Source organism: Micromonospora sp. CNZ303 (assembly GCF_004345505.1).
On record NZ_SLVT01000003.1, the window covers coordinates 287,096 to 344,766 of the forward strand.

Here is a 57,671-nt window from a genome sequence, read left to right on the forward strand (position 1 = left end):
CGCCGACGTGCTCGGCGTACCCCCGGAGCGGCGCGCGAGCACCCCGGTCAGCGCGGTCGCCGGCCCCCCGCTCCTGGTGCCGGAGACGCTGCCGCTGCCGACGGTGCTGGACCGGCTGCGCTCCGGCCACCGTCAGCTCGCCTGCGTGGTCGACGAGTACGGCGGCTTCGCCGGCGTGATCACGCTGGAGGACATCGCCGAGGAACTCGTCGGCCCGATCCGGGACGAGGACGACCCGCCGGAGCGCGCTCCGGCCCGCCAGGAGGACGGCTCCTGGGTGGTGCCGGCCCGCTGGCGCATCGACGAGGTGGCCGACAGCACCGGCATCTCGCTGCCCGAGGCACCGGAGTACGACACGCTCTCCGGCCTGGTCATGCGGGAGCTGGGACGGGTCCCCGAGGTCGGTGACCGGCTGGAGATCAGCCTGCCGGCCGACGGCGAGGACGGCGCGGAGGAGCCGCGCGCCCTGGTCGAGGTGCTGGCCGTCGACCGGCACGTGGCCGACTCGGTCCGCCTGCGGATCGCCGAGCCCGGGGAGGTGTCCGCATGAGCCCCGGCATCGCACTCTTCACGTCGGTGATCCTGCTGGCGTTGAACGGCTTCTTCGTGGCCGCGGAGTTCGCCCTGGTGGCCAGCAAGCGTTACCGGCTGGAGCACGCGGCCGCCGGAGGCGGCCGGGCGGCCCGGGCCGCGCTCGACGGCGTACGCGAGCTGTCCCTGATGCTCGCCGGCGCGCAGCTCGGCATCACGCTCTGCACCCTGGGGCTCGGCGCGCTCGCCGAGCCGGCGATCGAGCACCTGCTGAGCCCGCTGCTGCACGCGGTCGGGCTGCCGGACGCCGCGAGCCACGTGATCGCGCTGATCTTCGCGCTGAGTCTCGTCACCTTCCTGCACCTGGTGGTCGGGGAGATGGCGCCGAAGTCCTGGGCGATCACCCACCCGGAGCGCTCGGCGGTGCTGCTGGCGCTGCCGTTCCGCGCCTTCGCGCGGGTCGCCCGCCCGGTGCTGTCGGTGATGAACGCCCTGGCCAACGCGATGCTGCGGCTGGTCAAGGTCAACCCGCAGGACCAGCTCGCCCAGGTGCACGGCCCGGACGAGCTGCGCATGCTGCTGGAGCAGTCGCGCGAGCACGGGCTGCTGGGCGCGGAGCAGCACCAGATGCTGACCAGCATGCTGGAGTTGCAGGGCACCACGGTGGCCCAGGTGATGGAGCCGTTCGACCAGATGGTGACGGTGCGCCGGGACGAGGGCGCCGACCGGATCGAGCAGGTCAGCCGGGACAGCGGCCGGTCGCGGCTGGCCGTGCTGGACGCCAACGACGACGTCTGCGGCCTGGTCCACGTCCGGGAGGCGGTGCGGGCCACCACCACGGGGCGCGCGGTCACCGCCGGCGACCTGATGACCAACGCCCTGACCCTGCCGGCCTCGGCGTCGGTGACCGACGCCGTGGCGGAGATGCGCGCCCGGCAGTCCCAGCTCGCGCTGGTGCGCAACGGTGGCGGGCCGACCCGGCCGGTCGGGTTCGTCGCGCTGGAGGACCTGCTGGAGGAGGTCATCGGCGAGTTCGACGACGAGACCGACCCGGTGCCGCGCGGTCGACGCATGAGATGAAGCCGGATGGGTGGCCGCTCTTCGCGGAAGTCGGGGCGGCCACCCGCCGGGTCCGCGACGATGGGGGTGGCCCCACCCGCCAGGTCCGCGACGACAGGGGTGACCCCACGCGCGGGGTCGACGGCCGTGGGTGGCCGGGCCGGCCCAGTCGTGGACGGGGGAGTGCCGTGCGGTTGACGGGGGTGTCGCCGGAGTCCGGCTGGACCGGACTATCGGTGCGGACCGCCCTGGCCAACGCGAGCACCCGTCCCGGGCTGCGGCTGCCGGGGCGGGTCACCGTCGTCGCCGGCTCCACCGACGTACCCGTCCTGCACGTCCGGCTCGGCCTGGTCACCACGGCCGAGCCGGACGACCCGGAGGCGCCCCGTCGCCTGGTGCAGTTCCACCAGGCGACGGTGGCCGACGCGTTCGTGCTGCGGGCCGGGCGGGGCCGGTCGATCCCGTTCGAGTTCCCGCTGCCGTGGGAGACCCCGGTCACCGTGTTCGGCGGAGTGCCCCTGCTCAGCCTGCGGATGGGGCTGCGTACGGAGGTGGCGGTCGACCCGGGGCTCGACCAGGGCGCGATGGTGCCGGTCTTCGTGCATCCGCTGCCCACCCAGGCGCACGTCCTGGCGGCCCTCGACACGCTCGGCTTCAGCATGCGCCAGGCCGGCCTGGTCGACGGGCGGCTGCCGGGGGTGGCGCAGACCCTGCCGCTGCACCAGCGGCTGGGCTACTGGGTGGCGCCGCTCTACGCCGGGCCGATCACCGAGCTGGAGCTGATCTTCATCGCCGAGCCGGCCGGACTGGAGGTGATCCTCTGGCTGGACCGGCGGCTGGCCCTGGCCGGGATCACCCACCAGAGCATCAGCCGGTTCCGGGTCTGGCACGTCGGCGCCGACCAGCGGGACTGGATCGCGACCGTGGACGCCTGGCTGCGTACGGCGATCAACCGGCACGCCGCGGCCGCCGCGCACGCCGACTGGTCCGCGACCCTCTCCGGGTCGGCGCACGTCAGCCGCCCGCCGGACGAGCCGATCCACCCCGGCTTCGGGCTGGGCGGCACGGCCGGCGGAGCCGGCGTCGGGGGCTCCGGCGGCGGCGACGGCACCTGACCCGGAGCGGCGGGGGCGAGGCACCGCTCCGGTCGGGCCAGGCGGCGCCGGGACCGCCCCGGCAGGGCCAGGCGGTGCCGGCGGGCCCGCCGGTCAGGCGGTGGCGGTGGCCAGCTTGAGGCTGAAGCCGAGGAAGAGCGCGGCGACGCCCGTGGTGGCGCCGACGGCCAGGCGGTGGCGCCGACGGAACTGGGCCGCCAGGAACGTGCCCGTGAAGATCAGCGCGGTCAGGTAGAGCGCGCTGGTGACCTGGGCGATCAGCCCGAGCAGCAGGAACGACAGCGCCGGCCAGGCGTAGCCCGGGTCCACGAACTGGATGAAGAACGAGACGAAGAAGAGGATCGCCTTCGGGTTGAGCAGGCTGATCACCAGCGCCTTGCGGAAGGGGCTGCGCAGCGCCGCCGGCTCCGCGGCGTCGATGAGGCGCGGGGTGGCCGGGTCGTTGCGCGTCCGCCAGCGCCGCCACGCGCCGCGCAGCATGGTCAACCCCACATAGCCGAGGTACGCGGCGCCGGCGTACTTGATCACGAGGAAGAGCGGCGGGTACGCCTGGACCAGCGACGCCACGCCGGCGGCGGAGAGGACCATGAGTATCCCGTCGCCGACGAAGACCCCGCCGGCCGCCCGGTAGCCGGTCGCCACGCCCCGCTGCGCGGCGGTGGAGAGCACGAAGAGGGAGTTGGGACCGGGCAGCAGAACGATCGCCACGGTGCCCAGCACGTACGTCCAGATGTCGGTGATGCCCAGCACGCCCGCCATCATGGGGCCACGGGTGCCGTCCGGCGAAGCCTTTCCCGGAGCGTGACCTGTGCGTTCGGCCACTCGTCGACGATCATCGAATACTGCACCGTGTCCCGCCAGGAGCCGTCCGGCCGGAGCCGGTGCCGCCGCAGCACCCCCTCGCGGGACGCGCCGAGGCGCTCGATGGCCCGCTGCGAGCGCTCGTTGCGGACGTCGGTGTGCCAGACCACCCGCTCCGCGCCCAGCTCCTCGAAGGCGCGGGTGAGCAGCAGCAGCTTCGCCTCGGTGTTGATCGCGGTGCGCCACCAGGGCCGGCCCAGGTAGGTGTAGCCGATCGCCACGGCCCGGCGCTCCGGGTCCACCTCGTAGAAGGAGGTGGTGCCGACCACCGCCCCGGTCACCGCGCAGCGCTGCGCCCAGGGCACCCGCTCGCCCCGCCGGTGGGCGGCCAGCGCGGTGGCGATCCCGTCGGCGGTGCCGGCGGCGTCGGCCGGCTGCGGGCTGCCCAGGTGCCGCCAGACCTCCGGGTCGGCGGTCGCGGCGTGCAGCTCGTCGGCGTGCGCGAGGTCGAGCGGTTCCAGCAGCACGTGCTCCCCGCGCAGCACCGCCGGGTCGAGCCACGGCGAGGTCCGTTCCCGCAGGTACGCCGGCACCGGCACGGTCATCCCGGCGTCGGGCTCGGGCAGCCCGGCGGTCAGCCGCAGCGGCACCACGCCGGCCCAGTGCGGCAGGGCGAGGTCGGTCTCCTCGTCGCGTACGCCGCCGGTGCGGGCGCGCACCGACACCTCGCGCAACGGCAGGGCCAACACGGCCGTCTCGGCCAGCTCCCGGCGCGACGGCGGGCGGCTGTCGGCGCTGCGTCCCGCGGCGGCCTTCTCCACCAGGGCGGTCAGCATCCGCAGCTTCTCCCGCTGGTCGGTGACCAGGCGGGCGGTGCCGTGGGCGACCACCGAGCGGTAGTTGGCGCTGTGGTGGAACTGCGAGCGGCCGTAGACGAGGCCGTCGAGCAGGGTGACGGCGACGCAGACCGGCAGCCCGTCGCCCCGGGCGGCGAGCAGCGGCCGGCTGCCGGTGGAGCCGTGCAGGTAGAGGGTGTCGCCGACGCGGACGTGCAGGGTGGGCAGCACCCGGGGCTCGCCGTCGACGGTGAACCCGAGCGCGCAGTCGTACGCCTCGTCGAGGATCGCGTGCGCGGCGGCCTCGTCGTAGCTCATCCGCTCCCGGGAGCGGCTGGCGGTGGTCCGGTCGGTGGGTGCGTACATGGCTCGACCTTTGTTCTAGTACAATCTCTGATTTGTGTCAGCACGCTATCAGGTCGTCGGTACGACGGCCGCCGAGATTTCGGCCAGCATCGAATCGGGCATCCGCTCCGCCGCCCTCGCCCCGGGCGACGCGCTGCCCCCGGTGCGGGAGCTCGCCGCCCGGCTCGCGGTGAGCCCGGCCACCGCGGCCCGTGCCTACCAGGAGCTGCGCCAGCGCGGGCTGGTGGTCACCGCCGGCCGGCACGGCACCCGGGTCCGGCCCCGGCCGCCGGTGGCGTCCCGCCGCTCCGCGCTGCGCCCGCCGACCGCCCCCGGCCTGCGCGACCTCTCCCGGGGCGAGCCGGACGTGCGGCTGCTGCCGCCCCTCGGGGCGCACCTCGCCGGCCTCGCCGCCGCCGCGGGCGAGCCGGTCGGCTACCCCGCGGCCGGGGTGCTGCCCGAACTGGCCGAGGCGGCCCGCGAGCGGCTGGCCGCCGACGGCGTACCGGCGACGGAGCTGACCGTCACCGGCGGCGCGCTGGACGGCATCGAGCGCCTGCTCGGCGCGCACCTGCGCCCCGGCGACGCGGTCGCCCTGGAGGACCCGGGCTGGGCCAACCTGCTCGACCTGGTCGCCGCGCTCGGGCTGCGGCCGATCGGCGTGCCGGTCGACGACGACGGTCCGCTGGTCGCCGGGGTCGCCGCCGCGCTCGCCGCCGGCGCGCGGGCGCTGATCGTGACGAGCCGGGCCCAGAACCCCACCGGCGCGGCGGTCTCCGCCGAGCGGGCCGGGGAACTGCGCGCCCTGCTCGCCGGCCGGTCCGACCTGCTGCTGATCGAGGACGACCACGCCGCCGAGCTGGCCCGCGTACCGCTGCACCCGCTCGCCGGGGCGACCCCGGCGTGGGCCTTCGTCCGCTCGGTGAGCAAGCCGTTCGGCCCCGACCTGCGGCTGGCCGTGCTGGTCGGCGACGAGACCACGGTGGCCCGGGTGGCCGGCCGGGCCCGGGTCGGCGCCGGCTGGGTCTCCACCGTGCTGCAACGGCTCGTCCTGGCGCTCTGGCGGGATCCCGCCGTGGCCGGGCTGGTGGACCGGGCCGCCGGCAGCTACGAGCGGCGACGCACGGCGCTGATCGACGCGCTCGCCGGCCACGGCCTGGTCGCCCACGGCCGCAGCGGCATCAACGTCTGGCTGCCGGTCGACGACGAGACCAGCGTGCTGACCGCGCTGCGCGACGCCGGCTGGGCGGTCGCGCCCGGCGCGCTGCACCGGATCGCCGGCCCGCCGGCGCTGCGGATCACCGTCAGCTCGCTGGACGAGGCGGAGATCCCGGACCTGGCCGAGGCGGTGGCCCGGGCGGTCCGGCCCGCCCCCGCCCCGGGCTTCACGGCGTGAGCCGGGAGCCTGCCGCGACCCCGACGGCCCGGGGCGGGCGACGCCGCGTCGGCACTCCGCCCACACCGTCCACTTTGTGCACACCGGCGTGTCCCTCCCGGCGGGTCCCCGCGCGTGTTCCCTCCCGCACCGGGTAGAACAGTCGCCATGGCCGAGCAGACCGGGACCGCGCCGGGCGCGCAGAAGTTCATCCCGCCGCGCGCCGACACCCTCGACGACCTGCGCGCCGCCGCCGCCGGCTGCCGGGGCTGCGAGCTTTACCGGGACGCGTCGCAGACGGTCTTCGGTCGCGGCGACGCCAGTGCCCGGGTGGTCTTCGTCGGCGAGCAGCCCGGCGACCTGGAGGACCAGAAGGGCCTGCCGTTCGTCGGCCCCGCCGGCCGGCTGCTGCGCAGGGCGGTCGACGACGCCCGGCTCGACCCCGGCCACATCTACCTCACCAACGCCGTGAAGCACTTCCGCTTCGAGCTGCGCGGCAAGCGACGCATCCACCAGACCCCGGACCGGGTGCACGTCACCGCCTGCCGGCCCTGGCTGGTGGCCGAGTTCGCCCAGCTCCGCCCGGAGATCGTGGTGGTGCTCGGCGCCACCGCCGCCAAGGCCCTGCTCGGCCCCACGTTCCGGGTCACCCGCCAGCGCGGCGAGCTGCTGCCCTGGCCGGAGTCGGCCCAGCACCCGGAGGACTTCCGGCGGGTGCCGGTGGACTCCGCGGGCGGCGTCGCCGACGCGCCGCCGGCCCGGCTGCTGGCCACCATCCACCCGTCCGCCGTGCTGCGCGCCGACGACCAGGACAAGGCGTACGAGGGGCTGGTCGCCGACCTCACCGTGGCGGCCCGCGCCCTCGGCGGCTGACCGGCCGGTGCCCGCCGTCGACGGTCAGTAGGGCGTCGTGATCTTGCCGTAGACGTCCTTGGCGACGATCCGCCCGTCGCGCACCCGGTAGACGTCCAGCCCGCGCGGCACCGTACCGGCCTCGGCCGGCGCCCACGCCCGCTCGCCGTCCGCCCCTACCGAGAGACTCGTCGATCTTGGACAGTTGCCGTTCGCCGCGAACGGCAACTGTCCAAGATTCGCCTGTGCCACCGACCGGCGGACGGGTGGGCGGTGCCACACTTGCCGCCATGGAGCAGCATCTCTACGAGCGCGACCACGAGGAGTTCCGCGAGCTGTGCCGCGAGTTCCTGACCCGCGAGGCGGTGCCCCACCACGAGCGCTGGGAGGCCGACGGCATCGTCGACCGCGAGGTGTGGCGCCGGGCCGGGGCGGCCGGCCTGCTGGGCATGGACGTCGACGCGGAGTACGGCGGCGGCGGGCAGCGGGACTTCCGGTTCAACGCCGTGCTGGACGAGGAGATCGTCGCCAGCGGCTGCACGGGGCTCGGCTTCGGCCTGCACAACGACGTGGTGGCGCCGTACCTGACCGAGCTGACCACCGACGAGCAGCGCAAGCGCTGGCTGCCCGGGTTCTGCTCCGGCGACCTGGTCACCGCGATCGCGATGAGCGAGCCCGGCGCCGGCTCCGACCTGGCCGGGATCCGCACGAGCGCGGTCCGCGACGGCGACGGCTGGGTGCTCAACGGCCAGAAGACCTTCATCACCAACGGGGAGATGGCCGACCTGGTGGTCGTGGTCGTGCGTACCGCGCCGGAGCAGGGCGCGCACGGCGTGAGCCTGATCGCGGTGGAGAGCGGCACCCCCGGCTTCTCCCGGGGCCGGCGGCTGGCCAAGGTCGGGCTTAAGGCCAACGACACCGCCGAGCTGTTCTTCGACGACTGCCGGGTGCCGGCGGAGAACCTGATCGGCACCGAGAACCACGGCTTCTACCACCTGATGGCCAACCTGCCCCGGGAGCGGCTCAGCATCGCGGTCGTCGCGGTGGCCGCCGCCGAGCGGCTGCTCGCCGTCACCCTCGACTACGCCCGCTCCCGGCAGGCGTTCGGCCGGCCGATCGGCGCCTTCCAGCACAACCGCTTCCTGCTGGCCGAGCTGGACACCGAGGTCACCATCGCCCGTACCTTCGTCAACCACTGCGTCGCGGAGTACGGCGCCGGGCGGCTCTCGGTCACCGACGCGGCGAAGGCGAAGTGGTGGACCACCGAGCTGCAGAACAGGGTCGCCGACCGCTGCGTGCAGCTGCACGGCGGCTACGGCTACATGCTGGAGTACCCGGTGGCGAAGGCGTGGCTGGACGGGCGGGTGCAGACGATCTACGGCGGCACCACCGAGATCATGAAGGAGATCATCGGCCGGGGCCTGGGGTTGTAACGCCGACGGGCTGCCGGGTGGCGGGGCGGGTGCGCAAGGATGAGATGGCACCTCGCCCCTTACCTCGAAGGAGCCGCCATGGCCACCGACCTCGTCGCGCCGCTCGTCGCCGCCGACGTCGCGCCCATCCAGCGGCGTACCCTGCGGCTGCTCTTCGTCACCCAGATCGTCGGCGGGATCGGGGTGACCATCGGCGTCGCCGTCGGGGCGCTGCTCGCCTCCGACGTCGCCGGCACCGCCGTCGCGGGCCTGGTCAGCAGCGCCGCCGTGGTGGGCGGGGCGTTGCTCGCCGTGCCGGTCACCCGGATCATGACCGCGCGTGGCCGGCGGCCCGGCCTGGTCGTCGCGTACCTCACCGGCGCGGCCGGCGGCGCCCTGGTGGTCCTCGCCGCGGTGACCCGCTGGGTCCCGCTGCTCTTCCTCGGCATGCTCCTGTTCGGCGGCGGCAGCGCGGCCAACCTCCAGGCCCGCTACACGGCGGTGGACCTGGCCGAGCCGGCGCGCCGGGGCCGCCAGCTCTCGTTGATCGTCTGGGCCACCACCATCGGCGCGGTCGCCGCGCCGAACTTCGCCTCGCTCGCCGACCGCACCACCAGCGGCTGGGGGCTGCCGCCGCTGGCCGGTCCGTTCGCGTTCAGCGCCGTCGCGCTCGCGCTGGCCGCCGGGGTGATCCTGGCGCTGCTGCGGCCGGACCCGCTGCTCACGGCGCGCCGGCTGGCGGCGGCCGGCACCCCGGCGCCCCCCGTCGTCGCGCCGGCGCCGACCGCCCGGCGCGGTGCGGGCATGCGGGCCGCCTGGGAGGTGGTACGCGCGCGGCCGGCCGCCCGGCTCGGCATCGTCGCGGTGGCGGTCGGCCACCTGGTCATGGTCGCGGTGATGGTGATGACCCCCGTGCGCCTGCACGAGTGGCACGACGACGCCGACGTGCTGCGGGTGGTCGGCCTCGTGCTGAGCCTGCACATCGCCGGCATGTACGCGCTCGCCCCGGTGGCGGGCTGGCTCACCGACCGGGTCGGCCGCCGGGCGGTGATCCTCGGCGGCGTCGGGCTGCTGCTCACGGCGTGCGCGGTCGCCGGCACGGCCGGGCACCACACGGCCTGGCTCTCGGTCGGGTTGTTCCTGCTCGGCCTGGGCTGGTCGGGGACCATGGTCGCGGGCTCGACGCTGCTGTCGGAGTCCGTGCCGGTGGGGATCCGGCCGAGCGTGCAGGGGCTCTCCGACCTGACCATGGGCCTGGCCGGCGCCGCCGCCGGGGCGGTCAGCGGGTTTGTCGTGGAGGCGGCCGGTTACCCGGTGCTCACCGGGCTCGCGGCGGTCGCGGTGGTGCCCCTGGTGACGCTAGCGTTGCGGCCGGTGCCGGTGGGGGCACCGGACGAGGAGGACTGATCACGTGCGGCTGACCGACTTCTGGTCCCGGCTGGAGGAGGCCTTCGGGCCCGGCTACGCGGGCAGCATCGCCCGCGACCAGGTGCTCTCGCAGCTCGGTGGGCGGACCATCGAGCAGGCCCTGGCGTCGGGTGAGCAGACCCACGTGGTGTGGCGGGCGGTCTGCGCCGCCTATCCCGACCGGGTGCCCGCGCGACTACGCTGAGCAGCCGTTTCGCGGCTTCCGCGTGTCGCTTGCCGCCTCGTACACCTGTTCGGCTATTGTCCACAGCGGGGTGCTCGTCCACAGCTCACGGCCGGTCGGCTGGTTTTCTGTCGGACCCAGCGCCTAGCGTGTCCGCGTGACGCGAAGCTCAGGAAAGACGCCGGCGAAGGCAGGGGTGGCAAACATGGCCGCAGGGCCCGACCGGGAGAAGGCACTCGACCTTGCTCTCGCTCAGATCGACAAGCAGTTCGGCAAGGGTTCGGTGATGCGGCTGGGAGAGCGGCCGGTCGTCCAGACGTCGGTGATTCCGACGGGTTCGATCGCGCTCGACGTGGCGCTCGGCGTGGGCGGTCTGCCCCGGGGCCGGGTCGTCGAGATCTACGGTCCGGAGTCCAGCGGTAAGACCACGGTGGCCCTGCACGCGGTGGCCAACGCCCAGCGGGCCGGCGGCATCGCCGCCTTCGTCGACGCCGAGCACGCGCTCGACCCGGAATACGCCAAGGCCCTCGGCGTCGACACCGACGCCCTGCTGGTCTCCCAGCCGGACACCGGCGAGCAGGCGCTGGAGATCACGGACATGCTGGTCCGCTCCGGCGCGATCGACATCATCGTCATCGACTCGGTGGCCGCGCTGGTGCCGCGCGCCGAGATCGAGGGCGAGATGGGCGACAGCCACGTGGGTCTCCAGGCCCGGCTGATGAGCCAGGCGCTGCGGAAGATCACCGGTGTGCTCAACAACACCGGCACCACGGCGATCTTCATCAACCAGCTCCGCGAGAAGATCGGCGTGATGTTCGGCAGCCCCGAGACCACCACGGGTGGTCGGGCGCTGAAGTTCTACGCCTCGGTCCGGCTCGACGTGCGCCGCATCGAGAGCCTCAAGGACGGCACCGACGTGGTCGGCAACCGCACCCGGGTCAAGGTCGTGAAGAACAAGGTCGCCGCGCCGTTCAAGCAGGCCGAGTTCGACATCATGTACGGCAAGGGCATCTCCCGCGAGGGCTCGCTGATCGACGTCGGCGTGGAGCAGGCGATCATCCGCAAGTCCGGCGCCTGGTACACCTACGACGGCGACCAGCTCGGCCAGGGCAAGGAGAAGGCCCGCGAGTTCCTCCGGGAGAACCCGGACGTCGCCGCCGAGATCGAGAAGAAGATCCTGGAGAAGCTCGGCGTCGGGGTCGGCGCGGGTGACGCCGCCGGCGGCCCGGAGCTGCCGCCGGTCGACTTCTGACCGGTCCCTGACCCGTGGCAGGACGACGCGCCCGCACCGGGCGGGGCTGGGATGCCAGCCCCGCCCGCGCGGGCGACGACAGCGCGCCCCGGCCCCGCCGGGGTCGGCGCGGCCGTACCGACGACACCGACCCCGAGACGCCCCCGGCCCCGCCGCGCGACGAGGCCGAGCTGGCGCGGGAGATCTGCCTGCGCCAGCTGGCCGTCCGGCCCCGCACCCGGGCCGAGCTGGCCGGGGCGCTGGCGAAGCGGGGCGTCTCCGACGAGGTCTCGGCGCAGGTGCTCGACCGCTACGACGAGGTCGGCATCATCGACGACGCCGCGTTCGCCCGGGCCTGGGTGGCCAGCCGGCACTCCGGCCGGGGCCTGGCCCGCCGGGCACTGGCCAACGAGCTGCGCCAGCGCGGGGTGGACGGCGAGGTCGCGAGCGAGGCCCTCGGCGAGCTGGACGAGGAGACCGAGGCCGAGACCGCCCGCGCCCTGGTCGAGCGGAAGCTGCGTACCGCCCGGGGCGAGCCGGACGCGGTCTTCCGGCGGCTGGTGGCCATGCTGGCCCGCAAGGGCTACCCGCCGGGCGTGGCGATCCGGGCGGTGAAGGACGCCCTCGCGGCGCAGAGCGCCGAGGCGGCCGAGTTCGCCGAGCAGATCGACGCGGACGCGCTCGCCGACGCCGAGGGCGAGCTGGAGCGGGACGGCCGCTCCCCGGGGTGAGCGAGCACCGGCCGGAAGGGCCCGCTGCTGAAGGCACGTGGCGACGAGCCGCTGAGCCCGGCGGTGGGGCGCCGTGCTGGGAGCGCGCCGCGACGGAGCGCTGAGACCGGGCGGTGGGACCGCGTGCTGGAGGCGTGTGGCGGCAGGGCCGCGGGCCCGGCGGTGGGCGGAGGGAGACGTCGTGTTGAAGGCGTGCCTCAACGGGGCCCGAGGGCGTGCCGAGCATCCGGCGGTGCCGGTCACCCCGGCCGAGTTGGCGGCCGACGCGGCCCGCTGCGCGGGGCTCGGCGCAGGGGCGGTGCACGTGCATCCCCGGGACGCCGCCGGCCGCGAGTCGCTGCATCCACTGGTGGTCGCCGCCGCGCTGGACGCGATCCGGGCCGCCCGGCCGGGGCTGCCGGTGGGGGTGAGCACCGGGGCCTGGATCGAGGCGCAGCCGGCCGCCCGGGTGGCCGCGGTCCGGGCCTGGACCGTCCTGCCCGATTTCGCCTCGGTCAACGCTCACGAGCCGGGCGCGGAGGCGGTGGCGACGGCGCTGCACGAGCGGGGCGTCATGGTCGAGGCGGGGCTGTGGACGGTCGACGCGGTCGGGGCGTACGCGCGGTGGCGGGTGCCGGCCGGGCGGATCCTCATCGAGTGCATGGCCGAGGACCGGGCGGTGGCGCTTGCGGACGCCGCCGCGATGCTGGCCGCGCTGCCGTCCCCCGCAGCCGGGAGCCCGCCGGTCCTGCTGCATGCCGAGGGGCCGGCGACCTGGCCGGTGCTGGCCGAGGCGGTGCGCCGGGGCCTGCACAGCCGCGTCGGGCTGGAGGACACGCTGTCACTGCCCGACGGCTCGCCCGCGCCCGACAACGCCGCACTGGTGGCGGCGGCACTGGCGGCGGGCGCCCGCTGACCCACCGATCGGGGGAGTGGTGCACTCGTGGGCTCCGGCGAGCGTCGTGGCGCAGAGGGTTGCGTCACAGCCGATCGGCCGTGCACCGACGGGCACGCGTACGGCCGCCGGATGGCGCGTCGGCGGGTGCGTACGGGCCGCCGCGCTGAGCAGGGCCGACGCGCCGCGCGACCGGGTCCGCAGCCGTTTTGTCCGCCGGTGTCCGGGCGCGCATCAGCGGTGCGTGACGCGACAACTTCTCTCCGTTCGGGGGGTTTGATCATGAGTTCTTGACCGGAGCCCCCCGGGAGACCTAGCCTCGCCATACAGGCTCACATTGCCCGACCAAGCGCAGGCTAAGCGCACAACATAGATCGCGTAACGGAACAGCATCACTTTGGCCGATCCGATCGGCCATTGGCGGCAGCTTCGGACTGGCCGGTCCGACGCTGGCGCGACAACTGCACCCGGCCGTCGGCGATGCTCCCGCGTGGGCACCGCCGACGGAAGCTACCCCACGGCCAGTCGCTCCGGTCGGGCGTCCACAGCCGCAGGGTGCGTGCCCATCGGCACGGTCGCTGCGGTCCCGACGTTCAGGGGAGGCGGCCATGGCGAGGCGGCGCAGTTCCACCAGGGTCCCGACATGAGCGGGCCGGTCGGGCCGGGCCCTGTGGCCATCGGGCGGAGCGGGGCGCCGGCATGAGCGGGTTCGACATCGTGATCCTCGCCGTGGTGCTGGTCCTGACCGTGGTCGTGCTCGGGGCGGTGCTGCTCGGCGTACGGGCGCTGCGCCGGTTCGGTGCGGCACCGGCGCCCGAGGACCCTGCCTTCATCGCCGAGAAGGACCGGCAGGAGCAGTCCCTCGCGGCCCTGCGTACCGCCGCCGACGAGGCCAACAGCACGATCGACGTGGCGAAGTCCGCCGCCGCGGCGGCCCGCACCGAGGCCGCCGCCGCGAAGGCCGAGGCGAAGGCGGCCCGGGCGGAGGCCCGCCGGGTGCTCGACGACGCCCGGGCGGAGGCCGACACCGTCCTGGAGCGGGCCCACAAGCAGGCCGAGGCCGACGCGGAGCAGTTGCGGGCCACCGCCCGGCGCAGCGGCGAGCGGGAGGTCGCGGTGCTCGCCGCCACCACCCGGGAGCAGGCCGCCGAGGTGGAGCGGCGGGCGGCCCGGATGGACGAGCGCGAGCGGCTGCACACCGAGGAGGTGGAGCGCCTCGCCGAGCGGGAACGGCAGCTCACCGCAGCCAGCGCGGCCCTGTCGGCCCGCGAGGCCGCCCTCGCCCAGCGCGAGGCCGAGCTGGCCGAGGCGGAGGAGCAGCGGCGCCGCGAGCTGGAGCGGGTCGCCGGCCTCACCGCCGACGCGGCCCGGGCGGAGCTGATCGAGGCGATCGAGGTCCAGGCCAAGCGGGAGGCCGCGCTGCTGGTACGCGACATCGAGTCCGACGCCCGCGGCACCGCCGAGCAGCGCGCCCGGCACATCGTCGTCGACGCCATCCAGCGGGTCGCCAGCGAGCAGACCGCAGAGAGCGTGGTCAGCGTCCTGCACCTGCCCGGCGACGAGATGAAGGGGCGGATCATCGGCCGGGAGGGCCGCAACATCCGCGCCTTCGAGTCCGTCACCGGCGTGAACCTGATCATCGACGACACCCCCGAGGCGGTGCTGCTCTCCTGCTTCGACCCGGTGCGCCGGGAGGTCGGGCGGCTGACCCTGGAGAAGCTGGTCCTGGACGGGCGGATCCACCCGCACCGCATCGAGGAGGTCTACGACCTCGCCCGGCACGAGGTGGAGGAGCTGTGCCAGCGGGCCGCCGAGGACGCCCTGGTCGAGGTCGGCATCACCGAGATCCACCCGGAGCTGGTCACCCTGCTCGGCCGGCTGCGCTACCGGACGTCGTACGGGCAGAACGTGCTCAAGCACCTGGTGGAGACCGCGCACATCGCCGGCATCATGGCCGCCGAGTTGCGCCTGGACGTGCCGATCATCAAGCGCTCGGCGTTCCTGCACGACATCGGCAAGGCGCTCACGCACGAGGTGGAGGGCAGCCACGCCATCATCGGCGCCGACCTCGCCCGCAAGTACGGCGAGAGCGAGGACGTCGTGCACGCCATCGAGGCGCACCACAACGAGGTGCCGCCGCAGACCATCGAGGCCGTCCTCACCCAGGCGTCCGACGCCTGCTCGGGCGGCCGGCCGGGGGCCCGGCGGGAGAGCCTGGAGGCGTACGTCAAGCGGCTGGAGCGCATCGAGGAGATCGCGGCCGGCAAGCTCGGCGTGGAGAAGGTCTTCGCCATGCAGGCCGGCCGCGAGATCCGGGTGATGGTCAAGCCGGACGACGTCGACGACATCGGCGCGGCCGTGCTGGCCCGGGACGTGGCCAAGCAGATCGAGGAGGAGCTGACCTACCCGGGTCAGATCCGGGTGACCGTGGTCCGCGAGTCCCGGGTCACCGAGATCGCCCGCTGACGGCGTCGACACGAAGGGCCGGCCCGATCATCGGGCCGGCCCTTCGTCGTACGCCAGATCTCAGATGCCCTGGCCGTTGCTCTCCGACTGCGAGGCGAGCGCCGCCGGGGGTGGGTTCTGGGCCGGGGTGCCGGCGGTCTTGCGGCCCCGGGAGAGCCGGCGCTGCACGTACTGGGCCAGCTTCGACAGCGCGTAGTTCACCACGATGAACATGACCGCGATCACGACGTAGACCTGGATCGGGTTGTCCAGTACGCCGATGATCTGCTTGCCGATGTTCAGGGTCTCCTCGTAGCTGATGATGAAGCCCAGCGAGGTGTCCTTGAGCACCACGACGAGTTGGCTGATCAGCGCCGGCAGCATGATCCGGAACGCCTGCGGCAGCAGGATCATCCGGGTGGTCTGCGCCGGGGAGAGCCCGATCGCGGCAGCCGCCTCGGCCTGCCCGCCGGGCAGGCCCTCCATGCCGGAGCGCAGGATCTCGGCGATCACCACCGAGTTGTAGATGGTCAGACCGATGACCAGGTACCACAGCGTGTCGAACGAGACGCCGAACTCGGGGAAGCCGCGGGCCACGAAGAAGATCGTGATGACCACGGGCAGGCCCCGGAACACCTCGACGCAGACCCGGGTGACCGCCGACAGCAGCGTGCTCAGCCCGCGCAGCAGGTACGCCACCGGCGTCGCGAGCCCGGTGAAGCGGCGCTGGGTCAGGCTCTTGAGCTGGATCCGCAGTACCGCGAGCAGGGTGCCGACCACCAGCGAGGAGACGATCGCGAGGGCGGCGGCGGTCAGCGTGTTCTTGAAGCCGAGGCCGATCCGGTCCCACACCAGCGAGAAGTTCTCGTTGGAGGGGTCGATCAGCGGCCCCCAGAGTTCCATCGAGAACTGGCCCTTGTCGTCCAGCGGACGGTAGACCAGGAGGTACGCGGCGGCGAGCAGCAGCACCGTCGCCACCACGCTGCCGATCAGCGTGAGCCGGCGCTGCCGGGGGCCGGGGACGTCGTAGAGGACGCTCTGCTGGCTCATCGGGCCACCGCCTGCCGCTTCTCGATCCGGTCGAGGAGCGCGCCGAGGGGGACGGTCATGATCAGATATCCGATCGAGATGCCGATGGCGACGGGGACGAAGGCGTAGCCCTCGGCCGAGGTGAGCTGGTCGGCGGTCTGCGAGAGGTCGCCGACCACGCCGAAGAAGCCGACGAGCGCCGAGTTCTTGATCATGGCGATGATCACCGACCCGAGCGGCACCACCGAGGCCTTCCAGGACTGCGGCAGCACCACGTACCGCAGGTTCTGGCCGAAGGTGAGGCCCAGCGACCGGGCGGCCTCCGCCTGGCCGGCGGGCACGGCGTTCACGCCGGAGCGCAGCGCCTCGCAGACGAACGCCGCGGTGTAGAGCACCAGCGCGATCAGCGCGAAGCGGAAGTACGGCAGATCGGTGTCGAGCCGGCTGAACACCGCGTCCAGGCCGGGGACGCGCAGGAAGTCCGCGTTGGAGCCGAGCGCCGGCAGGCCGAACGCGGCGAAGAACATCACCACGGTCAGCGGCATGTTGCGGAACACGTTCACGTAGCCGGTGCCGACCGCCCGCAGCGGTGGCACCGGGGAGATCCGCAGCACCGCCAGGACGGCGCCCAGGATCAGGGCGCCGATCGCGGCGAGTACGCAGATCTGGAGGGTGAGCCAGAAACCACCCGCGAAGACGTCGAACTTGTCGATGAGCACACTCACGGGCCGGTCTTCCTCCCCACCCTCCAGATCAACGGATCAGCTCAGTAGCGGTTGACGGTCGGCGCGCTGCCGAGCTCGGCACCGAACTTGCCGGCGGTGTCGTCCCAGGCCTTCTTCCAGCTGCCGTCGGCGAACGCCTTCTCCAGCGTGTCGTTGACGAAGTTGCGGAAGTCGGTGTCCTCCTTCTTCACCCCGAGGCCGTACGGCTCCTTGGTGAAGTTCTCGCCGGCCAGCTTGAACGACGCCTCGTCCTTGGCGATGTAGCCGAGCAGGATCACGTTGTCCGTGGTGACGGCGTCGACCTGGCCGCCCTTGAGGGCGTCGCGGCACTTGTCGTAGGTGTCGAAGAGCACCAGCTGGGTCCCAACGTCCTTGACGTACTTCTTGATCTCCTCGGCCGGCGTGGAGCCGGTGACGGAGCAGACCTTCTTGGCGCCGTCCTTGAACGAGTCCGGCCCGGTGATGGCGGCCTCGTCCTTCTTCACCATGATGTTCTGGCCGGCCTCGTAGTACGGCCCGGCGAACGCGATGCGCTCCTTGCGCTTGTCGTTGATCGTGTAGGTGGCGGCGACCAGGTCGACGGTGCCGTTCACGATCACGTCCTCGCGGACCTTCGAGGGGGCCTCGACCCACTCGATCTTGTCCTCGGGGATGCCCAGCTCCTTGACGATGATCTTCGCGACCTCGACGTCGAAGCCCTCCGGCTTGCCGGACAGGCCCTTCTGGCCGAAGCCGGGCTGGTCGAACTTCGTGCCGATCTTGATGGCCTGGGCCTTGTTGAGGCGCTCCATCGTGCTGCCGGCGGCGAAGGACTTGCTGCCGGCGCCGGTGCCCTCGTCGGCGTCGTCGCCACCGCAGGCGGTCATGCCGAGCGCCAGGGTGGCGGCCGCCGCGAGCGCCGCTACGCGCGTGATACGCATACACTTCTCCTTCTTCGACGGAACCCGCCGGGGGACGGCGCGCTCCAGGTACGGACGCCTAGTGCGTGAGGATCTTGGACAGGAAGTCCTTGGCGCGCTCGCTGCGCGGGTTGGCGAAGAACTCGGCCGGCGGCGCGTCCTCGACCAGCTGGCCGTCGGCCATGAAGATGACGCGGTTCGCCGCGTGCCGGGCGAAGCCCATCTCGTGGGTCACCACGACCATGGTCATGCCCTCGCTGGCCAGCGACGTCATCACGTCCAGCACCTCGCCGACCATCTCCGGGTCCAGCGCGCTGGTCGGCTCGTCGAAGAGCATCGCCTTGGGCTGCATGGCCAGCGCCCGGGCGATCGCCACCCGCTGCTGCTGGCCGCCGGAGAGCTGGGCCGGGAACTTGTCGGCCTGGTTGGCGATGCCGACCCGGTCCAGCAGGGCCAGGCCGCGCTCGCGCGCCGCCGCCGGCTTCTCCTTGCGGACCTTGACCGGCCCGAGGGTGACGTTCTCGAGGATCGTCTTGTGCGCGAAGAGGTTGAACGACTGGAACACCATGCCGACCTCGCTGCGCAGCTTCGCCAGCGCCTTGCCCTCGGCCGGCAGCGGCTGCCCGTCGAAGGTGATCGTGCCGGAGTTGATCGGTTCGAGGCGGTTGATGGTGCGGCACAGCGTCGACTTGCCGGAGCCCGACGGGCCGATCACCACGACCACCTCGCCGCGCCCGACCGACAGCGAGACGTCGTCCAGCACGTGCAGCGGCCCGAACCACTTGTTGACCGAGTCCAGCACGATGAGCGGTTCGCCCGTCGTCACGTCGTTCACCGTCCCTGTCGTCGCGCGGGGTCGGTTGACCCCCGGTTGGGCAACTGTAGGCGGGGGGATGTGGCGGGACGCAATCCAGTTGGTCACGGAGCGATAACACCAGTTCAGAACGGGGTCAAGAGTCCGATTTTGACCGCGATCGCGGCCCGCCGGTTGCCATCGGATGGAGCGGTTCGGCGATCATGTGGGGATGACCGAACCGGTACGGCTCACCCGGTACGCCCGGGGCGGCGGCTGCGCGTGCAAGATCCCCCCGGGGGAGCTGGAGACCATGGTCGCCGGGCTCGGCCCGGCCACCGGCACCGCCGAGCTGCTCGTCGGGCTCGATCACGGCGACGACGCCGCGGTGGTCCGGCTCGACGAGCGCACCGGCCTGGTCACCACTGCCGACTTCTTCACCCCGGTCGTCGACGACGCGTACGACTGGGGGCGCATCGCCGCGACGAACGCCCTCTCCGACGTGTACGCCATGGGCGGCACCCCCCTCGTCGCGCTCAACCTGCTCTGCTGGCCGCGCGACGTGCTGCCGCTGGAGCTGGCCCGGGAGGTGCTGCGCGGCGGGCAGGACGTGGCCCGCGACGCCGGCTGCCACCTCGCCGGCGGGCACAGCGTCGACGACGAGGGCCCCAAGTACGGGCTGGCCGTCACCGGCGTGGTCCGGCCGGAGGAGCTGATCACCCTGGACGCCGGCCGGGCGGGGCAGCCGCTGTCGCTGACCAAGCCGCTCGGCGTCGGGGTGCTCAACACCCGGCACAAGGCCACCGGCGAGAGCTTCCCCGAGGCGGTCGCCGCGATGACCACCCTCAATCGCGACGCGGCGCGGGCCGCGGTGGCGGCCGGCGTCCGCTGCGGCACCGACGTGACCGGCTTCGGTCTGCTCGGGCACGCGTCCAAGCTGGCCCGGGCGAGCCGCCTGACGGTGGCGATCGACGCGTCCCGGGTGCCCTACCTGGCCGGCGCCCGCGAGGCGGTGCGCGACGGGCACGTCAGCGGCGGCAGCCGGCGCAACCTGGACTGGGTCACCCCGTGGACGGACTTCGGCGGTGCCGGCGAGGAGGAGCGGCTGCTGCTGGCCGACGCGCAGACCTCGGGCGGGCTGCTGGTCGCCGGCGAACTGCCGGGCGCCACCGTGATCGGCGAGCTGCTGCAGCCGGGGGAACACCGCGTGGTCGTGCGCTGAGGGCGGGCCACCCGGCGTGTGGCGTCCGGATCGGGCCACCGTACCCGATAAACTGTCATCTTTCCGCTACTCGGAGCAACGGCGCTCGGGGAAATTTTGCCCGGAATGGTCACAGACCGGTAACTTGCCCCCGGCTGAGGTCATATGCACCCCACCATCGTCAGTAAGGCCCGATCCGGAGGCCGGTGGGACGAGCACAGCGAGGAGGCGGCATGACCGAGCTGTGGAACTGGAGAATCGAGCAGGTGCGGCCGGTGGAGGTCTACCCGGCACTGGCCGAGGCGCTCGGCCGGGTGGTGATGCCCCTGGCGGCGGCGGACCCCGCCCGCCTGCCGACGTACGCGGTGATCTGCGACGTCTGGCAGGCGCCGGGGGAGTTCGCCACGATCGTGGACTGCTACGGGGTGCCCGAAGGGCTCTCCGAGCACGGCAGCATCGCCACGCTGGCGCGGCTGCTGGACCGCAACTGCCTGCTGCGCGACGACACGCTGGACGCCGGGCGACACCTGCTCGTCGCGCCCGACGGCACGATCCGGCCGGTGCACTTCGACGTCCGGGAGACCGACGACGGCGAGGTGCTCGCCGACCAGCGGCTGTGCACCGACGCCGACCCCCGCTGTCGCGGCTGGTCGCAGTGCCACCGTTCGCGCTGGGCGCCGGACTCGGTGCTCCCGGCGCTCGCCGCCGCCTGACCCGCGCACCGGCCGCCGGCCCCCGTGCCGGCGCGGCGCAGACAGCCCGGGAGCCGGGCCGGCGGGGGCGGGCCCCCCGTCCCGGCCCGGCGGCGGCTCAGCTCGCCGGGCTGGCGGAGCGGCCGCCGCGTACCTCCAGCTCGGCGAGCAGGGTCGCGGTGGCCGCGGCGACGGCGGCGACCGCCGCGTCGAAGGCCGCGGCGTTGTGGGCGGCGGGCTTGCGGAAACCCGAGATCTTTCGGACGTACTGCAACGCCGCCGCGTCGACGTCGCCCGGGGTCACCTCGGCGACGTACGGCTCACGCAGGGTCTTGATGCTCCGGCACACGGCTCCTCCTCGTTAATTCCGATCGGTGGGCGGCGGATACGCTGTCCGGGTCATGACTACCGCAGCGGCGAGCAGCCCGCGCACCTATCAGGTGCGCACCTACGGCTGCCAGATGAACGTGCACGACTCCGAGCGCATCTCCGGCCTGCTGGAGCAGGCGGGCTACGTGCGCGCCGCCGAAGCCGACGACGACCCGGACGTGGTGGTGTTCAACACCTGCGCCGTCCGGGAGAACGCCGACAACCGGCTCTACGGCAACCTCGGTCACCTGCGCCCCGTCAAGGCCAGGCACCCGGGGATGCAGATCGCCGTGGGCGGCTGCCTGGCCCAGAAGGACCGGGGCGAGATCGTCCGCAAGGCGCCCTGGGTCGACGTGGTGTTCGGCACGCACAACATCGGGTCGCTGCCGGTGCTGCTGGAGCGGGCCCGGCACAACACGGCGGCCGAGGTGGAGATCCTCGAGTCCCTTGACGTCTTCCCCTCGACGCTGCCCACCCGGCGCGAGTCCACGTACGCGGGCTGGGTGTCGATCTCCGTCGGCTGCAACAACACCTGCACGTTCTGCATCGTGCCCTCTCTGCGGGGCAAGGAGAAGGACCGCCGCCCCGGCGACATCCTCTCCGAGGTCCGCGCCCTGGTCGACGAGGGCGTGCTGGAGGTGACCCTGCTCGGGCAGAACGTCAACTCCTACGGCGTGGAGTTCGGCGACCGGCTGGCCTTCGGCAAGCTGCTGCGCGCCTGCGGCGACATCGAGGGGCTGGAGCGGGTGCGGTTCACCAGCCCGCACCCGAAGGACTTCACCGACGACGTGATCGCCGCGATGGCCGAGACGCCCAACGTCTGCCACTCGCTGCACATGCCGCTCCAGTCCGGCTCCGACGACGTGCTGCGCGCGATGCGCCGCTCCTACCGGGCCGACCGTTACCTGGGCATCATCGAGAAGGTCCGGGCGGCGATGCCGGACGCGGCGATCACCACCGACATCATCGTCGGGTTCCCCGGCGAGACCGACGCCGACTTCGAGCGCACCCTCGACGTGGTCCGCGAGGCCCGGTTCTCCTCCGCGTTCACCTTCCAGTACTCCAAGCGCCCCGGCACGCCGGCCGCCACCATGGACGGCCAGCTGCCCAAGCAGGTCGTGCAGGAGCGCTACGAGCGGCTGATCGCCTGCGTGGAGGAGATCACCTGGGCGGAGAACAAGAAGCTGGTGGGGGAGACCGTCGAGGTGCTGGTCGCCGTCGGCGAGGGGCGCAAGGACGAGCGCACGGGTCGGATGTCCGGCCGCGCCCGCGACGGCCGCCTGGTCCACTTCGCCACCGGCGCGACCGGCCAGCACGGCGAGGCGGGCTCCCTCGCCGGGCGGATCCGGCCCGGCGACATCGTGCACACCACCATCACCTACGCCGCGCCGCACCACCTCAACGCCGACGGCGTGCCGCTGGCGCACCGGCGCACCCGGGCGGGTGACGCGGCCGAGGCGGGGCGCGCCCCGCGTACGCCGGGGGTGCTGCTCGGGCTGCCCACGATCGGCGCGCCGGCCGCGGCGCCCGCGCCGACGACCGGCTGCGCCGCGCACTGACCCGCGACCGGCCGGGGCCTGCGCGCGCAGGCCCCGGCCGGTGCGTTCAGCCGGTCACACCTGGATCCGACCCGCGCCCGCGCCGCCCGTGACGATGGACTTCACGCTGCTCGCGGCGTCCAGGCTGTACGAGTACGGGATGGTCCGGACGCTGCCGCCGGCCTGGCCGCTGCCGGAGTTGACGAAGTGGTTGTTCCGGGCGACCAGCGTGCCCGGCCCGGAGTCGCCCTCACCGAGGTGGTACGGGTCGTCGACGTTCTCGAAGTAGTTGCCCTCGACGAGCACCCCGGCGTTCTCCGTGGAGGCCACGCCGTAGCCGCCGTTGCTGTCGTAGTAGTTGTTGAACACGTGGACCGGGTTGCCGAAGCGGACCCGGGGGTGGCGCTGGGTGCTCTCGTCGAACCAGTTGTGGTGGTAGGTCACCCGCAGGTGGCCGGTGTCCTGGCTGCCGTTGCTGTCGCTGTGCCCGAGCAGCATCGACTTGTCGTGGTCGTAGACCCGGTTCCACGACACGGTGATGAAGTCCGAGCCCCGCTTGATGTCGACCGCGCCGTCGTTGCCGTTGGTGAAGCTGTTGTGGTCGATCCAGATGTTGGTGGCCGACTCCTGCACGTTGATCGCGTCGTCGTTCCAGTTCCGGAAGGTCAGGTTCCGGATGATGACGTTGCGGTCGCCGTTGATGTTGAAGCCGCAGCCGGAGATGGTCGCACCGGGGTTGCCGAGGATGGTCTTGTTGGACCGCACCCGCAGCATGCCGGAGCAGGAGATGGTGCCGGAGACGCGGATCACCGCCGCGCTGCTGGAGCCGACCGCGCTGGTCAGGGCGGAGGCGCTGGTGACGGTGACGGGGTTGCCACTGCCGCCGGTGGTGCCGCCGTTCTGGGTGGCCCAGCCGACCAGCCCGGTGGGGGCGGCCGAGGCGGGTGCGGTGCCGGTGGTGAGCGCTCCCGCGGCGAGCAGGGCGGCGCTGGCGGCGGCGGTGAGCAGGGTGGTGCGACGTCGGGACGTACGCATGGTGCTTCCCTTCGGTGGTCGCGGGCTCGCGGACCGTGGGCCGACCCTGCGACGCCGTGCCCGGTGGCGTCTGGTCGGTGGGGACGGCGGTCTGCGGCCCCGCGGATGCGGACTGGTTACGCGAAGTTGCGGCTCCCGTGCTGGCGCTCACGAGCAGTCAGGTAAGCGCTTTCCCGATGTAAACACAGATGTCCGTCGATGTAAAGGTCGCCCTCACCTGCACGAAGATCGGCGGCCACCCGAGGGGTGGCCGCCGATCGTCAGGGGCGGATCAGCAGGCGACGCCGTTCAGCCGCACCGTCCCTGGGGCAGCGGACGCGCCGTTGGCGGTGAAGCCGACCGTCACCGAGGCGCCCGGGGCCAGCGCCCCTGCCCAGGTCGGCGCCGCCGCCGTCACCGTGGTGCCGGACTGGGTCACCGTGGCGTTCCAGCCGCTGGCCAGGCTCACCCCGGCCGGCCAGGCCCAGGTGATCTGCCACGGGTTGACCGTCGCGGTGCCCGTGTTCGTCACCGTCAGCTCCCCCTGGAAGCCGCCCTGCCACGCGTTGACCTGCCGGTACGCGCCCGTGCAGCCCCCGGTCGGCGGAGGCGGCGACGAGGTCGGCGTCGCCGTCGGCGTGCCGGTGGGGCCGCCCCCGCCGCCCACCGGCGCGATCAGGTACGGCTGGAGGATGGCCTGCTTGGTGGTGTTGATGTTCGTCCAGTCGTCGAGCGCGATGCCCCCGGTGTCACCGGAGTTCGGGTTCCACGACCAGTAGGTGAAGGACATCCCGTCGACCCCGGTGCCGGTGTAGGCCATCAGCTTCTCCAGCCACACCCTGTCCCGGGGGTCGGCCAGGGTGCTGCCGAACTCGCCCATCATGATCGGCGCGATGTTCTGCTTGTAGAGGTAACCCCAGTACTTGTCCCAGATCCCCGGCAGGTTCGTCGGGAAGTCGGGGGACTTGAACCAGTTCTGCTCGAAGACCGAGGTGGCGTACTCGTGCGGCGAGTAGACCAGCCGGTTCGGCACGTCGAGCCGGACCGGGAAGTCCTTGGCCTTCGTCAGGTTGCCGCCCCACCAGCCGCAGTCCTCGTCGTTGCTCGGATCGTTGTCCCAGACGTTGGAGAGGCCGCCGCTGGGGCAGCTCACGCCCTCCACGAAGATCAGCCAGTTCGGCTGCACCGACAGGATCGCGTTGCCGGCCCGCTCGGCGGCCAGCCGCCAGTCCCGCGTCGGGTCGCCGCAGCCCCAGCACGCGCCGGTGGCCGCCGGGTTGGTCCCCTCGGCGTGCGGCTCGTTGTGCAGGTCCGCCCCGATCACCGTGGTGTTGCCGGCGTACCGCTGGGCGAGCATCTTCCAGTCGTTGATCCAGGTCGCCTCGGAGACCGTCGGGGTGTACCAGAGCGGGGACTGGCCGGCGGAGGTCGGCCGGTGCCGGTCGAGGATGACCCGCATCCCCTTGCCGCCGGCGTAGTTGATGACCTTGTCGAGGATCTGCAACGGGGAGAGCCCGACCAGGTCCGGGTTGACGAAGTCGTTGATGCCGCTGGCCGTCGCGCCCGGCTTCAGCGCGTCGTTCGAGTACGGCACGCGCAGCGTGTTGTAGCCGAGGCTGGCCATCTTGTCGATCTGTCCCCGCCACGGGTTGGTGGACCACAGCCCGTGGAAGGTCTTGTTGTCGGTCTCCATGCCGAACCAGTTGATGCCGGTGATGCGTACCGTCGCGCCGGTGCTGTCGACGATCCTGTTGCCGTTGGTGTGCAGGTAGCCGGTCCCGGTGCCGGCGGGGGCGGCGACGGCCGGGGCGGTGCTGACGGCGGCGGCGACGAGGACGCCGGCCGCGGCGGTGGCGAGCGCGGTGATCGCGCCGCCGAGGGCGCTGCGTCGGTGCATGCGAGCTCCACTTCGAACTGCCCGCCGCCGCCACCGGCGGCGCGGGCGGGAACCGGGCGACGGCCGTCACGCTCCCTCAGGGAGTACGCGGACAGGGCGCGACGGGACGTGCCACGTGGGATGCGGCCGCTCGCGGTACCACCGGCGTCCCCCGACGACGCGCTGTGCGCCGCCGGTGCCCTCGCGCCGGTGCCGGACCTGGCTCCGCCGCTCATTCTGATCAGCCCGCCTCGATGCGTCAACCGTCGCCTGTCCGGCCCGGGTGGCTGCGGGCGGACAAGGGGAAGCCCCCGGTCCGTGGCGGATCGGGGGCTTCCGTGGTGGCTCGGCCCGTGGTGGCTCGGGGCCTGTCGCAGTGCAGCGTTCCGGCTCAGCCGGCCTGCTCGGCGAGCTGGAGGAACTGCCGCTTGGAGGCCAGCGCCTGCTCGGCCTCCTTGACCCGCCGGGCGTCCCCGGCCGCCTGGGCCCGGGCCAGCCGCTCCTCGGCCTCGGCGACCTGCGCGCGCATCTGGGCGAGCAGGGGGTTGTCCTCCTTGGTGGTGCGCCGCCACGCGGAGTCCATCACCTCGCGGACCTTCTCGTCGATCGCGCGCAGCCGGCGCTCCAGCCCGGCCGCCGCCTCGCGGGGCACCCGGCCGGCCTCGTGCCACTGGGCCTGGATCTCCCGCAGCTTGGCCTGCGCGCCCTTCGGGTCGCCGTCGACGTCCAGCGCCTCGGCCTCGGCGAGCAGCGCCTGCTTGCGCTCCAGGTTGCCCCGCTGCTCGTTGTCGCGGGCGGAGAAGACCTCGCTGCGCCGGGTGAAGAACTCGTCCTGCGCGCCCCGGAACCGTTCCCAGAGCTTCTGCTCGGCCTCCTTGGAGGCCCGGGGAGCGGCCTTCCACTGGTTCATCAGCTCCTTGAGCTGGTTGGCGGTGGCCGCCCAGTCGGTGGAGTCCTTGAGCTTCTCGGCCTCGGCGACCAGCTCCTCCTTGACCGTCTGCGCCTGCTTGCGCTGGGCGTCGAGGGAGGCGAAGTGGGCGCCCCGGCGGCGGGTGAAGCCGTCACGCGCGGCGGCGAACCGCTTCCACAGCTCGCCGTCGGCCTTCTTGTCGACCCCGCGGATGGTCTTCCACTCGTCGAGGATCTCCTTGAGCCGGTCCCCGGCGGTCTTCCAGCCGGTCGACTCGGCGGCCAGCTTCTCCGCCTCCTCCACGAGGGCCTGCTTGCGGGCGAGCGCCTCGCCGCGGGCGGCGTCCCGCGCGGCCTTGGCCTCGCCGGCCTTCTCCTCGGCGACCGTGGCGAGCCGGTCCAGCCGGGCGGCCAGCGCGTCGATGTCGCCGACGACGTGCGCCTCGGCCAGCGACGCGCGGATCCGCCGGATGGTGGTCAGTGAATGGCCGGCGTCGGCGGCACCCGAGTTGAGCCGGGCCTCCGTCAGGTTGACCTCGGTCACCAGGTCGTCGAAGCGGCGGGCGAAGTGGGCCAGCCCCTCCTCGGGCGCTCCCGCCTGCCAGGATCCGACCACCCGCTCGCCGTCGGCGGTCTTGACGTACACGGTGCCGTCCGCGTCCACCCGTCCGAAGGCAGTCCAGTCGCTCATGTGCCCATCCTCGTTCTCCCGGCGTCGGGGAGCAGTCCCGCGATCGCCGCCACGGCGCAGCAAAGTTTCCCCCGGCATTGTCACAGGTACGACCCCGTTCCCGTCGAGCGCCTATCGCCGACCGTGACCATACGGTGTCCTAGCGCCCGCGGACAGGCTCCCTGGGAGGAGTGTCGGAATCCGGGCGTACGGCGTGCCGGACGGACGGACGGGCGTCGTCGTCGGCGTGGCGACCCGGCCAGGCAGGCGACCCGCCGGCGGGGAGCGGCCGGCCGCGGTGGCTCGGAGAGCCCGGGTGCGGGGCGCCGGGCGCCGTCGTGCCGATACCGTTGCCGGGTGCCCCTGGTCGCCGCTGCCGTCTGCCCCCACCCGCCGCTGATCGTCCCCGAGCTGGCCGGTGCCGCCGCGCCCGAGCTGGACGAGCTCCGCGCCGCCTGCGACGCCGCCGTCGCCGGGCTGCTCGCCGCCGAGCCCGAGGTGATCGTCCTGGTCGGCGGCGGGCCGGAGACCACCCGCTTCGACGCGGCCGACCACGGCTCGCTGCGCCGGTACGGCCTCGACCGGGCCGTGCGGCTGTGGAAGGTGAACTGCGCCGGCGGCGAGCGGCTGCCGCTGAGCCTGACCATCGGCGCGTGGCTGGTCGGCCGCTCCCGCACCGAGCTGCCCCGGCTGGCCCGCTCCGTCGCGTCCGACGCCTCCCCGGCGGAGTGCGCCGAGCTGGGGGCGGCGCTCGGCGCGGCGACGGAGCCGCGTACCGCCCTGCTGGTGACGGGGGACGGGTCGGCCTGCCGCGGCCCGAAGTCGCCCGGCTACGACGACCCGCGCGCCGAGGCGTACGACGACGGGGTCGCCCGCGCCCTGGCCGACGCGGACGCCGAGGCCCTGCTCGACCTGGACCCGGTCCTGTCGGCGGAGCTGAAGGCCGCCGGCCGGGCGCCCTGGCAGGTGCTGGCCGGCGCGGTCCGGGCGACGGGCGGCGACTGGCGCGGCGAGCTGCGCCACCACTCGGCGCCGTACGGCGTCGCCTACCTCGTGTCGTCCTGGAGGCCGGCGTGACCACCCGCCCACCGGCCGGGACGGTCGTGGCCGTGGTCGGGCCGACGGCGGCCGGCAAGTCGGCGCTGAGCATCGCCCTCGCGCACGCCCTCGACGGCGAGGTGGTCAACGCCGACTCGATGCAGCTCTACCGGGGCATGGACGTCGGCACCGCCAAGCTCACCCCGGCCGAGCGCGAGGGGGTGCCGCACCACCTGCTGGATATCTGGGACGTCACCGAGCCGGCGAGCGTCGCCGAGTACCAGCGGCTGGCCCGCGCCGCTGTCGACGACGTCCTGGCCCGGGGCCGGGTGCCGCTGCTGGTCGGCGGCTCCGGCCTCTACGTGCGGGCGGTGCTGGAGCGCTTCGAGTTCCCCGGCACCGACCCGGCGGTGCGCGAGCGGCTGGAACGGGAGCTGACCGAGGCCGGCCCAGCGCCCCTGTACGCCCGGCTGCGCGAGGCCGATCCGGCCGCCGCGGCGGGGATCCTGCCCGGCAACGGCCGGCGGATCGTGCGCGCCCTGGAGGTCATCGAGCTGACCGGGGCGCCGTTCACCGCCGCGCTGCCCGAACCGACCCCGTACTACCCCTCGGTGCAGCTCGGCGTGGATCTGGACACCGCGCTGCTGGACGAGCGGATCGCCCTGCGGGTGGACCGGATGTGGGCCGACGGGCTGGTCGCCGAGACCCGGGACCTGGTGGGGCGCGGCCTGCCCGAGGGACGTACGGCCAGCCGCGCGCTCGGCTACCAGCAGGTGCTGCGCTTCCTCGCCGGGGAGCTGACCGAGGCCGAGGCGCACGACGAGACCGTCCGGGCCACCCGGCGCTTCGTCCGGCGGCAGCGGTCCTGGTTCCGCCGCGACCCGCGGATCCACTGGCTGGACTCGTCGGCGCCGGAGCTGGTCCCGGCCGCCCTGCGCCTGCTGCCCGTCACTGCGCGATGATGGGGGCGTGCAGTTCACCAAGGGCCACGGCACCGGCAACGACTTCGTCATCCTCCCCGATCCGGACAACCGGCTCGACCTGACACCGGGGCTGGTCGCGGCCCTCTGCGACCGGCGGCGCGGCCTCGGCGGCGACGGCGTGCTGCGGGTGGTCCGGGCGGCCGCGCACCCGGAGGGCGCCGGACTGGCCGGCGAGGCCGAGTGGTTCATGGACTACTGGAACGCCGACGGGTCGTTCGCGGAGATGTGCGGCAACGGTGCCCGGGTCTTCGTCCGTTACCTGGTCGCCTCCGGGCTGGCCGAGCCGGCGGAAGGGGCGCTGCCGGTGGCCACCCGGGCCGGCGTCGTGCGCGCGCTGGTCACGGCCGACGCCATCGCCGTCGAGATGCGCCGCCCCCGGCTGTACGACACCGCGACCGCCACCCTCGGCGGGCTGACCCTGCCCGGCACGGCCGTGGACGTGGGCAACCCGCACCTGGTCTGCGCGCTGCCGGCCGGGCTGGAACTGACCGCGCTCGACCTCACCCGGGCCCCCGACGTCGACCCGGCGGTCTTCCCCGCCGGGGTGAACGTGGAGTTCACAGCCCCCGGCGAGCCCGTCGACGACACGGACGGCCACGTGCTCATGCGCGTGTACGAGCGCGGCTCCGCCGAGACCCTCTCCTGCGGTACGGGCGCCTGCGCGGTGGCCGCGGTGGCCCTGCGCGACGCCGGCCGGGACACCGGCGTGCTGGCGGTGGACGTCCCCGGCGGACGCCTCTCGGTCACGGTGACGGAGGACTCCTGCTGGCTGGCCGGCCCGGCCACCCTGGTAGCCACCGGCACCCTCGACCCCACCACCCTCACCACGTCCGCCTGACCCACCCCGCCCCCGCCCCGCCCTCGGCCGGGCCCCGGGCTCCCGACCCCGTCGATCATGAAGTTATTGCCGGGGATAGCGCTCTCCTAGGGCAATAACTTCATGATCGACGCGCTTGTGGCGGGTGGAACGGGCGGGGTGGGGCGGAGGCCGGGCGGGGCGTGGGGGTCAGGGGGTGGCGCTGGCTTCGGCGGCGATCTCGGGGAGGTCGGCGGGGCCCGGGTCGGCGGCGGGGGCCGGGGTCGGGTTCTGGGCGGCGGCGCGGACCGCCGCGGCGACCGCCGGGGAGACCCGGGAGTCGAAGACGCTGGGCACGATCACCGTCGGGTTGATCTTGTCCTCGCCGACCACGTCCGCGATGGCCCGGGCCGCCGCGATCGCCATCTCCTCGGTGAACTCCTCGGCGTGCGCGTCCAGCATGCCCCGGAAGACACCCGGGAAGGCGAGCACGTTGTTGATCTGGTTCGGCTGGTCGGAGCGGCCGGTGGCGACCACGGCCGCGTGCTTGCGCGCCTCCCGCGGGTCGACCTCCGGGTCCGGGTTCGCCAGCGCGAAGACGATCGAGTCCTTGGCCATCGTGGCGATGTCGTCGCCGGTGAGCAGGTTCGGCGCGCTCACCCCGATGAAGACGTCCGCGCCGCGTACCGCCCCGGCCAGGTCGCCGGAGTAGTTCTCCTTGTTGGTGTTCTCGGCCAGCCACTGCCAGGCCGGGTTGAGCCCGCTCTGGTCGCGGTGCAGGGCGCCCTGCCGGTCGTACGCGATGATGTCGCCGACGCCCTGGCGCAGCAGCAGCTTCATGATCGCGGTGCCGGCCGCGCCCGCGCCGGAGACCACGACCCGGACGTCCGCGAGCTGCTTGCCCACGACGCGCAGCGCGTTGGTCAGCGCGGCCAGCACGCAGATCGCCGTGCCGTGCTGGTCGTCGTGGAAGACCGGAATGTCCAGCGCCTCGCGCAGCCGCGCCTCGATCTCGAAGCAGCGCGGCGCGGCGATGTCCTCCAGGTTGATCCCGCCGTACGCCGGGGCGATCGCCTTGACGATCTGCACGATCTCGTCGGTGTCCTGGGTGTCGAGCACCACCGGCCAGGCATCCACCCCGCCGAAACGCTTGAACAGCGCGGCCTTGCCCTCCATCACGGGCAGCGACGCCGCCGGCCCGAGGTTGCCCAGGCCCAGCACGGCGGAGCCGTCGCTGACCACGGCCACGGTGTTGCGCTTGATGGTCAGCCGGCGGGCGTCGGCCGGGTTCTCCGCGATCGCCATGCAGACCCGCGCCACCCCCGGGGTGTACGCCCGGGACAGCTCGTCACGGTTGCGCAGCGCCACCTTCGAGCTGACCTCGATCTTGCCGCCGAGGTGCAGGAGGAAGGTCCGGTCGGAGACCTTGCGCACGTCCACGCCGTCCAGCGCCGTCAACGCGTCGACCACCTGGTCGGCGTGGCTGGCGTCGGCGGTGTCGCAGGTCAGGTCGACGAGCACGTGGGTCGGGTCGGAGTCCACCACGTCGAGCGCGGTGACGATCGCCCCGGCCTCACCCACGGAGGTGGTCAGCCGGCCGATCGAGGACGCGTCCGCCGGTACGGCGATCCGAATCGTGATCGAGAATCCGGCACTTGGAAGTCGGGTGATGGCCACGGGGTCCCTCCGTCGACGCTGAACGGCTGCCCCGCATTTCTACTCGCCCCGGCGGGTCCCTCCGGCATCCGCCCCCACTTTTGTGGCCCGTTCGAGCGGGCATATAGCGGGTGCGTTCCGCGTTGGCACATGTCAGGATTGCTCGGTACGTGACAGAACGGACAGGAGACCGGCTTGCACAACCAGGAGACCCTTCTTCCCTACGAGGACGACGAGCTCGACGCCACCACCGGTGAGTTCGAGCTGTCGGAGCGGCAGGCGCTGCGGCGGGTCCCCGGCCTCTCCACCGAGCTCGCGGACATCACCGAGGTCGAATACCGCCAGCTGCGCCTGGAGCGCGTGGTCCTCGTCGGCGTCTGGACCGAGGGCTCGCAGAGCGACGCCGAAAATTCCCTCACCGAGCTGGCCGCGCTGGCGGAGACCGCCGGCTCGCAGGTGCTCGAGGGGCTGATCCAGCGGCGCAACCGCCCCGACCCCGCCACCTACGTCGGCCGGGGCAAGGTCGACGACCTCGGTTCGGTGGTGCTCTCCACCGGCGCCGACACGGTGATCTGCGACGGTGAGCTGTCGCCGTCGCAGCTGCGCAACCTGGAGCAGCGCACCAAGGTCAAGGTGGTCGACCGCACCGCGCTGATCCTCGACATCTTCGCCCAGCACGCCAAGAGCAAGGAGGGCAAGGCGCAGGTCGAGCTGGCCCAGCTCGAATACCTGCTGCCGCGTTTGCGCGGTTGGGGTGAGACCCTCTCGCGGCAGACCGGTGGTAGCGGTCGCGGCGGCGGCGCCGGCGGCGGCGTGGGTCTGCGCGGTCCCGGTGAGACGAAGCTGGAGACCGACCGGCGCCGGATCCGCCACCGCATCGCCCGGCTGCGCCGGGAGATCAAGGGCATGCGGACCGTACGCCAGACCAAGCGCGCCCGGCGCTCCCGCAACGCCGTGCCGGCCGTGGCCATCGCCGGCTACACCAACGCCGGCAAGTCGAGCCTGCTCAACCGGCTCACCGGGGCGGGCGTGCTGGTGGAGGACGCGCTCTTCGCCACCCTCGACCCGACCACCCGCAAGGCCACCACGGCCGACGGGCGGCTCTACACCCTTTCCGACACGGTCGGGTTCGTCCGGCACCTGCCCCACCAGATCGTCGAGGCGTTCCGCTCGACCCTGGAGGAGGTCGCCGAGGCCGACCTGGTGGTGCACGTCGTCGACGGCACCCACCCGGACCCGGAGGAGCAGGTCCGGGCGGTCCACGAGGTGCTCGCCGAGGTGGGCGCCGACCGGCTGCCCGAGCTGCTGGTGGTCAACAAGACCGACGCGGCCGACGAGGAGACGCTGCTGCGGCTCAAGCGGCTCTGGCCGGAGGCGGTCTTCGTCTCCGCGCACTCGGGTCGCGGGATCGACGGGCTGCGCGAGGCCGTCGAGGCGCGGCTGCCCCGCCCGGCCGTGGAGGTCCGCGCGGTGCTGCCGTACGACCGGGGCGACCTGGTGGCCCGCGTGCACCGTCAGGGCGAGGTGCTGAGCACCTCCCACCTGCCGGAGGGCACCCTGGTGCACGTGCGGGTCGGTGAGGCGCTCGCCGCCGAGCTGGCGCCGTTCCGGGCGGACGAGGACCAGGCGGTCGCGGGCGCCCGGTGACGCCCTCCCGGCGTCACACGTCGGAAACGCCCGGCATGCGACACTGATTCAATGCGCCGCGCTGTTTCTTCGGTCACGGTCGCCCTCGGCTTGCTGGGGGCGACCGTGGCGTGTACCGGAGTCGCCCTGGCGGCGGCGCCCGCCTCGGCCGCGTCCCCGCTCGCGGCAGCTCCCGGCAAGAAGCGGTGCACGGTCACCGACGAGCGGCTGCGGGAGCTGTCGGGCCTGGTGGCCACCAAGAGCGGCTACATCGTGATCAACGACGGCACCGACGTGGAGAGCCGCAAGCGGGTCTTCTTCCTCGACACCAAGTGCGGGATCGCGAAGGAGCCGGTCCGCTACTCGGGTCAGGGGCCGTTCGACACCGAGGATCTGGCGCTCTCCCCGGACGGCAGGACGATCTGGATCGCCGACACCGGTGACAACGTCACCAGCCGGGAGCGTCGCGAGCGGGTGGCGCTGTGGAGCATGCCGGTCAACGGGTCGAAGCGGCCGGTGCTGCACCGCCTCTCCTACCCGGAGGGCAAGCCGCACGACGCCGAGGCGCTGCTGATCGGCGACGACGGCAACCCGTTGATCATCACCAAGGTGATGTCCGGCAAGGCCCAGATCTTCACCCCCGCCGAGAAGATGAAGAGCGGGGACACTCCGGCCGTACCGATGAAGAAGGTCGGCGAGATCAGCCTGCCGGAGACGGACACGGACAACCGGCTCGGCGCCCCGGGTCGCGTCGCGATCACCGGTGCGGCCCGGTCCCCCGACGGCTCCCGGGTGGTGGTGCGCACCTACGCCGACGCCTTCGAGTACGACGTGACCGACGGCAACGTCGTGGCGGCCCTGACCGGCGGCAAGCCCCGGGTGACGGCGCTCGCTGACCCGTTCGGTGAGGCGATCACCTACAGCCCCGACGGCAAAACCTTCCTGACCGTCTCCGACGGCGGCCAGCTCGACGAGGACGCGCCGATCGACATCCTCGGCTACACGCCCTCCTCGGAGGGCGCGAAGCCGGTGGCCGGCGGTGGCGGCGCGCCGAAGAAGGCCGGCCAGTCCTGGGTCGACGGCCTGAGCCTGAGCGACATCACGTACCTGATCGCGGCCGTGGGGGTGATCGGCGCGCTGATGGTGGCGGCGGGTGTCTTCGGCATCCTCCGGTCCCGGCGAAAGCCGGCGCCGCCGCGCGACGACGACGGTGCCGACCGCGACGACGTCCTCGCCGACGACCGGCGTGGGCCGGCGGACGACGGCTTCCTTCCGCCGGGCGACCGGGGCCGGGGCGGCGTCTACGGCGGTGCGCCGGCGGCCGGGGTCTACGGCGGCCCGGCCGGTGGGCGCGGCGGTCCCGCGCCGGCCGGCGCGGGACCCGGTGGCGCCCGCCCGGCTGGCGGTGGCGTCTACGGTGGCGCCCGTCCGGCTGCTGGTGCCGGGGTCTACGGTGGCGGTCGCCCGCCCGTGGACGGGCCGCCCGGCCTGGGTGGGCCGCCGCCGGGTGGTGGCGGACGCCAGGGCGGCGGGCGTCAAGGCGGTGGTCGCCAGGGTGGCCGTCAGGGTGGCGACGGTGGTCGCCAGGGCGGTGGCGGTGGTCGCCAAGGCGGCGGTCGTCCCGGTGGCGGTGTCTACGGTGGCGGCGGGCAGCCGGGCGGCGGCGTCTACGGCGGTGGCCGGGCGGAGCCGCCGCGTCGGGGCGACGAATCGGACCCCCGTGGCCAGCGGCCGGTCCGCCGGCGCGACGACGGCCCCGACGACGGTCGCGGTTACGGTCACGTGCCCGGTGGTGGCCGGGGCTACCGGGGCGACCGCTACTGAGGCGTCGGGCCTGCCGGAGCGACCGCTACTGAGGCGCCGGGCCTGCCGGAGACGGCAACGGACGCTCAGGGCCCGCAGCTGAGCGGCACGGCGCCGGGTGACCGCCGACGCGGCCAACCGGCGCGGTGGCGGATCAGATGCGGCGCAGCACCGCGACGACCCGGCCCATGATCGTGGCGTCGTCGCCGGGGATCGGGTCGAAGGCCGGGTTCTGCGGCATGAGCCAGACGTGCCCGTCGCGGCGGCGGTAGGTCTTCACGGTCGCCTCGCCGTCGAGCATGGCGGCGACGATGTCGCCGGCCTCGGCGGTCGGCTGCTGCCGGACCACGACCCAGTCACCGTCGCAGATCGCCGCGTCCAGCATCGAGTCGCCCTTGACCTGGAGCATGAAGACCTCGCCCTCACCCACCAGCTCGCGGGGGAGGGGGAAGATGTCCTCCACGGCCTGCTCCGCCAGGATCGGGCCACCGGCCGCGATCCGACCCAGCATCGGCACGTAGGCCGGGGCGGGACGCTGTGAGCGGGCCAGTTCGTCGTCGACCTCGGCGGGCGCCCGGACGTCCACGGCGCGCGGCCGGTTGGGGTCGCGGCGCAGGAAGCCCTTCTTCTCCAGCTCCTTGAGCTGGTAGGCGACGCTGGACGGCGAGACCAGACCGACGGCCTCGCCGATCTCGCGCACGCTCGGCGGGTAGCCGTGCCGCTCGACCCAGGTGCGGATGAACTCCAGGATCCGGCGCTGCCGGGCGGTGAGGTCCACCGTCGCGGGGTCGGGGAAGGCGCTGACCACCGGGGTGACCGGACGCACGGCGGGCTGCCCGGTCCGGCTGCGCGCGGCGCCCCGGCGTCGGGTGGCCGGCGGTCCCGCCTCGGTGATCTGCTGCGGGCTCTTCGGCCGGCTGGCCCGATCCTCGGTCACGTCCGTCCTCCCTGGTCGGCGCTGGGTGCCTTGGCGGCTCGTGGTGCGTGCGGTGATGCTGATGCCTGCGGTGGTGCTGGTGCGTGCGGTGGTGCGAGGTGACCGGTGGACGGAGGATTCCGCGCCCGGTTGTTTAAGACCGTATAGGTGAGATCGGTCATTTTCAAACATCTGTACGACCTTGCTCGGCGTGTCGGGGTGAAAAACCGCTCCGGTCGTACTCGTGTTCTGATAAATGGTACGCCGGGTCGAACGGGTGTTCGACTTTCGTCCGATCGTCGGCCGTTTCGCACCGGCCGGACCGGTAACCCGCGGGGGCGTCGGACGGTTGGTCCTGCGGCGGGCGGCGGTGCCGGTCGATCCCGGAGTCGGGTGACGCGCCGGACACGCCGGCCAACTTGACCTCCGATCCGCAGCGGCCTACGGTCAACCCCTAGATGTAGTAGTCACACGGGCGTAAGTCGCCTACAGGTTGGGTTCGGCTACCCACCGCACTCCGGCACCGTCGACACGGCGAAGACCATCGACAGATGGCTCCGTCGCGCTGACGCGTGCCCGGCGAGCGGTCGGCGGACCCGCGATCGATGAAGGAGGTCGGGTGCGATGCGGTGTCCGTACTGCCGGCACGCCGACTCCCGGGTGGTCGACTCGCGGGAGGCCGACGACGGCCAGTTGATCCGCCGGCGGCGATCCTGCCCGGAGTGCGGCAAGCGGTTCACCACCGTCGAGGAGGCGGTCCTCGCGGTCGTCAAGCGCAGCGGGGTGACCGAGCCGTTCAGCCGTACGAAGATCGTCGGCGGGGTGCGCAAGGCGTGCCAGGGCCGGCCCGTGGACGACGACTCGCTCGCGCTGCTCGCGCAGAAGGTCGAGGAGACCGTCCGGGCCAAGGGGGCCGCCGAGATCCCCAGCCACGAGGTGGGGCTGGCCATCCTGGGCCCGCTACGGGACCTGGACGAGGTCGCCTACATGCGGTTCGCCAGCGTCTACCGGTCGTTCGACTCGCTCGCCGACTTCGAGCGCGAGATCGAGACGCTGCGAGCCGCCGCGCGCGCCCGGGAGGGTGCCGGGGCCGACGCGGCCGAGGCCGCCGGCCGTACCAGTTGAATTCTTCGCAGTTTGTTGACAGTCGGATCGGGCGGCGGTGGCCGTGCGGACGAGGGGGCGGATGAGATGTCGGGGGACGGTGTGACAACCAGCAGGGCACGCAACAAGGCCGGCGCGGGGCTCAAGATCGAGCGGGTCTGGACGACCGAGGGGGTGCACCCCTACGACGAGGTCGCCTGGGAGCGCCGCGACATCGTCATGACCAACTGGCGGGACGGCTCGGTCAACTTCGAGCAGCGCGGCGTCGAGTTCCCGGAGTCGTGGAGCGTCAACGCGGCGAACATCGTGACCACCAAGTACTTCCGGGGCGCCGTGGGCACCCCGGAGCGGGAGTGGTCGCTGCGGCAGCTGATCGACCGGGTGGTCACCACCTACCGCACGGCGGGTGAGGAGTACGGCTACTTCGCCGGCCCGGCCGACGCCGAGATCTTCGCTCACGAGCTGACCTGGATGCTGCTGCACCAGGTGTTCAGCTTCAACTCGCCCGTCTGGTTCAACGTCGGCACGCCCTCGCCGCAGCAGGTCAGCGCCTGCTTCATCCTGGCCGTCGACGACTCGATGGACTCCATCCTGGACTGGTACAAGGAGGAGGGGCTGATCTTCAAGGGCGGCTCCGGCTCCGGCGTGAACCTGTCCCGGATCCGCTCCTCCCGCGAGCTGCTCTCCTCCGGCGGCAACGCCTCCGGCCCGGTCAGCTTCATGCGCGGCGCGGACGCCTCCGCCGGCACCATCAAGTCCGGCGGCGCCACCCGGCGCGCGGCGAAGATGGTCATCCTCGACGTGGACCACCCGGACATCCAGGAGTTCGTGGTCACCAAGGCGCGCGAGGAGGACAAGATCCGCGCGCTGCGCGACGCCGGGTTCGACATGGACCTCGGCGGCGCCGACATCGTCAGCGTGCAGTACCAGAACGCCAACAACTCCGTCCGGGTCTCCGACGAGTTCATGACCGCCGTGGAGAACGGCGGCGGCTTCGACCTGCGCGGCCGGCTCGACGGTGCGGTCATCGAGACCATCGACGCCAAGAACCTGTTCCGCACCATCTCCCACGCCGCCTGGGAGTGCGCCGACCCCGGCCTCCAGTACGACGACACCATCAACGACTGGCACACCTGCCCGGAGACCGGGCGGATCACCGCGTCGAACCCGTGCTCGGAGTACCTGCACCTGGACAACTCCTCGTGCAACCTGGCCTCGCTCAACCTGATGAAGTTCCTCCGCGCCGACGGCGGCTTCGAGGTGGAGAAGTTCGTCCGGTCCGTCGAGTTCGTCATCACCGCGATGGACATCTCGATCTGCTTCGCCGACTTCCCGACCGAGAAGATCGGCGAGACCACCCGCGCCTACCGGCAGCTCGGCATCGGCTACGCCAACCTGGGCGCCCTGCTGATGGCCTCCGGCCTGCCCTACGACTCGGAGCAGGGCCGCTCGGTCGCCGCGGCGATCACCTCGCTGATGACCGGCACCGCGTACCGCCGCTCGGCCGAGCTGGCCGGCGTCGTCGGCGCGTACGACGGCTACGCCCGCAACGCCGAGCCGCACAAGCGGGTCATGCGCAAGCACGCCGCCGCCAACGACGAGATCAAGCCCTCGGGCACCGTGGCCACCGCGATCGTCCGCGAGGCGACGAAGCAGTGGACCCAGGGCAACAAGATCGGTGACAAGTTCGGCTGGCGCAACTCCCAGGCCAGCGTGCTCGCCCCGACCGGCACCATCGGCCTGATGATGGACTGCGACACCACCGGCGTGGAGCCGGACCTGGCGCTGGTCAAGTTCAAGAAGCTGGTCGGCGGCGGCTCGATGCAGATCGTCAACCAGACCGTGCCGCGCGCCCTGCGTAGCCTCGGCTACCCCGAGGAGCAGGTCGAGGCGATCGTGGAGCACATCGCCGACCACGGCCACGTGGTCGACGCCCCCGGCCTCAAGCCGGAGCACTACCCGGTCTTCGACTGCGCGATGGGCGAGCGTTCCATCGCCCCGATGGGCCACGTGCGGATGATGGCGGCCGTGCAGCCGTTCATCTCCGGCGCCATCTCCAAGACGGTCAACATGCCGGAGCAGGCCACCGTCGAGGACGTCGAGAAGATCTACTTCGAGGGCTGGAAGCTGGGCCTCAAGGCGCTGGCGATCTACCGCGACAACTGCAAGGTCGGCCAGCCCCTGTCGGTCGCCAAGCCGAACAAGGCCGCCGCGACCATCCAGGCCCCGGCCGCCGAGGTGGAGAAGGTCGTCGAGAAGGTCGTCGAGTACCGCCCGGTGCGCAAGCGACTGCCGAAGAAGCGTCCGTCCCAGACGGTCAGCTTCTCCGTCGGCGGCGCCGAGGGCTACCTCACCGCCTCGTCCTACCCGGACGACGGCCTCGGCGAGGTCTTCCTCAAGATGTCGAAGCAGGGCTCGACCCTGGCCGGCGTGATGGACGCCTTCTCGGTGGCCATCTCCATCGGTCTCCAGTACGGCGTCCCGCTGGAGACGTACGTCAGCAAGTTCACCAACATGCGCTTCGAGCCGGCCGGCATGACCGACGACCCGGACGTGCGGATGGCCGCCTCGGTGATGGACTACATCTTCCGTCGCCTGGCGCTGGACTTCCTGCCGTACGAGCGCCGTGCGGAACTGGGCATCTTCACCGCCAGCGAGCGGGCCGCCCAGCTCCGGGCCGAGGCGGAGGCGGAGGCGAGCGGTGCGGACCTCACCGCGATGGCCGCCTCCGCCCCGGTCGAGGCGCCGACCGAGCCGAAGACCGGCCCGGTCGCCCAGCCGGCGCAGGAGACCGCCGACGTCGCCGCCGCCAAGCCGGCGCCGTCCGTGGGCTCCAGCACCGAACTGCTGGAGGCCGTGATCGGCAAGGCCGCCGACGCGCCGCTCTGCTTCACCTGCGGTACGAAGATGCGCCCGGCCGGCAGCTGCTACGTCTGCGAGGGCTGCGGCTCCACCAGCGGCTGCAGCTAACACGAGCAACGAGCCCCGGGCGTTGGCGCGCCCGGGGCTCGTGAGCCGGGACGGAGCCCGACCTGATTGCTGCAGGACGGATCCTCGCTCGTCCCGGCTCGATCACGCAAGTTGATCGAGTACGGAGAGGAGGTGTTTCGCGTCATGGCGAAGAAGGCGTCTGGCACGTATCGCAGTGCCGTTACCGGTCGTTTTGTGACCACACAGTATGGCAAGTCGCATCCGACGACCACGGTCAAGGAGAGCGGCAAGAAGAAGTAGGCGTTGGCGGCGGCCGGGGCCTCGCTGCGACCGCCGCCAACATGGCCATACGCCAGACAAGCCCAGTGCGAGCCAACCCCTGTTGTGTCGAGTCTCGACAGGCGGGTTGGTAGGTCCGCTCCCCATGCCCACGGATCATTGTTGCGGATCCTGATGGTGCCGGTAGCGCGGATGGGCTAATCCTTCAAGTCAAGTAGGAGCCGGGATGGCAACCAGTGGTGCCAGCGAGTTCAGGCGGCAGATGCGTGCCGTGCAGAGGCAAATGGACCAGCAGGTCAAGCGAGCCCAAGCGCAGCTTGACCGAGAGGTCGACGCATACAACCGAAAGGTAGAAGCCCATAATCGGAAGGTGGTCAACCAATACAATCGGCAGGCGCAGTCCCACAACAAGAAAGTAGTTGACGGCATTAGCCGGAAACTTGCGGCTGCCGGTCGAACGGATATTCGATATACCCCCGCCGAGCAAGAGTTGGTTGAGCGCGTTCACGGTGCCATCGCCCCAGGCGCTCGTGATTACGACATCTTCCTCAGCTATGCACGGATCGACGGCAGCAGGGTCGCCAGCGAGATCTGCGGCCGACTCGAAGATCTTGGCCTCAGCGTTTGGTTCGATGAGCTGGCCATCCGTCCTGGCAAGAGTCTGGCGCTGCAAATGGACCAAGGCCTCCGCAGGGCCCGGGCCGGCGTGGTCGTACTTACTCCGGCATACCTAACTGGACGATTCTGGACCGAGCGCGAGCTCGGGGTATTGCTGCACAAAGAGACACTGATACCGGTGCTGAGCGGGGTGACGTTTGAGGACGTTAAGGAATACAGTGGGATTCTTCCGGATCTCGCTGGCTTCACGACCGCGGCAGATAGTGTAAGCGACATTGCTGATAAAATCGCTGGGGCGTTGCTCGTGGACCAGTAGACCATTGCAAGTGTGGCGAGAGCTTGCTGCTCCTCGCTTCTGATTCCCACCCGCCAGCCGGGCAACGTCGCCTACGGCTGGCCTCGAATCTGACCAAGGCTAACCAGGCCCCGCCCGGTACGACCACCGGGCGGGGCCACGCCATCTCTCCCGCCCGTGATCGAGATGTCTTGTCAGCGGTCCTCGTCGCCGTCTGTGGGACGGGGTGGGCGATTGTGTCGGGCCCACTCGTCGACCTCGTCCGCGTCCCAGACCGTCGTCCCGATCAGGCGTGCGAGGGGCTCCGGGAATCCGGGCCTACGGGTGATCTGTAGGACACGCTGACGCGAAACGCCGAATAGGGCAGCCAGCTCGCCAGGCCCGTACAAGCGCGGTCGCTTCACGACCTGAAAGTAAGTGCGTCATAGTCTTGACGATTGCCACTTACAGATTGACAACCTGGTAGGGGGTGATGTGTGGTGTAGCGGGGCCTGCCGGGTGAGGCGGGAACTCGTTGCCGGGAGGTCACAGATGCCCAAGCGCGTCTCGTACGACGGCTACTTGCTGGCCGTGGCGCTCACCCTGGCCCGTCGGCACCGCCCGGTCTGGTCCTGGCGGCTCTGGCGTCGAGTCTGCCGGTGCGGTTCGGAGCTGCCCTGCCGGGCTCAGCACCGCACCCCGATTCGTCGAGGCCACTGGCCGGGGGAGGAACAGTCATGACCACCCACGGCCCCGTCCTACCCCTCTGGACCTGCGGCGGCTGCGACGCCCCTTGGCCGTGCGGGACGCGACGCAGGGAACTGTACGCCAAGTTTGAGGACGCCCCGGTGTCGTTGTCCCTCTACATTGGGTCCTACCTGGTCTGGGCCGCCGAGGACCTGACCTGGGTGCCCGCCGGACTACGGCACCGTCGCTTCCTGGGGTGGGTGCGGTGAGCGTCATTCGGCGCGGCGACGAGCGCTTCCACTACAGCGACGGCTCCCACAAGTGGATCCCACCAGACCCGGACTACGACCAGGAAGCCTGGGACGCGATGGTGCGCCAGCACCAGCTCCAGCACCTGGAGGAAATCTCACAGCGCAGGAAGCCGCGTCAGGGGAAGACGCCGTGAGGGGTCGACCGCGATCATCAGGAGATGACGATCGCCGAGAGCTACGTCGAGTTCGCCACCCGGGAGGCGCGCGGCGTGTCGCCGGCGTACGAGCGCCTGTCCCTCGCCGTCTCCCGCGACGACGAACTGCTGGCCCTGCTCGCCGCGCTCCCGCCGGCCAGGCGGCAGCCGAACCTGCTGTTCGGCGTCGTGCGACTGCTCGGCGGGCCGGTCGACGACCCGGCGGCCTTCCGCGACTTCGCGCTGGCGAACTGGCCGGCTATCGGGGCGGAACTGCGCACCCGCGCGACCCAGACGAACGAGCCCGGGCGGTGTGCCGTACTGCTGCCCGTGCTCGCCGCGTTGCCGCAGCCGCTGGCGTTGCTGGAGGTCGGCGCGTCCGCCGGGCTCTGCCTCTACCCCGACCGGTACGCCTACCGCTACAACGACCACGCGCTCGGCACGGGCGACACGGCCTTCGGATGCGCGGCCACCGGCGTGGCCCCGCCGGACCGGCTGCCGGAGGTGGTGTGGCGGGCCGGCCTGGACCTCAATCCGCTGCGGGTGACCGAGGCCGCGGACGTCGCCTGGCTCGACGCCCTCGTCTGGCCGGAGCACACACATCGCCGCGCCCGGCTGCGGACCGCCGCGGCCGTCGCCGCGGCCGATCCGCCGCTGCTCGTGCGCGGCGACCTGGTGGACGACCTGCCCGCGTTGGCCGCGCGGGCGCCGGCGGGCGCGACGCTGGTGGTGTTCCACACCTCCGTGCTCTACCAGGTGCCGGCGCCGCGCCGGGCGGCGTTCGTCGACGCGGTACGCCGCCTGCCCGGCCACTGGATCTCCAACGAGTCCCCGGAGGTGCTGCCCCACGACGCGTTGCCGGAGCCGCCGGACGGGGCGCTGTACAACGTGCTCGCGCTGGACGGCCGCCCACTCGCCTGGACGCGTTCGCACGGGCATGCGATGACCTGGTTCGGGTGAGCCGGCAGGGTGCCGTGCCGTCGCCCGGCACGGCACCCTGCCGTCCGTCAGTGCTGCTTCTGCTGGCAGGGCACGCAGAAGCGGGCGTGCGGCAGCACCTCCAGGCGCTCCCGGGGGATCGCGGCGGAGCAGCGCTCGCAGATGCCGTAGCGGCCCTCGGCGAGGCGGCGCAGCGCCCCGCTGACCTGCTCGATGCTCCGCCGGGTGGCGGCGATCAGCGCGCTCTGGGTGTGCGCCTCGCCCGGGTCGCCGGTGTCGGCGGTGAGCTGCGTCAGCCGGACGGTCTGCGCCTCGAAGTCGTTGGTCAGCGTCGTACGCAGGTCGTCGAGCCACTTCTGCTCGCTGGACTGGGTGGGTGTGGTCATGGCGTAGCTCCTCGGGAAAAAGAAAAAGGGCCGAAGCTGGATAGCTTCGCCCTGGTGGCCGTTCGCAAGAGTTGCAATCGGTTCACGGAGGGCCACGTCCGGCGGGGCTCGGCAGTCGGGAGGCGACCGAGCCGGCGCACGACGGTGCGACCGCGGATCGCACCACCCGGGTCGCCACGTTCACCCGCAGGGCACACCGGCAGGCAGCAGCGGGCGCCGCCGTCACCACGACGGCGGTGCTGATCTGCTGACCGGTCGAACACATGCAGCCACCATAGGCCGGGCGGGGCGGAAAGCCAACGTGCTTCCGTGCGCACGGGGGACGGCCCGGTGCCCGGGGCCCTCCCGGCGCAGCGTGCGGCCCGATCGGCCGGCGTCGGGTTCCGCCCGGAGCCAGGGCTGGCATCGACCGGTCAGGCCGCCGGCATGTCCCGCATCCGCCGCAGCGGGGAGAGGACGACGAAGAGCGCGGCGCTCCACGTACCGAGGACGCAGATCCACAGCGCCGGCCGCAGCCCGAGCTGGCTGGCGAGCGCGCCGCCGGTGAGCGCGCCGAGCGGGATCACGCCGAAACAGACCCAGAGGAACGCCGCGTTCACCCGGCCCAGCAGGGCCGGCGGCGTGATCCGCTGCCGGTACGTCAGGGTGGCCACGTTGTAGAGCACCGCGTTGGCGGAGAACGCGGCCAGGCCGATGCCGTAGAGCAGCATCCCCCAGCCGGGCCGAGCCAGGGGCATGAGCAGGTAGAGCGGGCCGGGGGCGGCCATCGCCACCCAGATCACCCGGGCCGAGCCGAGCCACGCGGTCAACCGGCCGGCGAACGCGCCGACCACCAGGCCGCCCACCGCGCTGACCGAGAAGACCAGCCCGACCAGCGCCGGCGTGGCGTGCAGCTCCTCGAGCAGGAAGACCACCTCGATGGAGCCGGACGCCATGACGAAGAAGTTCGAGGCGGTGGTGCAGGCGAGGATGCTGCGCAGGATCGGCTGGCGGCGGATGAAGCCCAGCCCCTCGGTCATCTCCACCCGCAGCGGCACCCGGTCGCGCCGGGGCGCGGGCTCGCCCGGGGCCTCCCGGATCAGCAGCAGGGTCAACCCGCTCACGGCGAAGGCGAGGCCGGTGACGACGAAGGTCCTCGCGGCGCCGACGAGCCCGACGAGCACGCCGCCGATCGTCGGACCGACGAGCTCGGCGGAGTCCTGGCTGACGGTGAGCTTCGCGTTGGCGTCCACGAGCCGGTCCGGCGGCACCAGCCTCGGCAGCATGCTCTTGTGGGCCACGGTGAACAGGACGGTGAGCACGCCGGAGAGCCCGACCACCGCGTACAGGAAAGCGAGGGTGAGCAGGTCGGCCAGGGCGACCGCCGGCACCGAGAGCAGCAACGCCGCGCGGCCCAGGTCGCAGGCGACCATCAGCCGCCGCTGGTCGACCCGGTCGGCGAGGATCCCGGCGGGCAGGGAGAAGATCAGGTACGGCAGCCAGGCGAGCGCGGTCAGCAGCGCGACCTGGAAGACGCTGGCGTCGAGTGTGCCGACGGCGAGCAGCGGCACCGCCACGCTGGAGACCCGGGTGCCCAGTTCGCTGACCGTTTGCCCGGCCAGGAGCAGCCCGAAGTTGCGGGTGCGCAGCAGCGAGGGCCGGTTCGGGGCGGCACCTGCGACGGGCCTGACGGCCTGCTGCGTCACGTCGGATTCCCGGCGCGGGCCGGTGACCGCCGTGGGGAGGCCGCCGACCCCGCGGGATCCGACGCGGCGTGCGGGCGCCCGGCCCGTCCGTGGTCCATCCGGTCAGCCTGCCGGCCCCGCCCGGATCGACGCCACTGGTTATCCGATCTCACGCCGGCCGGCGCGCCGCGCTGCGTGCCCGGGGTCGCGTCGGCCGTCCGCAGCGCCGCGACCTGCGGGATCCGGTGGTGGCCCGGCACCTCGCCCCGGGCAGGGGCCGACGAGCGGGTCTCTAGACTGCGCCGGTGACCGGAGAACGACGACCGCTGGCGGACCGGCCGCTGACCGAGCCGCACCCGTCCCGGCTGCCGGCGGAGCACCCGGACCGGGAGCGGATCCTGGGCGCACACGCCGCCGCCCTGGCCGCCGGCGAGGCCGGCTACCTCGACCCGGCTTCCGGTCTCTTCGTGCTCAGCGCGGGTTTCCTGGCCCGGCGCGGCACCTGTTGCGGGCGCGGCTGCCGGCACTGCCCGTACGTCGACGACTGACAGCTGTAGGGGCCTTCCACCGGGTAGGGGGTTACCTACGGCTATCAGGGGTGAGTCTTTGTCCAGCCTTGAGGCTTTGATGACAGCAGTTTGTAGTCGGGTATTTACTCGGCGGGTAAAGGATCTCTAAAGTTCGCTCGCTATTGTGCGGGTGATTCGGGGGACCTCGTGGTCGTGTCGTGGAAGCGTCGTGCCTTCATCTGGCTGACTTCCGTCAGTGTCGGCGTCTCGGGCAGCGGGCTCGTGGTGGCTCCGCCAGCCGTCGCCGCACCCGCTCCGGCGCCCCAGCGGGAGTGTGGCAGCGCCGAGGCGCCGGACGAGGCGGCGGCAGCCAGGCTGGCGGCGGCCTGCGGCCGGCCGGTCGAGGCGCTCAGCGAGCGCACGGAGTACGCGCACGTCACCGTCGCCCCGGACGGCGTCCGCAAGCTGGTCGCGGCGGTCGCACCCCAGCGGGTACGCCGTGCGGACGGCTCCTGGGCGGCCATCGACCCCGGCCTGCGTCAGCGGGGCGACAGGTTGGTTCCGGGCGCGACCCTGGCCGACGTGTCGTTCTCCACAGGCGGCGCGGGTCCGCTCGTGACGTGGCGGGAGGCCGGGGCGACCTTCACCCTCGGCTGGCCGCTGGGGCCGTTGCCGAAGCCTCAGGTGAACGGGCCCACCGCCACGTACCCGTCCGTGCTGAAGGACGTCAACCTGCACGTCACGGCGACCGCCGAGGGTTACACGCACGTGGTGGAGGTGCTCACCCCTGAGGCCGCCGCACAGCCGGCGATCAAGGCGTTGCGCTACCGCACCGGCGGCGACATGAGGATCGCCCAGGCCGCCGATGGTGCCATGCGGTTGGTGACCGCGGCAGGGGTCACCGTCGCCACCTCGGCGCCGGCGCGGATGTGGGACTCCTCCGACGACCCGGCCCGGGCTGGCGAGGTGCTGCCTGCCCAGGCGGCAGCACTGCTGGAGACCCCGCCGGGCGAACGGGCCACCGCCACCGAGCCGGCGGTGACCTCGCGAAGCGCGAAGGTGAGCGTCGCCGCGTCGGGCGCCCAGTTCACCGTCACTCCCGACGCCGACCTGATGGCCGATCCTGGGCTCACCTACCCGATCTACATCGATCCGGAGTTCGAGAAGCTGCGGACGAAGTGGGCGTACTCCACCAGCAACGGCGAGAACAACGACACCACCGTGGCCCGGGTCGGGCGCCAGCCGTACCCGGAGGGCGGCAACGGGGAGCGCTACCGCTCCTACTACGACTTCAACGTGTCGGGTCTCAAGGGCAAGCAGATCCTGGGCGGGACGATCCGGGTAACGCTCGACCACTCGTACTCCTGCGACCCGACCTGGGTCTACGCCTACCGGACGAACGCCATCACGGTGGCGAGCGGCGGCCGGATGGCCTGGACGACCCGGCCGCTGCCCGCCACCTACCTCGACTCGTGGGAGGGCAACGCGAACGAGGCCGGTGGCTGCGGTGCGATCCAGCCCGACGACGACGCGGAGTTCTCCAGCACCACCGTGGTGTCGGACCTCCAGCACGCCGCCACCAACGCATGGTCCGTTTACACCGTGGGCCTGTGTGCGTGCAATCCGTCCGGGGTGGGAGAGGACTTCGAGAGCCGGTGGAAGAAGTTCTACACCAACAAGGCGTGGCTCGAGGTCACCTACAACTCCAAGCCGGCCGTGCCGACCGGCCTCACCACGTCCGGCCAGGCGTGCGGTGCGACGATCGGCACCGCCTCGCCGGTGCTGAAGGCGTTCTACGGCGACGCGGACGGCGCCACGGACAGCCTGGTGGGCTACTTCCAGTACCGGCTGAAGGGCACCACGACGGTCACGGCGAAGACGGGCCAGACCAAGCCGGGCAACAACTACGGCGAGTCCGGCGTCATCAGCCTCGGGGCCGGCTCGGAGGGCAAGACGTACGAGTGGCAGGTGCAGACCAGGGACAGGGCGGGCCAGTACTCGGGATGGACGGCCTGGTGCAGCTTCACGGTGGACGTCTCCAAGCCGCTGCCCCCGACGGTGACCTCGACGGCGTACCCGGACGACGGCACAGCCCACGGCGGACCCGGAGTCTCGGGGTCCTTCACCTTCGTCGCCGGCTCACAGGACGCCGTGAAGTACGTCTACGGCTGGGCAGGGCAGACGACCCCTCTGACGACGGTGACCGTGGCTGCCGGCGCGTCGTACACGGTGACCCTGACGCCGCGGCGCTTCGGCTACAACGTGCTGGAGGTCTACAGCGTCGACAGTGCCAGCAAGCGCAGTGACACCACGGGACACCGGTTCCTGGTGAACGGCCCCTCCGCGCCGGTCGCGCACTGGCCGCTCGACACCATCGACGGCCACAATTTCTCCGACGTGATCAACCAGGTGCAACTGACGCCCAGTGGCACCGTGAGCTGGGCGGCCAACAGCCGGATCCACAACGAGTCGACTCCGGCATTCGCCGCCAACTCGTACCTCTCCACCAGCGGCGTTTCACTCGATACGAGCAAGTCGTTCAGTGTCTCGGCATGGGTGCGGATGGCAGACGCGGATCCGAGCGATGCGGATCCGGACCTCCCCACCAGCACTTGGACGGCAGTCAGCAAGTCCGGTGCCAGCCTGAGTGCCTTCTACCTCGGGTACCGCGTCCACAACGGCGAGCCGAAGTGGTCCTTCACTCTTCCTGATGCCGACTCTGACCAGGGTCCCAACTGGCTGCACGTCGTGTCCTCGGCCTCCGTCGCCCCTCGGCAGGTCGGCAAGTGGACCCACCTCGCGGGTTCCTTCGACGCGGCCACCGGACAGGTGGAGCTCTACGTCAACGGGAACCTCGCAGGGTCCGCCAAGCGAGCGGCGGCCGGGTGGGCAGGCGGGGGTCCACTGGTCGTCGGGGCTGCGCAGTACAAGGTGCCCGGTGGAGTTCCCTACATGACCACGCATTGGAAGGGTGGCCTCACCGATGTTCGTCTGTGGAACCGCACCCTCACCATCGACGACCTGAGAGGCACCGACGTCAGCGCCGAGGCGGGTACGAACGCGATACCCGGGATCCTGGCGCCGGTGCAGGTGGCGAACTGGGACTTCAGCGGAGGACTTTCCTCCGGATGCGCGTCTCCGGTGAGTTCCAGCTACTGGGGTCAGTCGCTGGATCTTCACGGATGCACCGACCCGTACTCCGACGGACAGAACGTCGGCTTCACCGGCGACGCGTACGACGACAACGACTCCCTCTGGCTGAACCACCCGCAGCCCGACGGCTACGGCGCGACAACCACCAAGACCGGTTACGCCGCTGCGAGTGGACCCGTCGTCAACACGGGCCAGTCCCTGACCGTGTCGGCCTGGGTCCGCATCGATTCCCTCAACGGCAAGGAACAGGTTGTCGTGCGGCAGGGAAGGAACGAGCTCGATGAAGGCTCGGTCGCGCTCTATGTGGCGGCGAGCAACAGGTGGGCCTTCTCTGTGCTGACACCGTCCGCGACGGGTACACCGGTGTGGTCGGCAGCGTGGGCGGACTCGCTGGAGCAGACCAGACCCGGCGAGTGGACACATGTCACCGGTGTGTTCGATGCGAGTGCGGGAGAGGTCCGCCTCTACCTCAACGGGGTGCGACAGCAACAGGTGGCGACGGGTGTCGACGGCGGCGTCTCCTCTGAGCCGTTCTATGTCGGAGCCGGTCACGCGACATGGGGACATCTCGCGGGGAACCTCGATCAGATCAAGGTCTACGCGGGAGCCATGTCGGACCGCGAGGTCGCCGCACTCCATGAAGGGCTCTGAGCACGCGAGACGCCGCGCCGGACGCGGTACGGAACCTCGCATTCAGGAAGCCCAGACCACTGCCCACCCCTCACGGCGGAGATTTGCCATGTCTGCTCGTCCGTTGCCGGCCACCGTGGCGCGGCGCGATTCCCGGTCCTCGTTCTGGCGCCCCGAGAGCCGGCTGCGGATGGTCCTGGCCGGGAGCCTGGCTCTCGTCATGCTGGCCGCCACGCTGACCGCCCAGCCTCGGCCGGCGGCCGCCGCACCGCCGGTCAGCCTCGGCGTCACGCAACCGAAGCCCATCTCCGCGAAGCCGGTCAGGTCGAAGCCGCGTCCGGCCGACCTGTCACAGGGCGCCAACAGGCGGCCCGCCGGGAAGGTCACCTGGCCCTCGGCCGGCGTGGCGGAGGCGGGCGTCGCACCGGCTCCCGAAAACCGCGCCGCGACGGCACCCCAGGTCACGGCGCCGTCCGCGACGACTCGGGTCGGTGCCCTGCCGGTGTACGTCGGTCCGGCGGTGTCGAAGGACGCGGGAGCGCGGACGACCGCCGCCACCGCCGTGGGCCGGGCCCGGGTTGAGGTTCTCGACCGCGCCAAGGTGCCGGCGGGATGGCGTGACGGCGTGGTGCTGCGGGTCGCCCGCGCCGACGGTCGGACGGGCGCGGGCCGGATGAGCCTGGGGGTGGACTACTCCGGATTCGCCTCGGCGTTCGGGGCCGACTGGTCGACCCGGCTCCGCCTGGTGGCGCTGCCGGAGTGCGCGCTGACCACGCCGGAGCAGGCGGGGTGTGGCGCCCGTCCGCTCGCCTCGCGCAACGACGACGCGACCAACCGGGTGTCCGCCGAGGTGGAGATCTCCTCCGCCGGTGGGACCGGGCTGGTCGCCCTGGCCGCCTCCTCCTCCGGCTCGACCGGCGATTACGGGGCGACGCCGCTGCAGGCGTCGTCGAGCTGGAGCGCCGGTGGGTCGAGCGGCGACTTCTCCTGGTCCTACCCCGTACGGGTGCCGCCTGCCACGGGTCCGACGCCGACGGTGTCGCTGGCGTACTCGTCGAGCGCGGTCGACGGTCGCAGCGACGCCTCGAACAACCAGCCGTCGTGGGTCGGGGAGGGCTTCGACTACAACCCGGGCTTCATCGAGCGGCGGTACGTGCCCTGCTTCGACGACACCGCCAACGGCGCCACCAACGACGACCAGGTCGGCGACCAGTGCTGGGGCACCGACAACGCGGTGCTCTCGCTCAACGGGCGGTCGACCGAGTTGGTCAGGGACACGGCGACCGGCGTGTGGCGACCGAAGAACGACGACGCGGCGAAGGTCGAGAAGCTGGCGGGTGCGGCGAACGGCGACAACAACGGTGAGCACTGGAAGGTGACCGCCGCCGACGGCACCCAGTACTTCTTCGGGCTCGACGACCTGCCCGGTCACACGACGGGCACGGCCTCCACCAACACTGTTCGCGTCTACGGCAACCACGAGAACGAGCCCTGCTGGAACAGCAGCTTCGCCGCCGCCCACTGCGAGCAGGCGTGGCGCTGGAACCTCGACTACGTCATCGACACCCACGGCGGCACCCTGTCGCTCTGGTACAGCCGGGAGACCAACAAGTACGCCGCGAACGCCACGGACAGCGACGAGGTCTCCTACGTCCGGGCCTCGAACGTCACCCGCATCGACTACGGCACCTGGGACCGGGGCGCGACCGACCGTTCCGTCACCCCGACCGCGCAGGTCTTCTTCGCCACCTCCGACCGGTGCCTGTCGGACTGCACCGACCACGACGATCCGGCCCGCTGGCCGGACACACCCTGGGACCAGGAGTGCACCGGCACCCAGTGCCCCGGCAAGTACTCGCCGACCTTCTGGAGCACCCGCCGCCTGTCGAAGATCACCACGAAGGTCGCCGGCGTCGCCGGCGACGTGGAGAGCTGGGACCTCAGGCACACCTTCCCGCCGAACGGTGACGCCTCCCGCGACGGGATGTGGCTGGAGTCGATCCAGCACACCGGGCACATCGGCGAGCCGGTGACCCTGCCGGAGATCAATTTCGACTTCGTGCAGCGGCCCAACCGGGTCGACAAGACCGACGACGGCAAGCCGCCGATGCACTGGCTGCGGATGAATACCGTCTGGACCGAGGCCGGCGGCAAGATCACGGTGGTCTACTCCCAACCGGAGTGCGACACCGACGGGCCCATGCCGTCCTCGCCGCAGAGCAACACCCTGCGGTGCTATCCCGTACTGACCGAGAACCCGTTCACGGACCTCATCGAGACCGACTACTTCCACAAGTACGTCGTCGAGGAGATCCACGAGTCGGACGGCACCGTCGGCGGCACCGACGTCGTCACGACGTACGACTATCTCGGCGGCGCGGCCTGGCGGCACGCCACGGACGACGGCATGACCAAGGACAAGTTCCGTACCTGGTCCGACTACCGGGGCTACGGGCGGGTCCAGGTCCGCAAGGGCACCGACGGTCAGGAGACCCTGGCCGAGACCCGCTACTACCGGGGCATGCACGGCGACCGGGCGGCGCCGGGCGGCGGCACCCGTACCGTGACGCTCGCCGCGCTCGACCTGAACGGCGACGGCGACGTCTCGGATGCCGCCGACGCTCCCCAGGTCAACGACGAGGACGCCCTCGCCGGGCAGGTCCGCGAGCAGGTCACCTACAACGGCGTCGAGACCGATGTCGTGTCGAGGGGGGCCAGCCAGGCGTGGCAGTCGGCGGCCACCGCGACCCGGGACATGGGCCAGACCACCACCTACGCCCGCTACACGGGCGTCCAGGCGAGCTGGAACGCCGTCAAGCTGGACGCGGGTCGCGGGTGGCGGGTGACGAAGAAGACGAACGGCTTCGACGAGTACGGCATGGAGGTCACCGCCAGCGACCTCGGTGACGTGGCCCAGACCGGCGACGAGCAGTGCATGCGGACGACGTACGCGCGCAACGCCGGCAGGAACATCCTCGCCACCTCCGTCCGGGTCGAGACCTTCGCCCTGCCGTGCGGCACCGCGCCCACCAGCAGGGACGACATCGTCAACGACGTGCGCACGTCCTACGACGGCGAGGCGTACGGGGTGGCGCCCACCAAGGGCGACCCCACGAAGGTCGAGACGCTGAAGGACTGGTCCCCGTCGGGCGGGACGGTCTGGCTGACCACGGGCACCTCGACCTACGACGCCCACGGCCGGGTGAAGGACGCCTACGACATCCGCGGGAACAAGACGACCACGACCTACACCCCGGCGGCCGGCGGCCCCGTCACGAGGGTGGAGACCAGGAACCACCTGGACTGGACGACGAGCCAGGACATGATCCCGGGCTTGGGCCTCGCCAAGCGGTCCACCGACGCCAACGGCAAGGTGACCGACCTGCAGTACGACGGGCTCGGCCGGCTGCGGAAGGTCTGGCTGCCGAACCGGCCGATGGGCAGCGACCCGGCCAACCCGGCCACCCCCTCGTACGAGTACACCTACACCATCCGCAACAGCGGGGGCGCCAACGCCGTGACGACCCGGGTGCTGAACGCCGAGGGCAGGTACGTCACCAGCCACGCGCTCTCCGACGGACTGCTCCGCCCGCGACAGACCCAGACTGCCGCCGTCGCCGGTGGCGGCACCGTGTTCAGCGAGACCGTCTACGACGCCGCCGGACGGGTGGCGTACACCAACGGCCGACACCACGACCCGGACCTGACGGCCGGCACCAACCTGAAGTCGATCGCGGCGTGGGAGGCGAACAGCCAGACGGTGAACCTGTACGACCGGGTGGGCCGCACCACGGCCAGCATCCTGACCACCAGCGGCCAGGAGAAGTGGCGCACCACCACCGTGTACGGCGGTGACCGGGTCTACGTCACTCCGCCCGACGGCGGGACGCCGACCACCACGATCACCAACGCCGCCGGCAAGACGGTCGAGGTGCGCCAGCACTCGGGCGGTTCCGTCGCCGGGCCGCACGACGCCAGCACCTACACCTACAACCGGAAGCAGCAGCTCACCGGGGTCGCCGACGCCGCGGGCAACGAGTGGACGTACGAGTACGACATCCGCGGCCGGCAGACCGCGGCGGAGGACCCCGACCGGGGCCGTACGGAGTCGACGTACAACGACTACGGCGACCTCGAGCACACGGTCGACGCGCGTGGCAAGAAGCTCGTCTACCACTACGACAGCCTCGGCCGTAAGGACGCCGTCTACGACACCTCGATCGCGACGGCGAACAAGCGTGCCACCTGGGCGTACGACCCCACGGGCGCGAAGGGCCAGTTGGCGTCGACCAGCCGCTGGACGGACCTCGGCGTCAACGAGTACAAGATGCGCGTCCGGGGCTACACGGCCCTCTACAAGTCGACGGGCGAGGACTACGTCATCCCCGCCTCCGAGGCCAACCTGAACGGCACCTACACCTTCACCCGCTCGTACAAGGCGGACGGGGTCAGCGTCGCGACCGCCACGTACCCGAACGCGGGAAGCCTCGGCGGCGAGCAGCTCACCTTCACCTACGACGAGGCGACCGGCCTCGCCGAGCAGGTCAAGACGAACTGGCCCAACGCCGGCCAGTACGTCGTCAACACCGACTACAACGCGTTCGCCGAGACGGGCCTCGTCCGCTACCAGCAGACCGCCCAGAACTACCTCGACCGCTCCTGGACGTACGACGACAGCACCGGCCGGCTGTCGGACCTCGTCACGAGCCGCCAGGTGGCGCCGCAGCCGGTGGCGAAGCTGAAGTACGACTACGACGACGCGGGCAACATCACCCGGATCGGCGACACCCCGACCGGCGGCGCGGCCGACGTCCAGTGCTTCGACTACGACTACGCGAGGCGGCTGACGGCGGCCTGGACGCCCTCGTCCGGCGACTGCGCACCAGCGCCGACGGCGACCGGGCTGGGCGGACCAGCGCCGTACTGGCACTCCTGGACCTTCGATCCTCTCGGCACGTCGGTCGGCAACCGGGCCAAGGAGACCAGGCACGGCGCCACGACCACCGAATCCACCTACACGTACCCGGCGCCCGGTGCGGCCCAGCCCCACGGGGCTCAGCAGGTCGTCACGACCGGGGCCGGCGCGGGCACCCGCAACTACCGTTTCGACGCGGCGGGCAACATGACCTGCCGGCCGAGCGCGACCGCCGTCAACAACACCTGCCCGGCCGGGACCGGCAGCCAGACCCTGAGCTGGGACAGCGAGAGCAGGCTCGTCGGCCTCACCGACGGCGGGAAGAACCACAGCTACCTGTACGACGCCGACGGCGCCCGCCTGATCGCGCGCGATCCGACGGGCAAGACCCTCTACCTGCCGGGTCTGGAGATCCGCTACACCACCAGCAGCGGCACCAAGTCGGCGACGCGCTACTACAGCCACCTCGGCCAGATGTACGCCATGCGTCAGCCCGGCACCGGCGTCACCTGGCTGGTCACCGACCACCAGGGCACCCAGCAGTTCGCCATCGTCTCGGGCAACCAGGCGATCACCGCGCAGCGCCAGACCCCGTACGGCGGGGTGCGCGGCTCGGCACCCGCCGCCTGGCCGAACCAGCTCGGCTTCGTGGGCGGCACGATCGACGGCGGCCCCGACACCACCGGCCTGACCAACATCGGCGCACGCCCCTACGACCCGGCCATCGGCAAGTTCGTCGCGGTCGATCCGATCATGGATCTCGCCGATCCCGAGCAGTGGAACGGTTACGCGTACGCCAACAACACCCCGGTAACCAGCAGCGACCCGACGGGCCTGATCCCGGACGACTGCGCCATCTTCGACTGCTACGGCTACAACCCGGATGACGGTTGCCCGCATGGCTGTGGCAGCACGGATAACAAGACCTGGGGCGAGAACAACGGGAGGAACGGGAGTGCGCCCAAGAAGGTCAACAACCCGCGGACCCTCGGTCGTACGGTAACCGTCCCCGAGAACATCGATCTCGCGGAGTTCACCAGGCTCTGGAACAAGTACCACCGTGCGCAGTTCCGGGCAGAAGCCGAATCGGCCGGGACGAACGACTTCTTCGTCAACCAGGCGGAGCAGGCGCTGGCGATGAACGTGTGCCATGAGATGGGGCGGCCGGGGGACTGCCAGAAGTGGATCGAGCAGCTCGCTGCCGACAGAGCGATGGACCTCTGCGAGCAGGCGTGTGAGTTCGACATCGGGGGTTCGGCCGCCCAAGCGGCAGGAGCGGTGGCAACCCGGCAGGGCGCGAGGACCTTGGCCGGCAAGGATGTCGCGGACGGCATGTGCAGCTTCAGTGGCGACACCGAAGTTCTGATGGCCGACGGCAGCACCAAGCCGATCAGCGAGGTCCAGGTGGGGGACGTCGTAGTCGCGACGGATCCGGAAACCGGCGAGCAGGGGCATCGCAAGGTCACCCATGTCTGGGTGCACGAAGACGACCTGCATGCACTGACCGTCGACGGGGCAGTGCTGACTACCACGGAGGACCACCCGTTCTGGAACGCCACGGACGGTAGGTGGGATCGAGCGGACTCCCTCGACCGAGGCGACCGGTTGCAGACGCCTTATGGTGATTTGATCGCCGTCCAAAACTTCAACGGCACCCCAAGTCACAAGGGGCTCGCCTACAACCTCACAGTCCACGACGTTCACACGTACTATGTGATGGCCGGCAACGTGCCGGTCCTTGTTCACAACACGAATGGTTGCTTCGGAAACTCAATTCCACTGGAATCCCGCGATGTGATTAAGGGGATTCAGAGGGATGGCGTGCTCGTGCAAGGCGGGGCGATGGGTCCGACTGTCCCGAAGGAGTTCCGCAATGATGGTGGCACTGGGGGGCAGGTTCTCCCGCGCACTACGGCCGGCGGAGATGCTATAACTTACCGTGAGTGGGGTACGGTGCCCGGCTCGGGAAACCCTAGGCCTGGCGGCGAGCGGATTGTCACTGGATCTGACGGTTCTGTTTACTACACCCCGGATCATTACCAAACCTTTATTAGGTACTGATGATGGACACCTTTGACGACCTGTGGACCGCCAGCCAACCTCGGATGCACGTGCTGTCAGATTCGATCGACCTTGATTCTCTGAGCAGGTCCGCACCTGCTTCTGGTGGGGTCGTGGTAAAGCTTGACGGCAAGCTAATGCGTACTGCCGAATCGCTTTTTGCTGAGTTTTCTCGAGAATTCCGCTTCCCCGGGTACTTCGGTTGGAACTGGGCGGCATTCGCTGAGTGCATTACAGAATTGTCTGGGTGTCCTGCTCGTGCGTACTTGCTAGTAATAGAACGAGCGGACCTGTTGCTAATCGACAGTCCAGTCGATCGAGAGATCTTCTTTCGGCTAATCAAGGACATCTCTTCTGAGTGGGCTAATTCGTTTGGCTTGGGTCCAAAGTGGGATGGCGGAGAGGTTCCTTTCAACGTTGCGCTGCTGTGCTCCGATGAAGCGCGAGTGCAGCTCGAAGAAGACGTCGCCGATGGGGGGTAGGGATTCGGTGTCACGGCATTGCCGTAGCCACCGTAGCGTGGCCATGTATACTACGCGATAGCTGAAGTAGGCCGTTTCCGGTTCAGGATAGCGGCGGCGGCTATCTAGTTGATATTGGTGCTGAATGCCGAAATCGGATTTCGACGAGAAGTGCCGTGACTTGCGCGTGTCAGTGGGTTGGAATCCATTACTGTCCTCCGCCCTTGACGATGTCGAAGGTGCTAGGAAGCTTGTATGGTCCGCATCGAGGAGTCCGAGCTGATGCAGCCGCATCGATAGGAAATGGAGGCAGGGGTGCGGCCGGTATGTTAGCGCAGGGTTCGGAAGTGGGTTAGGCAATGAAGAAATGTTGCTCTAGAAGGCGACTTCGGCACCTGGGTGAAGCCGTTGTGCGGTTATCGGGAGGTCGGTAGTGGATGGGCGGATCTGGTCTGCCAGTGTGACCCTGCTGCTGTTGACGGGCTGCGGCGCGGAGGCGGAACCGGTGGCCGTACCGCCTCCCGCGCCAATCACGGTCGACGTGTCCGCCGCCTCCTCCGGCGGGGCGTGTCGGCTGCTGGACTTCGGCGTGATCGAGCAGCACGCCGGCGTCCGCTTCGACGTAGCCGCAGCGAGCGCGACGGGCGACAGCCACACCTGCGTGGTGCGCGCGGGACAGGAGCCCCTGCCGGAGCTGACGCTGACCGTCACCCGGACGTCGATCGACGCGGCGGCCTTCACTGCGGACGTGGTGCCGGAGAAGGCGACCAAGGTCTCCGGGCTCGGCCAGCGGGCGTACCAGCGGACCACCCCGGCCAAGGGCGCCCTCGGGCCGGTCGCGGAGGTGGGCTGGCTGGCCGCCGAGGGCCGCCTCGCCACCCTGC

Annotated in this window: 45 protein-coding genes (2 of these 45 running past the window's edge); 30 read left to right on the forward strand and 15 right to left on the reverse strand. The window is 71.8% G+C overall.

All coding sequences use genetic code 11. The features are described from left to right. From EV374_RS07415 to EV374_RS07425, 3 genes are all read left to right on the forward strand, one after another. Positions 1-550: the final stretch of a hemolysin family protein gene (locus EV374_RS07415; RefSeq protein WP_132232908.1), read on the forward strand. 800 nt of this gene lie to the left of the window's left edge; 550 of the gene's 1,350 nt are visible here — the last part of the coding sequence; its start codon lies off the left edge, out of view; its stop codon occupies positions 548-550. Next, positions 547-1,611 (forward strand): hemolysin family protein, encoded by a 1,065-nt coding sequence (locus EV374_RS07420; protein ID WP_132232910.1) that lies wholly within the window; start codon positions 547-549, stop codon positions 1,609-1,611. Before EV374_RS07415 ends, EV374_RS07420 begins: the two co-directional genes overlap by 4 nt. Before the next feature lie 167 nt (positions 1,612-1,778). Continuing rightward, on the forward strand, positions 1,779-2,705 hold the full coding sequence (locus EV374_RS07425; protein WP_132232912.1) for a sporulation protein: 927 nt from the start codon (positions 1,779-1,781) through the stop codon (positions 2,703-2,705). 93 nt (positions 2,706-2,798) lie between these two features. Here EV374_RS07425 and leuE read toward each other — a convergent pair whose 3' ends face one another. Together leuE and EV374_RS07435 are read right to left on the reverse strand one after the other, a co-directional pair. Continuing rightward, on the reverse strand, positions 2,799-3,467 hold the full coding sequence (leuE, locus tag EV374_RS07430; RefSeq protein WP_132232914.1) for a leucine efflux protein LeuE: 669 nt from the start codon (positions 3,465-3,467) through the stop codon (positions 2,799-2,801). After that, positions 3,464-4,708 (reverse strand): bifunctional pyridoxamine 5'-phosphate oxidase family protein/GNAT family N-acetyltransferase, encoded by a 1,245-nt coding sequence (locus EV374_RS07435; RefSeq protein ID WP_132232916.1) that lies wholly within the window; start codon positions 4,706-4,708, stop codon positions 3,464-3,466. Before EV374_RS07435 ends, leuE begins: the two co-directional genes overlap by 4 nt. Positions 4,709-4,742: 34 nt before the next feature. On the opposite strand from EV374_RS07435, the gene EV374_RS07440 reads away from it, so the two are divergent. Both EV374_RS07440 and EV374_RS07445 read left to right on the forward strand, forming a co-directional pair. Next, positions 4,743-6,083 (forward strand): aminotransferase class I/II-fold pyridoxal phosphate-dependent enzyme, encoded by a 1,341-nt coding sequence (locus EV374_RS07440; RefSeq protein WP_132232918.1) that lies wholly within the window; start codon positions 4,743-4,745, stop codon positions 6,081-6,083. A gap of 147 nt (positions 6,084-6,230) precedes the next feature. After that, positions 6,231-6,935, forward strand: coding sequence for a UdgX family uracil-DNA binding protein (locus EV374_RS07445; protein WP_132232920.1), 705 nt, complete (start codon positions 6,231-6,233; stop codon positions 6,933-6,935). Positions 6,936-6,959: 24 nt separating this feature from the next. On the opposite strand, the gene EV374_RS07450 is transcribed toward EV374_RS07445, so the two are convergent. Then, positions 6,960-7,142 carry a hypothetical protein gene (locus EV374_RS07450; protein ID WP_486485626.1) on the reverse strand — a complete coding sequence of 61 codons (183 nt, stop codon included), beginning with the start codon at positions 7,140-7,142 and terminating at the stop codon, positions 6,960-6,962. A 62-nt stretch (positions 7,143-7,204) separates the two neighbouring features. Between EV374_RS07450 and EV374_RS07455 the strand changes: the two genes are divergently transcribed. The 7 genes from EV374_RS07455 to rny all read left to right on the forward strand — a co-directional run bounded on the left by EV374_RS07455 (position 7,205) and on the right by rny (position 15,219). Then, entirely contained in the window at positions 7,205-8,347 is a 1,143-nt protein-coding gene (locus EV374_RS07455; protein WP_132232922.1) for an acyl-CoA dehydrogenase family protein, read from the forward strand. A 78-nt stretch (positions 8,348-8,425) separates the two neighbouring features. Further along, positions 8,426-9,733, forward strand: coding sequence for an MFS transporter (locus EV374_RS07460; RefSeq protein ID WP_132232924.1), 1,308 nt, complete (start codon positions 8,426-8,428; stop codon positions 9,731-9,733). Between the two features lie 4 nt (positions 9,734-9,737). Next, positions 9,738-9,938 (forward strand): DUF3046 domain-containing protein, encoded by a 201-nt coding sequence (locus tag EV374_RS07465; protein ID WP_121395993.1) that lies wholly within the window; start codon positions 9,738-9,740, stop codon positions 9,936-9,938. 184 nt (positions 9,939-10,122) lie between these two features. Then, on the forward strand, positions 10,123-11,169 hold the full coding sequence (recA, locus tag EV374_RS07470) for a recombinase RecA (protein ID WP_089001435.1): 1,047 nt from the start codon (positions 10,123-10,125) through the stop codon (positions 11,167-11,169). Between the two features lie 14 nt (positions 11,170-11,183). Beyond that, complete coding sequence (locus EV374_RS07475; RefSeq protein WP_132232926.1) at positions 11,184-11,879, forward strand: regulatory protein RecX; 696 nt, start codon at positions 11,184-11,186, stop codon at positions 11,877-11,879. 181 nt (positions 11,880-12,060) lie between these two features. Next, on the forward strand, positions 12,061-12,774 hold the full coding sequence (locus tag EV374_RS07480; protein WP_132232928.1) for a 3-keto-5-aminohexanoate cleavage protein: 714 nt from the start codon (positions 12,061-12,063) through the stop codon (positions 12,772-12,774). Between the two features lie 678 nt (positions 12,775-13,452). Next, complete coding sequence (rny, locus tag EV374_RS07485; RefSeq protein WP_132232930.1) at positions 13,453-15,219, forward strand: ribonuclease Y; 1,767 nt, start codon at positions 13,453-13,455, stop codon at positions 15,217-15,219. Between the two features lie 60 nt (positions 15,220-15,279). Here rny and EV374_RS07490 read toward each other — a convergent pair whose 3' ends face one another. The 4 genes from EV374_RS07490 to EV374_RS07505 are packed head-to-tail and all read right to left on the reverse strand — an operon-like array spanning position 15,280 to position 18,686. Continuing rightward, positions 15,280-16,248, reverse strand: coding sequence for an amino acid ABC transporter permease (locus EV374_RS07490; protein WP_132232932.1), 969 nt, complete (start codon positions 16,246-16,248; stop codon positions 15,280-15,282). Then, on the reverse strand, positions 16,245-16,952 hold the full coding sequence (locus EV374_RS07495; RefSeq protein ID WP_132232934.1) for an amino acid ABC transporter permease: 708 nt from the start codon (positions 16,950-16,952) through the stop codon (positions 16,245-16,247). Before EV374_RS07495 ends, EV374_RS07490 begins: the two co-directional genes overlap by 4 nt. A 41-nt stretch (positions 16,953-16,993) precedes the next feature. Beyond that, positions 16,994-17,872, reverse strand: a complete 879-nt coding sequence (locus EV374_RS07500) for a glutamate ABC transporter substrate-binding protein (protein WP_132232936.1) — start codon at positions 17,870-17,872, stop codon at positions 16,994-16,996. 58 nt (positions 17,873-17,930) lie between these two features. After that, a complete protein-coding gene (locus EV374_RS07505; RefSeq protein ID WP_089001428.1) occupies positions 17,931-18,686 on the reverse strand; it encodes an amino acid ABC transporter ATP-binding protein in 756 nt (251 codons plus the stop codon). A 184-nt stretch (positions 18,687-18,870) separates the two neighbouring features. Between EV374_RS07505 and selD the strand changes: the two genes are divergently transcribed. Beyond that, positions 18,871-19,866, forward strand: coding sequence for a selenide, water dikinase SelD (selD, locus tag EV374_RS07510; RefSeq protein WP_486485640.1), 996 nt, complete (start codon positions 18,871-18,873; stop codon positions 19,864-19,866). A gap of 212 nt (positions 19,867-20,078) precedes the next feature. Next, on the forward strand, positions 20,079-20,558 hold the full coding sequence (locus EV374_RS07515) for a hypothetical protein (protein ID WP_132232940.1): 480 nt from the start codon (positions 20,079-20,081) through the stop codon (positions 20,556-20,558). 97 nt (positions 20,559-20,655) lie between these two features. Here the strand turns inward: EV374_RS07515 and EV374_RS07520 are convergent, their stop codons facing one another. Continuing rightward, positions 20,656-20,886 carry a DUF2277 family protein gene (locus EV374_RS07520; RefSeq protein WP_132232942.1) on the reverse strand — a complete coding sequence of 77 codons (231 nt, stop codon included), beginning with the start codon at positions 20,884-20,886 and terminating at the stop codon, positions 20,656-20,658. 52 nt (positions 20,887-20,938) lie between these two features. On the opposite strand from EV374_RS07520, the gene miaB reads away from it, so the two are divergent. Next, the gene (miaB, locus tag EV374_RS07525) at positions 20,939-22,465 is read left to right on the forward strand and encodes a tRNA (N6-isopentenyl adenosine(37)-C2)-methylthiotransferase MiaB (RefSeq protein WP_132232944.1); all 1,527 of its coding nucleotides are present in this window, start codon (positions 20,939-20,941) and stop codon (positions 22,463-22,465) included. Positions 22,466-22,519: 54 nt separating this feature from the next. Here miaB and EV374_RS07530 read toward each other — a convergent pair whose 3' ends face one another. The 3 genes from EV374_RS07530 to EV374_RS07540 all read right to left on the reverse strand — a co-directional run bounded on the left by EV374_RS07530 (position 22,520) and on the right by EV374_RS07540 (position 26,934). Next, positions 22,520-23,479 carry a pectate lyase family protein gene (locus tag EV374_RS07530; RefSeq protein ID WP_132232946.1) on the reverse strand — a complete coding sequence of 320 codons (960 nt, stop codon included), beginning with the start codon at positions 23,477-23,479 and terminating at the stop codon, positions 22,520-22,522. Positions 23,480-23,750: 271 nt separating this feature from the next. Then, positions 23,751-25,355, reverse strand: coding sequence for a cellulase family glycosylhydrolase (locus tag EV374_RS07535; protein WP_132232948.1), 1,605 nt, complete (start codon positions 25,353-25,355; stop codon positions 23,751-23,753). Between the two features lie 370 nt (positions 25,356-25,725). Then, positions 25,726-26,934 (reverse strand): DUF349 domain-containing protein, encoded by a 1,209-nt coding sequence (locus tag EV374_RS07540; protein WP_132232950.1) that lies wholly within the window; start codon positions 26,932-26,934, stop codon positions 25,726-25,728. Positions 26,935-27,270: 336 nt separating this feature from the next. Between EV374_RS07540 and EV374_RS07545 the strand changes: the two genes are divergently transcribed. The 3 genes from EV374_RS07545 to dapF are packed head-to-tail and all read left to right on the forward strand — an operon-like array spanning position 27,271 to position 29,772. Further along, entirely contained in the window at positions 27,271-27,990 is a 720-nt protein-coding gene (locus EV374_RS07545; protein ID WP_132232952.1) for a class III extradiol ring-cleavage dioxygenase family protein, read from the forward strand. Beyond that, the gene (miaA, locus tag EV374_RS07550; protein ID WP_486485627.1) at positions 27,987-28,913 is read left to right on the forward strand and encodes a tRNA (adenosine(37)-N6)-dimethylallyltransferase MiaA; all 927 of its coding nucleotides are present in this window, start codon (positions 27,987-27,989) and stop codon (positions 28,911-28,913) included. Before EV374_RS07545 ends, miaA begins: the two co-directional genes overlap by 4 nt. Positions 28,914-28,920: 7 nt before the next feature. After that, complete coding sequence (dapF, locus tag EV374_RS07555) at positions 28,921-29,772, forward strand: diaminopimelate epimerase (protein ID WP_132232954.1); 852 nt, start codon at positions 28,921-28,923, stop codon at positions 29,770-29,772. A 168-nt stretch (positions 29,773-29,940) separates the two neighbouring features. Here dapF and EV374_RS07560 read toward each other — a convergent pair whose 3' ends face one another. Next, positions 29,941-31,407 (reverse strand): NAD-dependent malic enzyme, encoded by a 1,467-nt coding sequence (locus tag EV374_RS07560; RefSeq protein WP_132232956.1) that lies wholly within the window; start codon positions 31,405-31,407, stop codon positions 29,941-29,943. A gap of 174 nt (positions 31,408-31,581) precedes the next feature. Here EV374_RS07560 and hflX point away from each other — a divergent pair, with 174 nt between their 5' ends. Next, the gene (gene hflX / locus EV374_RS07565) at positions 31,582-33,033 is read left to right on the forward strand and encodes a GTPase HflX (protein ID WP_132232958.1); all 1,452 of its coding nucleotides are present in this window, start codon (positions 31,582-31,584) and stop codon (positions 33,031-33,033) included. A 51-nt stretch (positions 33,034-33,084) separates the two neighbouring features. Beyond that, positions 33,085-34,836, forward strand: coding sequence for a hypothetical protein (locus EV374_RS07570; protein WP_132232960.1), 1,752 nt, complete (start codon positions 33,085-33,087; stop codon positions 34,834-34,836). Positions 34,837-34,969: 133 nt separating this feature from the next. On the opposite strand, the gene lexA is transcribed toward EV374_RS07570, so the two are convergent. Further along, positions 34,970-35,752 carry a transcriptional repressor LexA gene (gene lexA, locus EV374_RS07575; protein WP_132232962.1) on the reverse strand — a complete coding sequence of 261 codons (783 nt, stop codon included), beginning with the start codon at positions 35,750-35,752 and terminating at the stop codon, positions 34,970-34,972. Between the two features lie 603 nt (positions 35,753-36,355). Here lexA and nrdR point away from each other — a divergent pair. The 5 genes from nrdR (at position 36,356) to EV374_RS07615 (ending at position 43,029) form a co-directional block, all read left to right on the forward strand. Continuing rightward, positions 36,356-36,856, forward strand: coding sequence for a transcriptional regulator NrdR (gene nrdR / locus EV374_RS07580; protein WP_132232964.1), 501 nt, complete (start codon positions 36,356-36,358; stop codon positions 36,854-36,856). Between the two features lie 66 nt (positions 36,857-36,922). Further along, positions 36,923-39,805, forward strand: a complete 2,883-nt coding sequence (locus EV374_RS07585) for a vitamin B12-dependent ribonucleotide reductase (RefSeq protein ID WP_132232966.1) — start codon at positions 36,923-36,925, stop codon at positions 39,803-39,805. 466 nt (positions 39,806-40,271) lie between these two features. Then, positions 40,272-40,979 (forward strand): toll/interleukin-1 receptor domain-containing protein, encoded by a 708-nt coding sequence (locus EV374_RS07590; protein WP_132232967.1) that lies wholly within the window; start codon positions 40,272-40,274, stop codon positions 40,977-40,979. Positions 40,980-41,889: 910 nt separating this feature from the next. Next, complete coding sequence (locus tag EV374_RS07610; protein ID WP_132232975.1) at positions 41,890-42,069, forward strand: hypothetical protein; 180 nt, start codon at positions 41,890-41,892, stop codon at positions 42,067-42,069. A gap of 24 nt (positions 42,070-42,093) precedes the next feature. Next, positions 42,094-43,029, forward strand: a complete 936-nt coding sequence (locus EV374_RS07615) for a DUF2332 domain-containing protein (protein WP_132232977.1) — start codon at positions 42,094-42,096, stop codon at positions 43,027-43,029. Between the two features lie 47 nt (positions 43,030-43,076). On the opposite strand, the gene EV374_RS07620 is transcribed toward EV374_RS07615, so the two are convergent. Together EV374_RS07620 and EV374_RS07625 are read right to left on the reverse strand one after the other, a co-directional pair. After that, a complete protein-coding gene (locus tag EV374_RS07620; RefSeq protein WP_132232979.1) occupies positions 43,077-43,394 on the reverse strand; it encodes a TraR/DksA family transcriptional regulator in 318 nt (105 codons plus the stop codon). A 413-nt stretch (positions 43,395-43,807) separates the two neighbouring features. After that, positions 43,808-45,079, reverse strand: coding sequence for an MFS transporter (locus EV374_RS07625; protein WP_132232981.1), 1,272 nt, complete (start codon positions 45,077-45,079; stop codon positions 43,808-43,810). Positions 45,080-45,363: 284 nt separating this feature from the next. Between EV374_RS07625 and EV374_RS07630 the strand changes: the two genes are divergently transcribed. The 5 genes from EV374_RS07630 to EV374_RS07650 form a co-directional block, all read left to right on the forward strand. Continuing rightward, a complete protein-coding gene (locus EV374_RS07630) occupies positions 45,364-45,606 on the forward strand; it encodes a DUF5522 domain-containing protein (RefSeq protein ID WP_132232983.1) in 243 nt (80 codons plus the stop codon). Between the two features lie 243 nt (positions 45,607-45,849). Continuing rightward, complete coding sequence (locus tag EV374_RS07635; protein ID WP_132232985.1) at positions 45,850-49,371, forward strand: LamG domain-containing protein; 3,522 nt, start codon at positions 45,850-45,852, stop codon at positions 49,369-49,371. A gap of 88 nt (positions 49,372-49,459) precedes the next feature. Continuing rightward, positions 49,460-56,326, forward strand: a complete 6,867-nt coding sequence (locus EV374_RS07640; RefSeq protein ID WP_132232987.1) for a polymorphic toxin-type HINT domain-containing protein — start codon at positions 49,460-49,462, stop codon at positions 56,324-56,326. Between the two features lie 2 nt (positions 56,327-56,328). Continuing rightward, positions 56,329-56,808, forward strand: a complete 480-nt coding sequence (locus EV374_RS07645) for a barstar family protein (RefSeq protein WP_165947723.1) — start codon at positions 56,329-56,331, stop codon at positions 56,806-56,808. A gap of 439 nt (positions 56,809-57,247) precedes the next feature. After that, on the forward strand, positions 57,248-57,671 hold the 5' portion of the coding sequence (locus EV374_RS07650; protein ID WP_486485628.1) for a hypothetical protein. 98 nt of this gene lie beyond the right edge of the window; only the first 424 of its 522 coding nucleotides appear in the window; the start codon lies at positions 57,248-57,250; the stop codon falls past the right edge of the window.

Coding starts and splice junctions, on each gene's coding strand:
- EV374_RS07490 (WP_132232932.1), bottom strand. CDS start 16,248: ATGAGCCAGCAGAGCGTCCTCTACGACGTCCCCGGCCCCCGGCAGCGC.
- EV374_RS07435 (WP_132232916.1), bottom strand. CDS start 4,708: ATGTACGCACCCACCGACCGGACCACCGCCAGCCGCTCCCGGGAGCGG.
- EV374_RS07640 (WP_132232987.1), top strand. CDS start 49,460: ATGTCTGCTCGTCCGTTGCCGGCCACCGTGGCGCGGCGCGATTCCCGG.
- EV374_RS07645 (WP_165947723.1), top strand. CDS start 56,329: ATGGACACCTTTGACGACCTGTGGACCGCCAGCCAACCTCGGATGCAC.
- EV374_RS07570 (WP_132232960.1), top strand. CDS start 33,085: ATGCGCCGCGCTGTTTCTTCGGTCACGGTCGCCCTCGGCTTGCTGGGG.
- EV374_RS07515 (WP_132232940.1), top strand. CDS start 20,079: ATGACCGAGCTGTGGAACTGGAGAATCGAGCAGGTGCGGCCGGTGGAG.
- nrdR (WP_132232964.1), top strand. CDS start 36,356: ATGCGGTGTCCGTACTGCCGGCACGCCGACTCCCGGGTGGTCGACTCG.
- leuE (WP_132232914.1), bottom strand. CDS start 3,467: ATGATGGCGGGCGTGCTGGGCATCACCGACATCTGGACGTACGTGCTG.
- EV374_RS07535 (WP_132232948.1), bottom strand. CDS start 25,355: ATGCACCGACGCAGCGCCCTCGGCGGCGCGATCACCGCGCTCGCCACC.
- EV374_RS07585 (WP_132232966.1), top strand. CDS start 36,923: ATGTCGGGGGACGGTGTGACAACCAGCAGGGCACGCAACAAGGCCGGC.
- EV374_RS07420 (WP_132232910.1), top strand. CDS start 547: ATGAGCCCCGGCATCGCACTCTTCACGTCGGTGATCCTGCTGGCGTTG.
- EV374_RS07590 (WP_132232967.1), top strand. CDS start 40,272: ATGGCAACCAGTGGTGCCAGCGAGTTCAGGCGGCAGATGCGTGCCGTG.
- recA (WP_089001435.1), top strand. CDS start 10,123: ATGGCCGCAGGGCCCGACCGGGAGAAGGCACTCGACCTTGCTCTCGCT.
- EV374_RS07530 (WP_132232946.1), bottom strand. CDS start 23,479: ATGCGTACGTCCCGACGTCGCACCACCCTGCTCACCGCCGCCGCCAGC.
- EV374_RS07620 (WP_132232979.1), bottom strand. CDS start 43,394: ATGACCACACCCACCCAGTCCAGCGAGCAGAAGTGGCTCGACGACCTG.
- rny (WP_132232930.1), top strand. CDS start 13,453: ATGAGCGGGTTCGACATCGTGATCCTCGCCGTGGTGCTGGTCCTGACC.
- EV374_RS07455 (WP_132232922.1), top strand. CDS start 7,205: ATGGAGCAGCATCTCTACGAGCGCGACCACGAGGAGTTCCGCGAGCTG.
- EV374_RS07500 (WP_132232936.1), bottom strand. CDS start 17,872: ATGCGTATCACGCGCGTAGCGGCGCTCGCGGCGGCCGCCACCCTGGCG.
- EV374_RS07460 (WP_132232924.1), top strand. CDS start 8,426: ATGGCCACCGACCTCGTCGCGCCGCTCGTCGCCGCCGACGTCGCGCCC.
- EV374_RS07540 (WP_132232950.1), bottom strand. CDS start 26,934: ATGAGCGACTGGACTGCCTTCGGACGGGTGGACGCGGACGGCACCGTG.
- EV374_RS07445 (WP_132232920.1), top strand. CDS start 6,231: ATGGCCGAGCAGACCGGGACCGCGCCGGGCGCGCAGAAGTTCATCCCG.
- EV374_RS07615 (WP_132232977.1), top strand. CDS start 42,094: ATGACGATCGCCGAGAGCTACGTCGAGTTCGCCACCCGGGAGGCGCGC.
- miaB (WP_132232944.1), top strand. CDS start 20,939: ATGACTACCGCAGCGGCGAGCAGCCCGCGCACCTATCAGGTGCGCACC.